We start from the raw sequence: 51207 nt of genomic DNA on the forward strand, positions 1-51207 counted from the left end.
CCGACTACGGGTTGCCCGATCTCAATGACATGCGCCTGAGCCTGCACGACTCGCTGAGTCAGGCCCGCCTGGCCATCGAAAGCTTCATCGAAGCCTACGAGCCGCGCCTGAGCAACGTGCGTGTCATTTCCCTGCCGCGTGACCACGATCAGCTTCGCCTGGCCTTCAGTATCGAAGGCCTGCTGGAAATTGAAGGGTTCAAGCGTCAGGTCAGTTTTTCCGCGCGCCTGGATGGCAGCGGTCAAGTCAAGGTCACCTAAGGAGATCCCGATGTCTGGCAAACCCGCAGCACGCGTATCCGACCCCACCGCTTGCCCGCTCCCCGGCCATGGCACCAACCCGATCGCCGCCGGTTCCGGCGACGTGTTCTTCGACGGCCTCGCGGCCGCCCGCCAAGGCGATGCCTCGGCGTGTGGTGGTGCGATGTCCGGCAGCTTGGCGACCACTGTGTTGATCAATGGAAAACCGGCCGCCACAGTCGGCTCCGTTGGCTCTCACGGGAACAAGGTTACGGCGGGTTCAGGGACGGTGATTATCGGTAATTCGCATTCGCCAGCGCCATTTTCGGGGCTTGCCGCTATAGCGGTTGTCGCGGCGCTGGATTACCGACTGGGTTTGAAGTCCGGTGGCAACTCGGTACTGACGCCGCTGGAAATTCCAGACTTCGACGAGCTGAAATCAGGAACATCGAAAAACCGTGAGGTGGTCGATTTCGTTGTCGAGAACCGCATGGACGCAGCTGACAGTGTGAAGCTGGAAGTGCTGGACGGCGAAAAGCTGGTTTACGCCGAAGCCAACACCGCGCCGTTCCTGCCACCAGGCAAGCATCCATGGCAATGGGACGGCTACGACACGGCCGGCATCCTTGATACCAAAGTCCTGAAAAGCCCGAACCTGAAAGTGCGCCTCACCGCGACCGGGGCGGGGAAACAGCACGTGACTGAAGTGAAGCTTGATTGCTCGGCTGGAGAGGTTAAGTGGGTCGATGCGCGCATCGACCGCAACGCCAAGACCGTTGAGGTCACGTTACGCCCGAGCTTTTCAGACGGCGGCAGTAGTGGTTCCACACCCGGACTGGTACCCACGCCTTTCAGCACTTTACTCGGCTGGGCCAAGGAAGGTATCGAGTTGTACTGGTCGCGTAATGGCTCACGCGGCGGCGGTATCGCTGAGGGCATCACGACCAGCAAAGGCCTGTACAAAGTCACGGTCAAAACCGAGATCAACGTCGAGCCCAAAGCCGGGGATTTCCCTTTGATTGATTCGCTGTCGGCGGACTTCGGTCGTTCCACCAGTCTTGCGATTGCCAGAAAGGTTTATCACAACGCCGGTTATGCCTATGAAAGCTACGTTGTTCAACGACGTCGAACTCCAGAGTTCGCTAGAGACATTGCCAGAGAAGAGTTCAAAGAAACGTCGGCTCATGAGTTTGGTCATTTGATTCTCAATGAGTACGGTGGGGGAATCATCCCCGGTTACTCCTGGACTCACAAAGAAACATCCACATTGATGCAAAACCCTAAGGACAACCACCCGACGCCGAACGCCGGCGAGGTGGATGTCATGCATTACTTCAGCAGTTACACGCAGTCCTCCGCTGATCTGCAAAAGAGAATGGCGGCGTCTGAACAGGACGTCAAAAGCTTGCTTTGGCTGGCAAGGGTCGAGTTCGATGACTAGGTTGACCGGTCTCATCTTGCCGTTCGTTTCCCTTTATGGCTGTGCTGCTCAGCAGGTGTACAACAACCATGTGTATGTCGAAAACCGCTGTGGCCAGCGCTTGGCAATGAGGGTTTCCAACGGCTCGAACATGTATTCGCAGGATCGCCACATGACTGCCGAACCGGATTCCCGTGCCATGGTCGCGAGTTTTGCTTCCTATGGTGAGGATGTGATGGAGCAGATCCCGCATAACTATCTGTTGAAGATCAACGATGCTGCTGGCACCAGGATCATCGGCGCTCTGGAGTTGAAGAGGCGCCTGAGTGGCGTACAGAAGGTCAGTCAAGGGACACAGCGCGAGTGGACAATCAGCGAGGCATCGGTTTGTCCGTGAAACTGCCAAGGACGATTTTGATGATGAGATGGGTAAGCCTCTTCGCGTGCTTCGTTTCGCTGACTGCATGCGCTGCGCAGCAGGTCTATCGCAATGATGTTTACCTGCTGAACACTTGTGGAGTACCACTGGAGTTGACGCTGGCGAACGACTCCAACTATGACGATCAGCCACGCAGTTTCACGTTAAACCCGAACCAGCGCAGTTCCATCGGCAACTACCAGTCATTCGGTGAAGACGTATCGGTTCAGATCAGCGACCAGTACAGCCTGTCGATCAAAAGCCAGAACGGGACTAAGTCCATTGACGCACAGACCTTGCGAAAGGCAGTAGCGAGCATCAAAAAAACCGAAGAAAAAGCTGTCCGTTCGTGGACGGTCGACACGGGGGCTTTCTGCCCATGAAGCACTCGTTCGGGTTGGCTCGATGAAACTCAGAGCCTGGCAATGCCTCATCGCTTTTCTCAGCTCGGTCGGTTTGCTGACGATTGTGGTCGGCTTGACGTTGCTTTTGCGAATGGAAAGCTCAACCGAACCAAAGCTGTTCGCTCATCCCCACGCGTTGTGGATTGGCGCCGAGGATGGTGGGGTATTCGTCGAGATTACCAAGTACGAAGCACCGGATTATTACGTGGAGATTCGCCACGAAAATGGCGGGATGTGGACTGAGGGCTGGGTTCGATATGGCACCACGGACAGCCATCCACTCAGCGCTGCGGCGATTGGTGGCTACGGCGGTGAAGAGCTCTATGTGTATACGGGTGTCGCGATCACGCCGCAAAAACAGGGAGTTGGGCAGCGATGAACAAATATGTGCCAGCGACCCCGGGGCAGGAGACGGACGCATGACCAATTCAGGTCGCTTTGGAATGATTTGGCTGCAGCGCTTGCTACTCGTGGTGGGAGCGTTCGCCTGCATGCTCTATTTTTCTGCGCATGCGCTTTCCAACGCCTTGATGTTGTTGATGGAGCGCGAAAATTTTATCCCCGCGCAGTCGTCCATCTGGACATTCGAACCTTACGAAATCAATCAAGGTTCTTCGTCTTACTGGCTCTACGGTGAGGACGGAGACAACTATTACTTTTTTGCGTACGTCCCCGAAGATTCGTATCGCTTGATCGCAAAAGACAATCGGTGCGCAGGCTTCGACAAGCGTGATGTCCGCACATGGTGCTCGGATTACGCTGTGGAGGTTCGTCGATGACCGACTCAGTAGACGAAATGCTCATGCTCAGTCGCGCACAACTTAACTTCTTCATGGCTGCATTGTGGCTGCCACTGCTGGCGGTGTTGGCGATTACTTCCTATGACCTGTGGAATGGCGAGTATTTAACATCCGAGTCGTCCGGAATTTATTGGCAGTACCTGTTGTGGTGGGGCGTTCCCGGGCTTCTGGGTTTCTCGCTGTGGATGTCCCGATCGGCGCAGCGCCGGAACGAGCAACAGGCATTGCGGATGGTTTGGTGGGCGCCAGTGAAGTTCATCCCGTTCTATGCCGTGCCCTGGATGCTGTATGGCTTGTTCAGTCTGATCGTCCGTCCGCTGAGTGATGCTTACATGGCGTACGGCTGGATCTCGGTTGTGCCGTTCCTGCTGATTGGCGGCTATGTCTGTGCCGGCGTAACGGTCGCGCTCTACAGGATATTTTTTTGATGAGTTCCACTACCAGGCAGGTACCCCGTGTCCTTTAACCACTACTACCAAAGCGAACTCACCGCACTGCGCCAGCTCGGTCGCCGTTTCGCCGAGCGTAGTCCGGCGTTGGCACCGTATCTGGGGCAGGCCGGGCGGGATCCGGATGTGGAGCGGTTGCTGGAAGGCTTCGCGTTTCTGACCGGGCGCTTGCGCCAGAAGCTCGATGACGAGCTGCCGGAGCTCAGCCACTCGCTGATGCAGCTGCTGTGGCCCAACTACATGCGCCCGCTGCCAGCGTTCAGCATTTTGCAGTTCGACCCGCTCAAGCGTTCCGGGCCGGCGCTGCTGGTCGAGCGCGATACGCCGATCGAGAGCAAGCCGATCGAAGACGTGCGCTGCCGTTTCCGCACCTGCTACCCGACCGAGGTGCTGCCGCTGGATCTGGCGGCGCTGAATTATTCGGTGAAGGGGGATGGCTCGCTGCTCAGCCTGCGCCTGGAAATGAGTGCCGACGGCCACCTCGGCGAATTGGAGCTGAGCAAATTGCGCCTGCACTTTGCCGGTGAGCGCTACATCAGCCAGATGCTCTACCTGAGCCTGCTGCGCAACCTCGACGGCATCGAGCTGATCCCGCTCGACGGCGCTGGTAAGCCGATCGATGGCGTCAGCGGCAAGCCGATGGCGTTCAAGATTCCCGGCGACCGGGTCAAACCGGTGGGCTTTGCCGAAGAAGAAGCGTTGATCCCGTATCCGCTGAACACCTTCCGTGGCTATCGCTACCTGCAGGAATACTTCGCCTTCCAGGACAAATTCCTCTTCGTCGACGTCAACGGTCTGGACATTCTCAAGGCGCTGCCGGAAGACACGCTCAAGCAGATGCGTGGTCTCGAACTGCGCTTCGACATCCGCAAGAGCGGCATCATGCGCATGCGCCCGACGCTGGATAACGTCAAGTTGTTCTGCACGCCGATTGCCAACCTGTTTGCCCACGATGCACTGCCGATCCGTCTCGACGGCAAGCAGGACGAATACCTGCTGCTGCCGGCGGAATACGACCTGGAAAACTGCGGTGTGTTCTCGGTGGAAACCGTGACCGGCTGGAAGCCCGGCGGCCTCGGATATCAGGAGTACGTGCCGTTCGAATCGTTCGAGCACGACCCGAGTTTCGACGTCCCCAACAGCCGCCCGCATTACAGCATCCGCCAGCGTTCGTCCTTGCTGCACGACGGCCTCGACACCTACCTGAGCTTCGGCATACGCCACACCGAAGCCCACGAAACCCTGTCGATCGAGCTGATGTGCACCAATCAGAACCTGCCGAAAAAGCTCAAGCTCGGCGACATCTGCATGGCGAGCGAGCAGACCCCGGAATTCCTCAGTTTCCGCAACATCACCCCGGCCACGTCGAGCTTCGCGCCGCCGCTGAACCGTGACTTCCTGTGGAAGCTGATCAGCAACATGTCGCTTAACTATCTGTCGCTGGCCGACGTCAATGCGTTGAAGGTGATTCTGGAAACCTACGACCTGCCGCGTTACTACGACCAGCACGCGGAAAAGGTCAGCAAACGCCTGCTCGGCGGCCTCAAGCACATCAAGCATCACCACGTCGACCGACTGCATCGCGGTCTGCCGGTGCGCGGTTTGCGCACCGAACTGACCATCGACCCGGAAGGCTATATCGGCGAAGGCGACCTGTTCGTTTTCGCTTCGGTTCTCAACGAGTTTTTCGCGCTTTACGCCAGTCTCAATTCATTCCATGAGCTGCGGGTAAAAAGCACACAGGGAGAGGTGTACCAATGGACACCACGTATGGGCCTGCAGCCCCTGCTCTAAGCGGGCTGACCAAGGTAATACGCGAGTACTCGCTGTTTCAGGCCGTGCTGCTGGTGATCGACCGGCTGCGCGTAGCACACCCACATCTGAGCGAAGACGATCTGTACGACCAGGTCGAGTTCCAGGCCAACCCGAGCCTGGGCTTTCCGCGCAGCGACGTCGATCGCGTCGAGTTTTTCGAAGAGCACGGCAAGATGCGCGCGCGCATGCGCTTCAACCTGATTGGCCTGGTCGGCTCAGGTTCGCCGCTGCCGGCGTTTTACGGCGAGCAAGCCTTGGGCGACAGCGAGGACGGCAACCCGACACGCAATTTCCTCGACCTGTTTCACCATCGCCTGCAACGGCTGATGCTGCCGATCTGGCGCAAATACCGATATCGCGCAAGCTTCCAGAGTGGCGCGATTGACCCGTTCTCCTCGCAGCTGTTCGCCCTGATCGGCCTGGGCGGCGACGAGATTCGCAAGGCCAAGGAACTCAACTGGAAACGCCTGCTGCCGTACCTCGGCCTGCTCAGCCTGCGCGCGCACTCGGCGGCGCTGATCGAAGCCGTGCTGCGTTACTACTTCAAGCACGAAGACTTGGTCATCGAGCAGTGCATCGAGCGCCGCGTAGAAATTCTCGAAGAGCAGCGCAATCGATTGGGCCGCGCCAACAGCCTGCTCGGTGAAGACCTCGTGCTCGGCGAACACGTGCGCGACCGCAGCGGCAAATTCCGCATTCACATCACCGAACTCGACTGGCAGCGATTCCATGAATTCCTGCCGATCGGTTTCGGTTACCAGCCGCTCTGCGCGCTGGTGCGGTTCACCCTGCGTGACCCGCTCGATTACGACATTCGCCTGGTCCTGCGCCAGGAAGAAATCCGCGAACTGCGCATCGGTGAGCAGAACGCCTGTCGCCTCGGTTGGACCAGTTGGCTGGGCCGCGAAAAAGCGGACGGCGTGGTAACCCTGGGCAGCAAAATTCATTAAGGACGTGAGCCATGATCAACGTAGACCTGCAACAACTCATCCAGGCGCTGGACGCCGAAACCCGTCGTGATCTGGAACGTTCGGCCGAGCGTTGCGTGGCCCGTGGCGGCAGCAAGATTCTGGTCGAAGACTTGCTGCTGGGCCTGCTTGAGCGCCCGAACGGCTTGCTGTCGCGCGCGTTGCAAGATGCTGACGTTGACGCTGGAGAGCTGAGCGCCGCGCTGCAATCGCGGATCGAGCACAGCGCTTCGCGCAACCCGGTGTTCGCTCCGGAACTGGTGCAATGGCTGCAAGACGCACTGCTGGTGGCCAACCTTGAACTGGGCCAGACCCAGGTTGAAGACGCCGCGCTGATTCTCGCGCTGCTGCGCAACCCGATGCGCTACGCCGGCAGCCGTTATCAGCCGCTGCTCGCCAAACTGAACATTGATCGCTTGAAAGAATTTGCCCTGTCGCAACAGGAGCAGCCGGCGGCCAATGGCAAACCGGCCGCGCAAGGCGAATCGCTGTTGCAGCGCTTCACCCACAACCTGACCCAGCAGGCCCGCGACGGCAAACTCGACCCGGTGCTGTGCCGTGACGGCGCGATCCGGCAGATGGTCGACATCCTTGCCCGTCGCCGCAAGAACAACCCGATCGTCGTCGGTGAAGCCGGTGTCGGTAAAACCGCCATCGTCGAAGGTCTGGCCTCGCGCATCGCTGCCGGTGAAGTACCGCAGGTGCTCAAAGGCGTTGAATTGCTCTCGCTGGACATGGGCCTGTTGCAGGCCGGCGCCAGCGTCAAAGGTGAGTTCGAGCGTCGCCTCAAAGGCGTGATCGACGAAGTCAAAGCCTCGCCGAAACCGATCATTCTGTTCATCGACGAAGCTCACACGCTGATCGGCGCGGGCGGCAATGCCGGTGGCTCCGACGCAGCCAACCTGCTGAAACCGGCGCTGGCCCGTGGCGAATTGCGCACCATCGCCGCGACGACCTGGGCCGAGTACAAGAAATACTTCGAGAAGGACCCGGCGCTGGCCCGTCGTTTCCAACCGGTGCAACTGCACGAACCGACCGTCAGCGAAGCGGTGACCATCCTCCGTGGTCTGGCCCAGGTTTACGAGAAGAGCCACGGCATCTATCTGCGCGATGACGCGGTGGTTTCGGCGGCTGAATTGTCCGCGCGTTATCTGGCCGGTCGGCAGCTGCCGGACAAAGCTGTCGATGTGCTCGACACCGCTTGCGCCCGCGTGCGCATCAGCCTCGCCGCCGCCCCGGAAAGCCTTGAGCGCCTGCGTGGCGAACTGGCTGAAGGCGGCCGTCAGCGTCAGGCCCTGCGCCGCGATGCCGAGGCCGGTCTGCTGATCGACCACGAAGCGCTGGAAGCACTGGAAGCGCGTCTGGACGAAGCCGAAAGCGAGATGGTTGCGCTCGAGACCCTGTGGACTGAGCAAAAAGAACTGGCCGAGCGCCTGCTGGAACTGCGTCAGCAATTGGCCAAGGCCCGCGAAGCCGCAGCGGTCGAGCCAACCGTCAACGTTGAAGAAGACGCCGAAGGCACCGTGATTGAAACCGTGGTCGCTGAGGTTGAAGAAGGCCAAAGCGTCGAAGCGCTGGAAGCTCAGCTTCACGAAACCCACACGGCGTTGACTGCTGCGCAAGTCAAAGAGCGTCTGGTCAGCTTCGAAGTGTGCCCGCGTCTGGTTGCCGAAGTGATCAGCGCCTGGACCGGCGTGCCGTTGGCGCAACTGGCCCGCGAACACAACGCCAAGGTCGCCAGTTTCGCCACCGATCTGCGCACGCGCATTCGTGGTCAGGAACAAGCGGTGCACGCGCTGGATCGCTCGATGCGCGCCACTGCGGCCGGCCTGAACAAGCCTGACGCACCGGTCGGCGTGTTCCTGCTGGTCGGCCCGAGCGGCGTCGGCAAGACCGAAACCGCGCTGGCCCTGGCTGACCTGCTGTATGGCGGCGACCGTTTCATCACCACCATCAACATGTCCGAATTCCAGGAGAAGCACACCGTCTCGCGCCTGATCGGCGCGCCTCCGGGCTACGTCGGTTACGGCGAGGGCGGCATGCTCACCGAAGCGGTGCGGCAGAAGCCGTATTCGGTGGTGTTGCTCGATGAAGTCGAGAAGGCTGATCCGGACGTGCTCAACTTGTTCTACCAAATCTTCGACAAAGGCGTGGCCAACGACGGCGAAGGTCGCGAGATCGACTTCCGCAACACGTTGATCCTGATGACCTCCAACCTCGGTAGCGACAAGATCAGCGAACTCTGCGAAGACGGCGCGCGGCCGACCGCCGAAGTGCTCGAAGAAACCATTCGCCCGGTGCTCAGCAAACACTTCAAACCGGCGCTGCTGGCGCGGATGAAAGTCGTGCCGTACTACCCGGTCGGCGGACCGGTACTGCGCGAACTGATCGAAATCAAGCTCGGCCGTCTGGGCGAGCGCCTGAATCGTCGTCAGCTGGATTTCACTTGGTGCCAGAACCTCGTCGATCACCTGTCCGAGCGCTGCACGCAAAGCGAAAGCGGTGCGCGTCTGATCGACCATTTGCTCGATCAACACGTGTTGCCGCTGGTGGCTGATCGTCTGCTCGATGCCATGGCAACCGGCGAAAGCCTCAAGCGTGTGCATGCCACGCTCGACGGCAACTCCAGCGTGACCTGCGAGTTCGTCTGAGGTGGGCGTGATGTTCACTCAAGTGCCGCAGCCACTGGTCTACGCCGAAGCGTTGCTGGCGCAGTTCGCCAGTCTGTCGCGGGCGGCGAACAGCGCCGCGCTGCTGGGTGAATTCGTCCGTGGTCTGGCCGAGCTGAGTGGCTGCGAGCTGACGCAGCTGTATCTGCTCGACGCCACCCACACCTGCCTGGGCATGAACGCCGAGTATCTCGACGGCGCGCTGCAACCGCGTCAGGCGGCGAGCCTGCCGGCGGATTACAACGGTGAACAACTGCTGCAATTCGCCCTGTGCCAGAACCGCGTGGTGTGCCTCGACGACCTGGCCGGCAGCCTGCACGAAACCAGTTTTCTGCCGGCGGCGGGTATGTCATGGCAATCACTGTTGTGTGTGCCGCTGGTCAACCAGCACAAGTCGGTCGAGGGCTTGCTGCTGTGTGCCAGCCGTCGGCGTACCGACCTGCAGGGTTTCGCCGATTCCCTCGGCCAGCTCGGTTCGTTCGTGCTCGGCCAACTGCATCTGCTGCAACGCCTGCGTCAGCCGCCGGCCGAATCGGCCACGGCCACACGCAGCGTGCCGAGCATCAGCGGCTACGGCCTGATCGGCAAAAGCGCGGCGATGCGCCAGACCTATTCGCTGATCAGCAAGATCCTCCACAGCCCGTATACCGTGCTGTTGCGTGGCGAGACCGGCACCGGCAAGGAGGTGGTGGCGCGGGCAATTCACGATTGTGGTCCGCGTCGCTCCCAGGCGTTCATCGTGCAGAACTGCGCGGCGTTCCCGGAAAACCTGCTGGAAAGCGAACTGTTCGGCTATCGCAAAGGCGCTTTCACCGGCGCCGATCGCGATCGCGCCGGGCTGTTCGACGCGGCCAATGGCGGCACGCTGCTGCTCGATGAAATCGGTGACATGCCGCTGTCGTTGCAAGCGAAGATTCTGCGCGTGCTGCAGGAAGGCGAAATTCGTCCGCTGGGCTCCAACGACACGCACAAGATCGACGTGCGCATCATCGCCGCGACGCACCGTGATCTGGCGGCGCTGGTCAGCGAAGGCAAATTCCGCGAGGACCTGTATTACCGCCTCGCGCAGTTCCCGATCGAGCTGCCGGCCCTGCGTCAACGCGAAGGCGACATCCTCGATCTGGCCCGGCACTTCGCCGAGAAGACCTGCACGTTTCTGCAGCGTGATCCGGTGCGCTGGTCGGACTCGGCACTGGAACATCTGTGCGGTTACACCTTCCCCGGCAACGTTCGCGAACTCAAGGCACTGGTCGAGCGCGCGGTATTGCTGTGCGAGGGTGGCGAGTTGCTCGCCGAACATTTTTCCCTGCGTCTGGAGCCGATGCCCGAAGACAACAGCGGCTTGAATCTGCGTGAACGGCTGGAGCAGGTCGAGCGCACCTTGCTGCTCGATTGCCTGCGCAAGAACGACGGCAACCAGACCCTCGCCGCCCGCGAACTAGGCCTGCCACGGCGCACGCTGCTGTACCGGCTGGGACGCTTGAACATCAATCTGGGCGATTTCGATGGCTAGGCAAAGAGCCCGCGAGATGTCCGCAAATACCCATTTCAGCGCCGCCCGCAAGGGCCGGCGCTTTGTGCTTTGTCTACACCTGGAGACCCTCTGATGTCTGTTCGTCACTGGCACGCTGTCCTGCTGACCCTCGTCGTTCTATGCGGCCTTGGCGGCTGTAGCGGCAATTACAAATTCAACGACAACGACTATCGCCCGTTGGGTGATCCGCAAGCGGTCAATCGCGGCAAGTGACCGCAAGGAGCATCAAACATGGAATTGGTTTTCGAAATGCTGAACACCAAGCAGTTCGTGCCCACCGAGTTGTGCCAGCGAACCTTCAAGCAGGCCGGTGGCGTGATCGGGCGCGGCGAGGACTGCGACTGGATCATCCCTGACCGCAAGCGTCACCTGTCCAATCACCACGCGATTGTCAGCTACCGCGAGGGCTCGTTTTTCCTCACCGATACCAGCAGCAATGGTGTCCAGGACGGCAGCAGCGGCGCACGCCTGCACAAGGGCGAACCGGTGCGCATCGAGCACGGCAGCACCTACATTCTCGGCGACTTCGAGATTCGTGCGCGGCTGGTCCGCGATCCGGCCACGTTCGACGGTGAAGTCGGCCGTCCGCGCGCGGCCGGCAGCATCATTCCGGATGACGCGTTCCTCGACCTCGACCCGCTCAATGCGCTGGAACAGCAGGAGCGCGTCTACTCGGAAATCGACGAGCTGCTGGCACCCACGGCGAAGCCGGAAGATTCGCGTCAGCGTGCCGACTACGCGCGCATCGACATGGAAAGCCTGATGGTCCCGGAGCTGATCGCCGCCCCGGCCGAACCTGAGCCGGCGCCTGCACCGAAAGCCGTTGAGCGTCAGAGCGAAGGTTTCTGGGAGCACTTCGGCGCGGCGCTGGGCATCGACGTGAAAGGCCTCAGCCACGACGAACGTGAAGCGCTGGCGCTGAACGCTGCGCGCCTGCTGCGCCAGAGCGTCGGCGGTTTGCAGCAGAGTCTGCGTACTCGCTCGGAGCTGAAAAACGAATTGCGTCTGGCCCAGACCACCGTGCAAGGCACCAACAAGAACCCGCTGAAATTCGCCGTCGATCCGAGCGAAGCACTGCAGATTCTGTTGCAGCCGAGCAAGCCCGGGCACCTGCCGGCCGAGCAGGCGATATCCCGCGCGTTCCGTGATTTGCAGGCGCATCAAGTGGCACTGCTGACCGCCAGTCGCGCCGCCGTGCGGGGCACGCTGGAGCATTTCTCGCCAGAGCAACTGACCTTGCGTTTCGAGCGCGACAACAAGCCGTTGATCGCGACATCGGGCGGGCGCTGGAGAGCGTTCGGCCGCTATCACCAGGCCCTGCGTCAGGACGATGACTGGAGCGAGCGCCTGCTGGCCCGCGACTTCGCTCAGGCCTACGAAGAACAGATCCGCCTGATCTCAACCCTCCACACCGACCACCAAGGATGATGCGCATGTCTCGCCGCTCGACCGCTTTTTTCAAGACGCTGACTGCGCTCACCGTGCTGGTGCTGCTTGCCGGTTGCTCGTCGCTGTCGCCGTACTCGAAAGTGACCAAGATCAACCTGAAACTGACCGGCAGCGATCAGCTCAATCCGGACCTCAACGGTCGGCCGTCGCCAATCGTCGTGCGCCTGTTCGAACTCAAGCATCCGGTGACTTTCGAGAACGCTGATTTCTTCAGCCTCTACGAGCGCGCCAAGGAATCCCTCAACCCGGATCTGGTGGCCAGCGAAGAACTCGAACTGCGCCCGGGTGAAACCGTGGAGATGAAGCTCAAGGTGGAAGAGGGCAGCCTTTATGTTGGCGTTCTTGCCGCTTACCGCGACTTGCCGGACACCCAGTGGCGCCACACGGTTCAGATCACTGCGCTGGAAGTCACCGACGTCGACCTGACACTGGACCAGACCGGCATCCGTAACACCCATCAAGTGCTCGCCAAGGCGGATGACTGATCATGAACACCCATAAAGTCATTTGGCAGGAAGGCATGCTGCTGCGCCCGCAGCACTTCCAGCACAACGATCGTTACTACGATCACCAGATGAAAACCCGCACGCAGTTGCTCGGTGGCTACACCTGGGGTTTTCTCAATCTGGAGATCGACCTGCAATTCCTCAACATGGGCAAACTGGTGATCAGTGAAGCCTCGGGGATTCTGCCGGACGGCAGCCTGTTCGAGCTCGGTGGCAACACCGAACCGCTGGCGCTGGACGTGCCGCCGAACACCGGCAACACGCCGATCTATCTGGCGCTGCCACTGGTCACCGGCAACCACATCGAGGCCCGCCGCCCGGAGCAATCCGACGTGCTCGCGCGCTACACCGCGTACGACGCCGAAGTTGCCGATTCCAACGCCGGCGACGATTCCGCCAGCCAGGTCAGCTGCGGTCGTCCGGACTTCAAGCTGTTGCTCGGCGAGCAGCAGAGCGACCAGGCCTACGTCAAGCTGAAGATCTGCGACGTGCTCGATACCACGCCCGACGGCGTGATCAGCCTCGACCCGGATTTCGTCCCGACCTACATTCAGGCCCACGCCTCCAGCTACCTGCTGTCGTGCCTGAAAGAAGTCATCAGCATGCTCAGCCACCGTGGCGACACCATCGCCGAGCGGATTCGCTCCAACGGCAAGGTCGGCGGCGCTGAAGTCGGCGACTTCATGATGCTGCAACTGATCAACCGCACCGAACTGCTGCTGCGCCATTATCTGGGTCTTGAGCAGGTGCATCCGGAAGAGTTGTATCGCACGCTGCTGACCATGCTCGGCGATCTGGCGACCTTCTCCGGCGAGAGCAAACGCCCGCGTCTGGACAGCCGCTATTCCCATGCCGATCAGGGCGCAAGCTTCCGCAAACTGATGGAAGCGATCCGTCAGGTGCTGTCGATGGTGCTCGAACAGCACGCCATCGAGCTGATCCTGCAGGCGCGTCAGTACGGCATCATCGTTTCGCCGTTGCACGACCACAAACTGCTCGGCTCGGCCTCGTTCGTGCTGGCAGCCAGTGCCAACTGCGACTCCGAAGAACTGCGTCAGCGCTTGCCGCAGCACCTCAAGGTCGGCCCGGTGGAGCGCATCCGCCAACTGGTCAACCTGCACTTGCCGGGGATCAAGGTCAAACCGTTGCCGGTGGCCCCACGGCAGATCGCGTTCCACTCGAACAAAACCTATTTCATCCTCGAACTCAGTTCCGAAGACCTGGCACAACTCGAGCGCTCCGGCGGTTTCGCGTTCCACGTGTCCGGCGAATTCGCCGAGCTTGAACTGAAATTCTGGGCCATCAGGAACTGACCGACATGATCAAGGAAACGGATTACAGCCAGGACGATAAAACCGTCCTGCTCGATCGCCAGGGCCACGGGCCGGCGTCGAGTCCATTGACCGACTTCGCCGCGCCGCCGCGCTTCGAGCAACTGGAAGAACGCATGATCTACGCCGCGCGCCTGCGCCCGGCCGAAGCGTTCAACATCAGCCTCAACTCGCTGGTCGCGGCCTCGTCCGACCTGCTCTCGGAAGTGGTGCGCCTCAAGCACAGCGAAACCCGCGAAAACCTGTACGCGCTCAATGAGCGCCTGACCGCCGGGCTGAAGTTGTTCGAAGTGCGCGCCCTGCACAACGGCGCCGAAAGCAGCCAGGTAATGGCCGCGCGTTACGTGCTCTGCACCGTGGTCGACGAAGCCGTCGTGACCACGCCGTGGGGCAACGAAAGCGAGTGGTCGCAGATGAGCCTGCTGAGCAGCTTCCACAACGAAACCTTCGGCGGCGAGAAGTTTTTCCAGTTGCTCGATCGGCTGTCGAAAAACCCGGTCAAGCACCTGCCGATGCTCGAGCTGATGTACCTGTGCCTGTCGCTCGGTTTCGAGGGCAAGTACCGCGTTCAGGCGCGCGGCATGCTCGAACTCGAAGGCATCCGCGACGCCTTGTACCGGCAGATCCGTCAGTTGCGTGGCGACGTGCCGCGCGAGCTGTCGCCGCACTGGGAAGGCCTCAACGATCAGCGCCGCAATCTGGTGCGCATCGTGCCGGCGTGGATGGTGGTGCTCTTTACGCTGGTCTGCCTGGTCGTGATGTATTCGGGCTTCGCCTGGGTTTTGGGCGAGCAGCGCGACACCGTTCTGCAACCTTATCAGCCGCTTGATCCAGCCGCGGTACAACCGCAGGCGCAGCCGTAAAACAGGGACGTGTGATGAAAAAGTTTTTCAAGAAAGTCGGCGCCTTCCTGCGCCAGACCTGGGTCTGGACTCTGCTGCTGGTGCTGTTCGTGGCGCTGCTGGTGTGGTTCGTCGGCCCGTTGTTGGCGGTCGATGATTACAAGTTCTGGGAAAGCGCGACCTCGCGCCTGCTGACCATCAGCGTGCTGTTCCTGATCTGGGGCCTGACCATGGTCTTCGTCAGCTGGCGCGCGGGTATTCGCAAGAAAGCCGAGGAAGAAAGCGAGGACGGCCAGGACCGCATTCGTCGCGAAGAGTTGATCGACGAAGAACAGAAGGAGTTGAAGGCGCGCTTCAAGGACGCGCTGAAAACCCTGAAAACGTCGAGCCTGTATCGCGGTCGCAGCGAGCGCTGGCGCAGTGACTTGCCGTGGTACCTGCTGATCGGTCCGCAGTCCTCGGGCAAGACCAGCCTGCTGGACTTTTCCGGTCTGGAATTTCCGATCAACAAGATCGACCGCAAGCTGACCCGCGACACCCTCGGCACCCGTCACTGCGACTGGTACTTCGCCGACCACGGTGTGCTGATCGACACCGCCGGGCGCTACACCACTCAACCGGACGCGGAAGTCGACGGCAACGCCTGGACCACCCTGCTGGAACTGCTGCGCAAGCGTCGTCGCGGCCGCCCGTTGAACGGCGTGCTGGTGACCATTCCGGTGGAAACCCTCACCGGCGGCAGCGAGCAGGACATCGAGACACTGGCGCGCCAGGTGCGCAGCCGACTGCAGGACGTGCATCAGAAACTGCACGTCGACGTGCCGGTGTATCTGGTTCTGAGCAAGGCTGACAAGCTGCTCGGCTTCGACGAGTTCTTCGATCAACTGACCCGCGAAGAAAGCGATCAGGTGCTCGGCACCAGTTTCCGCAAGGATCAGGTCGGCACCGATGTCGCGGTTCTGCGCAGCGAGTTCGAAGAGCTGCTGCGCCGCTTGAACAGCCAAGTGATCATGCGCATGCACTCCGAGCGCGATACTCAGCGCCGTGGGCGCATCCTCGACTTCCCGCATCAGCTGGGACAGATCGGCGAGCGTCTGTGCCTGTTCGTCGACATGGCGTTCACCGGCAACCGCTATCAGCGCGCCACGCAACTGCGCGGTTTCTACCTGACCAGCGCGCCGCATCTGACCCAGGAAATGGATTCGACCACCGCCGGCATCGGCGCCAGCCTGGGCCTTAACGCCGGTGTGCTGCCGACCCTGCGCAGCGGCCGTTCGCGGTTCATCCACCACTTGCTCAGCCAGGTGATTTTCCCCGAGGCCGATCTGGCTGGCCTGGACAAGCGCGAGCGCAGCCGCATTCATTGGGGCCAACGTGCGCTGTACGTTGGCGCACTGGCGGCGCTGGCACTGTTCGGCATGCTCTGGGCCGGCGGTTTCTCGGCCAACTACGAGCGTCTGGAAAACCTGCGCACGCTGGCGCAGAACTGGACTCAGCAACGCTCGGCGGTGACGCCGCGCGATGACGCCATGGGCGTGCTGAAAGTCCTCGACACCAGCTACGCCGCGACTCAGGTGTTCCCGAGCAAAAGCGACGTGTCGTACCACGAACGTGGCGGCCTGTATCAGGGCGAAGAGATCAACCCGGTGGTCAAAACCGCTTACGAGCGTGAGCTTGAAGCGCAGTTGCTGCCACGGGTGGCGACCATGCTCGAAGGGCAGATCCGCGCCAACATGAAGGACCGCGATCGCCTGCTCAACAGCCTGCGCGCCTACCTGATGCTGAACATGAAGGATCGTCGCGACGCGGCGTGGCTCAAGGACTGGGTCGCCACTGACTGGTCGCAGCGCTACACCGGCAACACTGCGGTGCAGAACGGTCTGAATACGCACCTGGAGCGTTTGCTCAAGCAGCCGTTCATCTACCCGCTGAACGATCAGTTGGTGACGCAGGCGCGTCAGGTTCTGCGCAGCGAATCGTTGGCCAACGTGGTTTACCGCATGCTCCGCGAGCAGGCGCGCAACCTGCCGGACTATCGCTTCAGCCAACATCTCGGCCCGCAAGGCTCGTTGTTCATCGGCACTGAATACGTGATCCCGGGTTTCTACACCCAGCAGGGTTATCAGCAGTATTTCTCGGTACAGGGTGCAGCGCTGGTCACCGATATCCTGCGTGACAACTGGGTGCTGGGCGAAGGCGCGGGCATCAGTGACATGGATTTGCGTCGCCTGATGGTCGAGCTTGAGCAGCTGTACTTTCGCGACTACGCCAACTACTGGAGCGAAGCCGTTGGCCAGGTCGCATTGCCACCGATCAGCGACGCCGGCGAAGGCGCCGAGCAACTGGCGGGCCTGACGTCGGCCAACTCGCCGGTCCTCGCATTGCTCACCGAAGTGCGCGAAAACACGCGCTTCGAAGCCGCTGCTGATCCGGTCGATGAAGCCGGCGAAGCCGCCGATGCGCTGGCCGGGCAGAAGGGCAAACTGGGCAAGGTCGGCAAACTCGCCGCGGCTGCCGCCGACAAGGCTTCGGCGCTGAACGTGGCGAAGAACCTGCCGGACACCGCGAAGAAATCCCTGCAACGCCGCTTCGAACCGCTGCACCGTCTGCTCGATGACAACAACGGCCCGGGCGCTGACCTGACGCCAGCGTTCAGCGCGCTCAACGACCTGCAACTGCAACTGGCCGGTCTGGCCCGTTCCAGCACGCCGGAGCAAGCCGCGTTCGAAATGGCCAAGACGCGCATGAGCGGCCAGCGTGATGCGCTGACCAACCTGCGCAATGCCTCCGGTCGTCTGCCGCGTCCGCTGAGCGTGTGGTTCAACGTACTGGCCGAGGACTCGTGGCGCCTGGTGCTCAACGATGCCTATCAATACCTGAACGGCCGTTATCAGAACGAGCTGTACAGCGTGTACGGCAAAACCATCAGCAAGCGTTATCCGTTCAGCGCCAGCAGCACCAGCGATGTGGCGATCAGCGACTTCCGCGAGTTCTTCCGTGCTCAAGGCACCGTCGACCGCTTCTTCGACAGCTACATGCGTCCATTCGTCAGCGGCGATCCGGGCAACTACCGCATGCGCAGCGTCGATGGTCACAGCCTGCCGGTATCGAAGGTCTACCTCGATCAGATGGCGGCGGCGCAGACGATTCGCCAAAGCTTCTTCTCGATCAACCCGGCCGAGCCGACCGTGCAGTTCAAGCTCGAGCCATACACCCTTGATCCGGCGGTCAGCCGTTCCGAATTCAAGTTCGGCGACAAGACCATGGAATACCGTCACGGCCCGATCCTGCCAATGACCTTCAAGTGGCCGACCGATGCTGAAGACGGTCGCACCAGTCTGGTCATGGACAAGATGGCCGGGCGCCCGATCGGCATCGAGAAAAACTCCGGCCCATGGTCGCTGTTCCGTCTGTTCGATCTGATGCAGACCGAGTACTTGAACGGTCGTGACGTGCTGGTGCTGAAAGCGGACGTGGGCGGCCTGCGCGCCAACTACCTGCTGACCAGCCAGCGCACGCCGAACCCGTTCGACATGGGCGTGCTGCGCACCTTCCGTATGCCGGTGCAGCTCTGATGCTGGTGGCCAGTCCCTGGCGCAGCGCGGCGCGTACCGACCCGGGCAAGGTGCGGGCGCGCAACGAAGATGCCTTCCTCGACTCGCCGCAGCATGGGCTGTGGGTGGTCGCGGACGGCATGGGCGGTCATCAGGGTGGCGACATCGCCAGCCAGTTGATCGTCGCCAGCCTGGCTGAGTTGCCACAACACGAGGACTTCGACGAACGCCTCAAAGCCATCCGCCAATGCCTGCACTGGCTGAACCGGCGTTTGGGGCAGGAGTTGACGGTCACCGCCGGGCGTCACGACAGCATCATGGGCAGCACCGTCGTCGCGCTGCTGGTGGAAGGCAATCGCGCGGCCTGCATCTGGGCCGGCGACAGTCGTTGCTACATGTGGCGTGGGCAGCGTTTGTATCAGCTATCCAAGGACCATTCGCTGCAACAGCAACTGATCGACGAGCAGCAAATGAGCGTCGAACAGGCGGCAGCGCACCCGGCGGCTCAGGCACTCACCCGAGCCGTCGGCGCCGCCGAGACACTGACCCTGGATGTGCTCGAACTCGAGGTCTATCCGGGCGATGTATTTTTGCTCTGCAGCGATGGTTTGTATCAGGGCCTGAGCAGCGATGCCCTCGGCAACGCCCTCAGCCTCAGCGCGCCGCACGTGGCGCTGGAACGTTTGTTCGACGGCGCTCTGCGGGGCGCCGCGCGCGACAACCTGACTGCCGTGGTGATCCGCCAATGAGTGAACTCGAATCGCCCATCGATGACCTGCTGATCAGCGAAGAGCAGGCCAGCAACCTGACCTACTTCGCCTTCGCCAAGGGCAACAAGGCCGAACCGTTGCTGGCGCCGACCAAGGCCAGCATCGGTGCGCTGCCGGATGTACTCGCCGGTCGCTACCACCTCGAGCGTCTGCTCGGGGCCGGTGGCATGGGCGCCGTTTACCGGGCGCGGGATCTGCTGCATGAGCAGTTCGGCGATCCCGACCCTTACATTGCGCTGAAAATCCTCAGCGAAGAATTTGCCGAATCGCCGGATGCCAGTGCCTTGCTCTACAGCGAGTTCGCCCTGACCCGACGCCTGCGCCACGACAACGTTGTGCGTGCACACACCTTTGAAGTCGACACCGATTGCCAGCGGGCCTTCATCACCATGGAATACATGCGTGGCCTGACCCTGGACAAATTGCTCTGCGAGCGGCCCCTCGGCCTGCCGTGGCAAGAACTGCGCGACATTGTCCTGCCGCTGCTCGACACGCTGGCCTACGCCCACCGTCGCGGCGTGCTGCACGGTGACCTGAAACCGAGCAACGTCATGCTCAGCGAAGACGGCCTGCGCCTGTTCGACTTCGGCCTCGGTCAGGCAGAGGAGGGCACCTTGCCCGGTCTGCCGCACCTGAGCCGCGAGCGTTTCAACGCCTGGACCCCGGGCTACGCCGCCCCCGAACTGCTTGAGGGCCAACCGTTGTCGGCCAGCGCGGACGTGTACGGCGTGGCCTGCGTGATCTATGAACTGGCGGGCGGCAAACACCCGTTCCGCCGCTTGCCCTCGACCCAGGCCCGCGACGAGCATCTGGAGCGCGAGCTGCGCGCCCCAGCGAATCTACCCCAGCACGGCTGGCACGCGCTGCGAACCGCGCTGAGCTTCAACCCGGCAGAACGCACCATCACTGCCCAACAATTGCGTGACGCCTTGGGCGCCACTTCGTCCTGGCTGCAACGTCTGCGACTTCGGGCGTAACGGATGACATTCGAACAGGGAGCACACGATGTTCAACTCAGCTAACGAAACCCACTTCAGCCTCAAGGTCGAAGACTACGTCGGCGACCTGCAAGTGCTGTCGTTCACCGGCACCGAAGGCATCAGCCAGGCGTATCGCTTCGACCTCGAACTGGTCAGCGAAAACCCGGATCTGGACCTGGAAAAACTCCTGCACAAACAGGCCTTCCTGGCGTTCGATCCGCGGGGCAGTGGCATTCACGGGCAGATCTACCGCGTCGCCCAAGGTGATGCCGGCAAGCGCCTGACTCGCTACAAAGTGTCGATGGTGCCGCAACTGCAATACCTGCATCACCGCACCAACCAGCGCATCTACCAGCAGATGTCGGCGCCGAAAATTATCGCGCTGATCCTCGAAGAGCACGGCATCAAGAGCAACGCCTACAGCTTCCAGCTCAGCCAGCCGTGCCCGGATCGCGACTACTGCGTGCAGTACGACGAAACCGACCTGCATTTCGTCCAGCGCCTGTGCGAAGAGGAAGGCATTCACTACCACTTCCAGCACAGCGAAAAAGCGCACCTGCTGGTGTTCGGCGACGACCAGACCGTGTTCCAGAACTTGGGGCAGCCAACTGCTTATGTGCAGGGCAGCGGTATGGTCGCCGACGAGCCGGTGATCAAAGCCTTCAAACTGCGCCTGGAAACCCGCACCACGCGCACCACGCGCCGCGACTACGACTTCGAAAAACCGCGCCTGCAAATGGAAGCCGCGTACAAACCTGACGGTGAGAGCACTGAGCCGGATCTCGAAGATTACGACTACCCCGGCCGCTTCATCGATCGCGCGCGCGGCAAGTTCCTCAGCCAGCGCGCCCTCGAACGCCACCGCGCCGACTACCGCCAGGCCGAAGGTCGCGGCGACCAGACCAGACTGGTCAGCGGTCACTTCATGGAAATGTCCGACCACCCGCGCAGCGAGTGGAACGACCTGTGGCTGCTCACCGAAGTCTTCCACGAAGGCAAACAACCGCAAGTCCTCGAAGAGGGCGTGACCAGCGACACCACCGACAACAAGGACGACTTCCACCAGGGCTACCGCAACCGCTTCCTCGCCACCCCGTGGGACGTGTTCTACCGCCCGGCGCTCGAACACCCGAAACCACGCGTGCTCGGCAGCCAGACCGCCATGGTCACCGGCCCCAAAGGCGAAGAAATCCACTGCGACCAGTACGGCCGCGTCAAAGTCCAGTTCCACTGGGACCGCGAAGGCCAGGCCGACGACAAAACCAGCTGCTGGCTGCGCGTCTCCAGCTCCTGGGCCGGCGACCGCTACGGCGCCATCAGCATCCCGCGCATCGGCATGGAAGTCCTCGTCACCTTCCTCGAAGGCGACCCCGACCAACCACTGGTGACCGGCTGCCTGTACCACAAGGAAAACCCGGTGCCGTATGCACTGCCGGCGAACAAGACTCGCAGCGTGTTCAAAACGCTTAGCTCGCCGGGTGGTGGTGGGTATAACGAACTGCGCATCGAAGACAAGAAAGGTTCGGAGCAGATCTACATCCACGCCCAGCGCGATTGGGATGAAAACGTTGAGCATGACCAGAAGATTCGGGTCGGTAATGAACGCCACGACACGGTGGTGAAGAACACCTATACCGAGCTGAAGGCTGAAGAACACCGCACCACGATCTCCGATCGCAAGATTGAAGCGAAGCTGGATGATCATTTGACGATTGGGCAGAACCAGCATGTGAAGTTGGGGACTGCGCAACTGACCAGTGTGGGCAAAGAGATTCACCTCAAGGCTGGGGACAAGATTGTTATCGAGGCGGGGACGGAGCTGACCATCGTGGGTGGTGGGAGCTTTATCAAGCTGGATGGTGGTGGGGTTACGGTGGTTGGGCCGGTGATCAAAATCAATGCCGGTGGCTCGGCTGGGTCGGGGACTGGAATCGGGATTAAACCGCCGGTGCTGCCGGGGGCGGCGGATAAGGATAAGGCGGGGAGTTTGATGGATCAGGCGTTGGGGAATGCACCAGAAGAGCCAAAACCTAAAACAAAGTACCTGTTATCGCTGTGACGTCAGCGCTCAATGGATTTGAAGAATTTATTAAATATGGATCACACCTATGTTGATTAGCCCTCCATTTCTTCCAGCTCCGACGGCCGGAGAGACTGACGAAGCGTACTTGAATCGAGCAATGCTGTGTGGAGAGCCGGGTGATGGCTTTTTCCCGATCAGCTTTGATTTGAATTGGCACGGGGGGACTCACCTAAAAGCGCCCCCTTTGGCTGGTAAAGTACTTCCGGTCCGGGCCATTGCTGACGGAAAGCTAGCCTATTTCCGTCAACCAACTCCGGTAGATACTGCCGACGATGCGCCTTTGAACTATGGCGGATGGACAGATAACGGCTGTATTGTCCTGCGACATGAAACAGAAATTGGCGAAGGTGAAAGTTCGAAGGTCGTTTTTTATTCAATTTACATGCATCTTTCGAAAATATCGTTGGTAAATCCAAAAGTTGATATGCGGGTTTATCGGAAAGATATTATTGGTGAGTCCGGAAAAATATATGGCGTGCCAAACAAGATTCATTTTGAGATCATTGCGGATGATACTCAGATACCACATCTGTTCGGTCGAACTGAACGTGAGCTAATGTATCAAACCAAAGCTGGTCGCACAGATAGCTGCTGGGGCGATATGCATTTTTATTTACCGCCAGAAGTAATAGGCTATTCACAGCCCGCAGCTAATTGGACTGATCAGAATAGTGCAGGCGATTGTCTGGCTCGGCCACCAGAAGACTTATTCGTACGTATGCATTACGAAAAAGGGCAATGCGTTTTGAGTACTTACACGCTTGAGGGTAAGTGTATTGGTGAACATAAAGAGAGCGAAGGCTTCGAATACGACCTGTTTGAAATTGCTGGCTCTCGCTACCCTGCTTGCCCAAGCGCAGGTTATGAAATGCTGCGATTCGGTCGAGTACTAGGTCCCGATTCCCTTACTCCAGCCAATGCGGCACATTGGAGACAGGTAGCACTACCAACAGGGGTGGCTTGGTTCAACTTAAACGCTAGCACTGTAACCTGTTTCAGCGACGCGGATTTTCCGCATTGGCTAGGTTGGAAATTAATTGATGACGATACCGATGAAGACAGCCACTGTCAGTCGCCCTATCTAAGAGCATTGTTGAAGCTAGATGAGGATCCGCTATTTCCCCCATCTCGTAGTATTGTAGAAATTTCCAAGTCGCCAGATTTTAAACATGCACCAGCAAAGCCAGAGGAAGAGCACGTTTATAGTAAGAGTTTTAGGATTAAAAAGCACAATCAAGAAATAATTCAAAAGGAAGAGTCTCGAAAGCAATTGGAAAAATGCATTTTTAAGTTTCCAAGCGAGTGGGGGCGTGAAAATTTTGATACTCGATATGGCTGGCTTTTGAGCGACTCCGAGCTAGGGCCAGCGATGCCTAAAATTGATTACAATCAGTTAAAGGAGCATCAAAAGGCGATGGCCTTCTGGGAGGATGCAGGCCTGAAGGATATTAAGGCAAAACACTGGCACTTCCCTCCAAAGGAATTTATTCATGTGTTTAGGAAATGCGGTTGGTTGAGTGGTGAGGAACTAACTCAATTGCTTCCGACTAGCGCTCTGCGGATAAAGGATTCAAACTTGGTCTCAGAAGGCGTTACGTTGAGTGCAGTAGCGCAACAAAATATTGGGGATCTGAAACGTCCTTTAAATAAGGCTTTGCAGAAGTTTTTGGTTGCCAATAGTACATTGCGGATGGCTGCTTTTTTTGGGAATGCCACTCAAGAAACCCAATGGCTAGGGAAAATGCATGAAAATAATAGTAGCGCGAAATATTTTCCCTGGGATGGTCGTGGGTTACTGCAGTTAACATGGCCTGGAAACTATGTAAAGTATTGGAAGTTCCGTGGTCGCAAAGTGCCCTCTCCATTAGTAAGCGCGCTTACAGCCGCGCATAAGTCTGCGGATAATACCGGTAGTAACAGCCACCTTGCTGATAGTCAGCTGACGCCCAAAGGGCTGACTGCAGAAATGATTCGTTGGCGTGACGATGTAGAAAAGAAACCAGTTGATGCTACCAACAGTGCGGGAGCTTATTGGGCTTGGACGCAGGCAGCCAAATTGGCTGATAAAAGTCCTGTGATGGTACGAGTTGTTAGAGAATCCGGCGGGAAACAATTTGTGTACTATAGTTGTGAGGTTTTTGGACAGGTTGCCGCAACTGTGAATTTTGGTAGCCCGGTTCATGATGTAACTAAAATCAACAAAGTGAACGGAATAATTGCCCGCAACCAAGCGTATACCAACGCTTTGGTGGTTTTAACTGAGCAGATGAACTTTCCAGACGCTAGTGGAAAAATTAGTGAGCTCCCAGATCCGTTTAAGGCGAGGAGACAGTGATGAAGGTTTGGTTGATTGTTTTGGTTCTTTCATTTTCGTCGATCTCGTTCGCTAATGAAGCAAATGTGAAGTCGTCGGTCATATTTGCAGATCTCAATGTGTGCAAATTTAAAATGAATAATTTGTACGGAGGTGATTATGAGGTGGATAAGGAAGAAGTGCCTGCGCTCTTATTTTATTCGAAAGTTATTAAGCCTAATTCTAGGCGGCCGATAGAAGTCGATTTGAAATTTCGATGTGTGGATCCCGCCGATGCCCAAACTTTTGCTAACTTTTCGGGTGGGAAAATGACTGACAAAGGATGGGTCATGAGTTTGGATCCAGATGTTGAGGCTGACACGTCCATGCATAATACTTTTTATGTATTAAAAGGGAAGAACTGGGAAGGTCCAGCGATATCTCAGGACGTTACAAATGGTGAAGAGGAGGACCGAACACGTGGGTTTGGATTCTGCATCCCCCATGGATCTGCTGCACTTTGTGGAGGTGGAAATGTGGCCTACTTGAATGATCTAAATGGCTCTGCGTTGAAGGAGGTCATTAAGATGGTTGAAACTATTGAGTTTGTTGAGTAAGGCTCTAAGGTAGAGGAAGGATTTGTTTTCATCTGAATTTGTTAATAATCAAAGGGGGCGGATTTATTTTTTGCGCTCGACCGCTTTGAATTTAGTTGAGAACTTAAATAGATCTGACCCGTTTGTCGGTTCTGACTCTATCTTCTGTCGCAGGCCCGTTCAGAATTGAACGGATCACTGAGTTTTTTACGGACGCCAAGGAATGGCGGAAATGGGGACAGACCACGGTTTTAGTAATTGCCCGAAAAACTTGGTCTGTCCCCTTTTCTATGGATGTGTAACTTATGAAATATTTTTTGCTGTTGATTGGTTTGCTACCCGGAATTGCATGGTCTTCTGTGGGAGATATCTGTAATCCAGAACAAGACTCGAAAAGTTTTATTTCTGATTGGAATCTTGGTAATAGTAAGACAAAAGTATTGTCAATGCAGGATGGAAAAGACTTTTTAGTTGATCACGGCAGTATTGTATATGCCGGTGACTTGAATAATGACGGTAATGACGATTTTATTTTTGAAGCGTCAACAGGCGTTGGTTCAAGTGGTGATCGAGTGTTTAGCTTCCTGCTTCAATGTCATGGCTATCTTAAACCACTCGGTGCTTCGTACTTTGCCAAAGTTGAAGTCCTGGAGCCGGAAAGTGAGCAAAAAAACGTTAAAGACATAAAAATTTATTCTTATAAACGAAACTCAAACGGGAGTATCCAGCGAAAAGGTGGTGAGACTCTGATGGCACCTCATATTTGGCACTTCAATCCTGATTCTCAAAAGTATGAGGGGGAGTCTGAATAAGGTAGCGGTATTCTGAAACCAAAAAAGGGAGCAGGTTTATTTTAATGCGCTCAGCGGCTTTGATTTTGGTGAGATGTTTAAATAAATCCCTCTCGTTATGGATAGTTTAAATGGGATTTTTCTGGGTGCTCGCGCTTTTTGCGAATACTGCCAACGCTGCCCCTGTAGACATATGTACTCCGGCAGATGGTGCTAAATATTTCTTATCCCAGTGGACGGAAGGTATACGTAATTTTGATTTGCTTTCTCGAATTGAAGATGAAAAATTTTCAATTGAGGAAGGAAAGGTTGTCACTAGTGAAGATATCAATGGTGACGGAGTGAAAGATTTTATTTTTCTTTCATATTCAAGTGCCGGGTCGAGCGGTGATTTTATTTATGAATTTCTAATTCAATGTCGTGGCTTTTTAAGAAACGTTGGTGGTGAGTATTTTGCTGATGTGAAGGTTCTCGATACTCATCCAAAAGATAGTCTATTTAGAGATATTAAAATCTACTCTTATAACAGGGATAAGCAAGATCAAATTATGCACAGGGATGGTAAGCCACTAACAACCTCTCACATTTGGCATTTTAACCCGGAAACTAAGCTGTATGAAGGTGAGTCACGGTAGCGCATAGAGAAAATGGACTGTTGTATTCTATGTAAATAGTTTGAATAAATTTGATAGATTTGTTTGTCGAGTGAAAGGCAGTGAAAAAAATGAGGGATCTAATCGTCCCTCTTTTTGCTGCATAAATAAATTTGTCCGCTCGTTGATAACAACTCTGCATTTTTTACTTGAGAGGTCGTTCATCGTTAACGAGTTTTGATAAATATGAAAAGTCATGCTTTTGTATTTTGCGTTATTCCCTTTCGCCGTCCACAGCGCAGTCACCAGCGAATCATTCTGCTTCGAACCATCCGTGTGGGAAATGGGGACAGACCACGGTTTTAGTAATTACCCGAAAACGTGGTCTGTCCCCTTTTTTCTCACTATGGTGAAGATGAGGTAAAGCAAGCTGTGAATAGGCGAAAAAAATCGCTGGCGAAAAGACATGGTGCACTAGATTCTTTGCGGCTTGAGGCTTAAACAAAAATGAATAGAAGGCAGCCGTTTATTACAGAGGCGTATTATAAAAACCTTGTGGGCTTTTATGATGCTTCGGAATCGTATTGGAGTACGCACAATCTGGAAGAAGATTTTCCAGGCCAGGAAGCATTTTTGAAAGCCTTTGAGGTTAAACAGGATTCTCTCGGCGCTTTGATAATCAGGTATACAGCTGGAGAACCTATTTCAGAGTTGTTTGAACCGCTTGAAAGAGTCGTGCGAAATTTTGAGTTGTATCAAAATGCCTTGGCTGAGTATGAGGGTGTGCCGAATATATCGCCACTAGATCTTGAAGATTCTCCAGCGGATTTTGAGGAGTTTGTTCAGGTGGCCAGCCTGTGCATCCTGTTGCATCGGAATGATCTATTGGCCAAGTTTGTAAGTTTGACAGATGCGGCAGGCTTTAATAGTGAGGATACGCTGTACGAAGATTTGCTACGTAAAAATTTGGCAGGGAGGGCTGATATAGATGAGTGGTTTCACCCAGTATATACGAAGCTGATCAGATCAATTTATGCCTCTAGCAAAACCGAGGCATCTAAGCTTTTAAATGAATATTGCGGTCAGTGGTATGAATCTTTTGGCGAACTCCAGGCGAGTTGGCACGACTCGCATTTAAGTATTGATGGTGATGATGGCAGCTACATTGGTTACTGGGCCTTTGAAGCAGGTGTTATTGCATTTCTTTATGGGATTGATGATAGCAAAATAGATCATATGGTTTATCCCAAGGACTTGGTTGAGTATGCTAGAAACTATACCGGGTCCAGCATCTCACAAGTTGGTCGTGTTGACTCGGGGCAGCCATGTAGTAAACAAGGTTATTGGTTTACTCCCGCGCAAGCTAACTCTCGGCGATATTTTAAACAGGGAGAAATTATGCCGAATGTAGATGATTCGCGATGGGGTGATACGATTTGGTATTGGTCAGGGGAGTAGAGGTTTAATAAATTAAATGGGTACAGACCACTTTTCAGGAGTTGTCAAAAAACGTGGTCTGTCCCCGGTTTCTTCAACATCCTGAAGAGCTTCGGTCTGCAACCTGGCATGGACAAGCTGACCGGTAAGTGAAAGCAATCTTGCGGTGCGCAAATAGAGCAGATCTGTTCAATGCCTGACTTGGAGAATCTGCTCAGCACGGCAGCAATTTAGCAGTCGAACGAATATGCTATACAAGCCCCGTTAATGGTGATCAGCAACTGGATACGGAAGCCTCTGATGCATGCCACTCACTTCTTATATGCCTTATTTACTTCAGCGCTAGGTAAAGGGACGGTAAAGGGGACGGATTTATTTGTTGCGCTTACAAATGCGATTTTGTACGGAACTAACCTTCCTCAAGGTGCCGTAAGGCCTGGCAGGAACACCTTTATTATAGATGTTTGATATGAAATATCTAAGTTTTTTTCTGATTGGTATTCTTCCTGGTTTAACTTGGGCTTCTGAGGGTGAGATATGCGATGTTCAGAAAGATTCAATAAGCTTTATTTCTGATTGGAAGGTTGGCGAAAGTAAGGTTAAGGTTTTTTCGACACAAGACGGCAAGGAGCTGTTAGTTGATCACGGAACGACCGTTTTTGTAGGCGATCTGAATAACGATAATATCGATGACTTTATATTTGAGGCATCAACGGGTGTCGGATCTAGCGGCGATCGGGTTTTTAGTTTTTTACTTCAATGTCACGGATATTTAAAGTTGGTTGGCGCTGACTATTTTGCGAAGGTGGAAGTGCAGGAGTCGGGAAGTGGGCAGGGGGGCGTTTTTAAAGATATCAAAATTTTTTCGTACAAGCGGGAATCAAACGGCAGAATCAAATACGAAGGCGGAGAGCCGTTAACTACTGCGCATGTTTGGCGATTTAACTATGAGTCTCAGAAGTATGAAGGGGAGTCAGAGTAGCTGGAGTTGACAAGCGGGGGTGAAATGGTGACAGGTCACGGTTTTAGTAGATACCCGAAAAGCGTGGTCTGTCCACTTTTTTTCTGTAAAAAGGCAGAAAATATGAGTAAATTTATTTTTTTGTATCTGTTAAGTTCGTTTTTGTTTGTGCATGCTAGTGATAGCGTAGTTGTGCAAAGTAAAGGTTGTGTCATGGAGGTAAATGAATCTCCTGGTGTTTTGTTTTTCAAGACTGATGATGATATTTCATTTGTTAAGTACAAATATAAAGATGGTAGAACAGAAAATGTAAAGATGAACTGCGTAGCGATGAGTTTTTCAGACGCGGTAGCTAGCGGCTTTGTACAGCAGGCCGACGGATTGAAGATTGGTACGGGAATGCAGCCGCTGTCAAAGGCTAGTCGTGTTTCTGGGGTTAATTGGTCCGGCTGGGAAGGAATATATTATTCTAATTCATACTGCTTTACTGCCGTATTGGAGGCTGGCACTGATCATGTTTTTATGATAGAGGCCTGTGGCGACGAAGAAGATGTTAAAACTACCAGAAAACGTATGCTGTCGTTACTTAAAGGCTCAAAAACTTATCATGTTGAATATGAAGGTGGATAGGTAATGAGTGATACAGGGGCAGACTACGTTTTAGTGTTGGACAGTGAATCATGGTCTATCCCTATTTTTGCTTTTGGATTATTTTTAATGTCGGTTTTTTCGGTGGCTCAGTCACAGCCTTCAAATATATGTGGAGTTTCAATCCCAGATATCCCAGGTTTTAAATTGAACGTAAAACTTGAAGATGGTATTTGCTATGGAGAACTGGTCTCGAACCTAAGCTTAAGGCCAGATATTTTGACAGAGGAAAATGTTTTTTTAATTGAGCCTGTTGAGTTTGAAAAAAGCTTGGCTGCATCTGGCCGCTTTGATAGCAATGGTAAATATAAATACAGCTACGCTGCTGATGAAGTTTTGCAACAAGGGTCAGAAACGGGAGAGGTGGATCTTGCTCATTCGTCAGCGTCGGGCTCCGCCGCAGTCAGAGTATTAATGTCGCCTTTTATGCTTTGGGACTCTGAAAAAGACAGAGCTGCAGCTGAGAGTAAGTACTCGGTGAGAACAAAGGGGCTGTGGTTCGACTGTTTCTATGGGTTGAAAGGCGTGAAAGGTGCAACGGTCAAGTTTTCTGCATGTGTGCCTAGGTCAAACCTCAAAAGTGATCCTAAGTTATCTGATATTAGATCTTCATTTGGGGCTATGACACCGAGCAAAAATTAGTAGATACAGCGGGGTAGGGGGACGGGCTGGCAACTTAATCCGTCCCCCTCGTTCCGTTTACGTTTTCGCTTCCTGCCTCGCCACTATCAACTCTTCCAGATGATCCAACGCACGTTCCACCATAAGCTGCGCACCATCGGTAATTCGGCTCAGTGCCAATGCCACCGAGCGGTTTGAGCCTTCGACATCGTCGGCTAATTTGGCAGCGATGGCGCTGATGGACAGCATGTCTTCGGAGGCGTTGGCCATGAGTGCTTCGGCGTCCGTGCCGGGGAGAGGCTAAAGAGGCCGGTTTCGCATGTCGTGTTTGTTCGGTGGGCAGTTTGACGTGGTGGTCGATGGCGCGTTCGGCGGCTTTGTGGAATTTCTTGGATTCAGCGATTCTATTGAATGTATTTGAGCAGGTGGCACTCAGTGAATGGAAATGCGTACAGGGGCATTCAGTTGAGCTTGCCCCAATCTTGTTTGAGGTGGGTGTTCGCATTCTGCACGACACTTCTATCACCGACATTGTTTGCTCAAGAGTCCACCTGCGAGTTTCATGACGTTCAGCCAATGCTGGAGCTCGTCAGCTGTGTCAGCAAGGGCGCAATTGAAGTCCTGAAATTTTCGCCACTTCATCAGTCAACTTATGAAGGTGATCTAGACGGCCTCCCCACGTTTATCGTGCGGGGTAAGGACCTCGCCGAAGTCACGAAAACCGTGGGAATGAGCTCTTTATCGTCGCCATACAACTTGCTCGTCAAGCTGCCGAATGCTGAGGCAATCATGCACTTCGATGGACTTCCTGAATCAGCCAGGACGAAATTGGCAATGGCAGGCTGGGTGCTGACGGATGCGCGGGATGTCGTGTATGGAAGGCAGGATGGCGGGGAAGGTCCGGGGATTGTATGCAGCACCCATGAAAAAGCGACCGGCTATGAATATGTGGTCGTGACGCAATGTAATGCCTTTTATGAGGAGGATATTGCTAGGTTGAAGGAGCTGCTCGTCTTGATTGACGCTCACTCAGTGCGATAGCGACAAAACGTATTGTGTTCGAGCGACTGAAAACCCCCATTTTCCTTTAAACTCCCCACCCCCAAGGAATGCGCTCAGGACACGGAATGCCAGCCCCCTCGAACTCCCTTCGCCCAGCATTCGTGCTCTGGCTATACGCCGCCGCAATCGTGCACATTCTCGCCGGTCTCACCCTGACCTGGGCCGGTCATTCCGGATTACTCGACGGCTACCTGCACAATCTCGAACTCGCATTCTGGGGCACCGACGCAGTACCCACCGCCGGCCACGAACAACAAGTCTGGTGGCTCGCGCTGTTCGGCGCGACGCTGCAAAGTTATTCGCTGTACATGCTCGCGCTGGTGCACATCGGCAATCGCTTGAAAGCCCCGGCGGTGTGGGGCTGGTTGATCGCCGGCATCCTGTTATGGGCGCCGCAGGACATGTGGCTGTCAGCGCAACAACAGGTCTGGTCGCACCTGTGGCTCGACGGTTTTGCGCTGCTGATGCTGTTGCCGCCGCTGGTCTGGCTTTATCGCCATGACCGCCGAAAGTCTCCTGCAGTAAAGACACCGAGCCAATCCAACCCGTTTGCTGATGGCGCCCACAAGCGAGTGCTAATCACCGGCGGCACCGGGTTCATCGGCGAAGCCTTGGTCAATCGATTACTCGACGCGGGCCATTCGGTCAGCGTACTGACGCGCGATCCGTTGAGCGCGGCCAATCTATTCAATGGCCGCATCCGCTGTGTGCATTCGCTCAGCGAACTCAGCCACAACGAAGCCTTCGACGTAGTGATCAATCTCGCCGGCGCCCCCGTCGCCGGGCCGCGCTGGAGCCCCAAGCGTCAGGCGCAACTGCTCGCCAGCCGAGTCGGCACAACCGAAGCACTGATGACCTGGCTGAAGAACACCAAGCAAAAACCAACGCTGTGGATTCAAGCCTCAGCCATCGGTTTTTATGGTGTGCGCGATGCCAGCGAAAGCCTCGACGAACGCGCCAGCAAGGGCGACGGCTTCATGGCCGAACTCTGCGCGCGTTGGGAAGCCGCCGCGCAACCGGCCACTGAGTTTGGCGTGCGTCAGGTGGTGCTGCGTCTTGGCGTAGTGTTCGGCCCGGGTGGTGCGTTGACGCCGTTGCTGCTGCCGTTCCGCCTGGGTTTCGGCGGGCGCATGGGCGACGGTCGGCAGATCATGAGTTGGGTGCATCGCGACGATGTGCTTCAGGTGATCGCGCGGGCTTTCAACGACGACACTCTGCGTGGCACCTACAACATGGTAGCGCCCGAAACGGTCACTCAGGCCGCGTTCGCCGAGCAGGCCGGCAAGGTCCTTAAGCGTCCGGTGTGGTTGCACATTCCTGCCGCGCCAGTGCGTGCAATGGCGGGGGAAATGGCGCAGCTGTTCTTCGACGGTCAGCGCGTGGTGCCGCAGCGTTTGACCGAGGCCGGTTACACATTCCGCTATCCAACCCTCGACGCCGCTCTGCGCGATCTGACCTGAGGATCGCTCATGAGCAAGCCCTTGATGTACCTGCTGGCCGGCAACGGTAGCGCTGCCGATTGGTGGGACGACGCGCTGCCACACTTCCAGCGCTACGACCTGGTGCCGCTGGAGTTGCCGGGCTTCGGCGCGAATCCGCAGCTGCCTTGCGAGGATCTGGCGGACTACGCGCAGACCTTGTTGGCGATGACTGAGCAGGGCAGCGCGATCATGGCGGTCGGGGTCAATGCCTTGCTGGTGCTGCATGCGCTGCAACGTCGGCCCGGGCACTTTTCGCGCAGTGTTTTGTTGGCGCCGGTCGGTGCGTTTTTGTGGCAGCGTCGATTGCCGGCGCTGATGTCACCGCTTCCGATCCGCAAGACCATCCACTGGCTGCTGTCGAACAAACCCACGCTGTTCGCGCGCAAGTTCTCCAACCAGACCTGGACGCCCGCGCAGTACCAGCGCATGGGCGCCGGCTATGCGCGCTGCCGTGCGTTTGTGCCGCACTGGGATCTGATTCGCGCCGACACCGCGTTGCCGCTGCTGGAGTGGATCACCGATCCGGTCGAGTTGGTTTGGGGCGATCAGGACGCTGTACTCGGGATCGAGCAAGCGGCAGCGTGGTCGGCGATTCTCGCCCGCGCCGATCTGAGCATCAGCCTGAAACCCGGTTGGGGCCATTACCCGTGGATCGACGCGCCCGCCGAATTCGCCGAGTGGCTGGAGTCGGGCGAGCGCGGGTTTGTCGCCCACACCAAGGGCGGGCGTTTGCGTCTGGCTGAACTGGCGCGGCAAGCGGTGCCGGCAGCGCTGACGCTCAACGAGTGCAGCGACCCGCGTCTGCCGGTATTTCTTGCCGCCCAACCTGATGTGATCTGGGCGGTGCGCTCCTCCAGTTATGGCGAGGATCAGGCCGATTCGGCGAATGCCGGTTTGAGCACCACCTATCTGCGCGAGCCGACCGCCAATGTGCCGAAACGCATCGCCGAACTGACGGCCGAAGGCGTCGAGGAAGTGGTGGTGCAGCGCTTCATCACCCCGGTAGTGTCCGGGATCGCTTTTGTGCGCCATCTCTCGGTAGAACTGGAATGGGTGGAAGGCCATCTCGAATCGCTCGCCGACGGTCATGTAAGCCCCTCACGGGCAACACTTTCGCGGCTCGGCGATGCGTGGCGCAGCGGCACGTTCACACCGTCCCACGGCTTGACCGAAGACCTGCTCTGGCGCTTTCTGCAAGACGTGCTGCGCGTGTTCCACTACGTGCCCGGCGACGTCGAATGGGCCTGGGACGGCGCGCAACTGTGGCTGCTGCAATACCGGCCAATCAGCGATTACGGCTGGCGCCGCCACCTGACCGCCGCCAACATCGCCGAGATCCTGCCGCCGCAACCGAGCGTGCTGGTGGAGTACGCCCAACGCCGCGCGGCAGCGAGTATCCCGGCGATCATGGCGCGTTGGGATGCGCGAGTGTTGCAGGACAACGAGCCGTTCACCGCTGTGTTCGGTGGCGCGTCCTATATCAACAATGATCTGTTTCTCGCCCGGCTGGCCGACTGGGGCATCAGCGCCGATAACTACGCTGGTGAAGTCGGTGGTGCGACGCCGCATTTGCCGTGGCAGCCACTGAAGATGTTGCGTTCGTTGCCGCTGTTTTTGCGCATGCAACGCAAGGCTCGCGGCCATTTGCTGAGCCTTGAAAATGGCTTGCAGCGCTTTGATCGGGAGCTGGCCGAACTCGTCGCCCAGAGTGCCAATGGCCAACAACTTGCGGACTGGTTCACCCGGTTTTACGTGTTCGTGGTGCAAGGCAATCTGTGCATCGCCACGGCACTGGCCAGCAGCGGTGGCGATTGGCTGGGCCGCCCGCCGACCGCGTACGACAACCTTGAAAACAGTCCTCACCGCTTGCCGTGGGAAACCGATCCGGCCACCCCTCGACCCGCGTCGAGTGAGCTGCCATTACAACCATTTCCGCAATGGCCAGGTCTGATCCGCCTCGCCCATTCGAGCGGCCTGCCGGGCTTGCGTGGCTACTACCTGCAAGTGCGCGAGTGGTATCGCGACAACCTGATGCGCATCTTCTTCCGTCTGCACCACGCCATGCCGCTGGCGGACCGCGAGCATTGGTTCGCGCCGCACCCGGATGTGCGCACCCGCGATGGCGGCTTTTGGCAGGACGGTCGTGAAGGTGCGGAGCAGGCCACCGGGTTCATGATTTATCCGGGGCAGGTGCAAGGCATCCTCGGCGAGGACATCTTGCTCGAAGACACCCTCGATCCGGGGCGACATGCGCATTACCAAACAGCGCGTGCGGTGATTGCGCGGATGGGTGGGCGCTTGTCGCATGGCTCGACGTTGTTGCGCGAATTGCGCAAGCCGTCGGCGGTGATGCCGCAGGTGGATCCGGCGTGGGTGGGGTGTGAGGTGTTGTATCGGGATGGTGAGTTGCAATTGATTAATTCGAAGGATACGAAGTGAAACGATTGCTGGTGTTATGTGTGAGCTGGTTGCCGATAGCGGTTATGGCGGCAGATGTTTGCAATCAGGAAACTGACTCAAAATATTTCTTATCGCAATGGTCGCAAAGCGGTGAACATCCGGAAGACATACTTTCCAGTCTTGATGGAAAAGAATTTTCTATCGATCCGGGCCACGTGGTTTTTCGCGGCGATCTAAATGGCGATGGCATCGAAGACTTCATCTTCAATTCCCGCGTCGGCATTGGCTCATCAATGGATAGCACATTTGCCTTCCTGATCCAGTGCCGTGGTTATTTGAGGTATTCGGGCGGCGATTACTTCGCCGGGGTCAAAGTTCTGGACGGCCCACCCAAGGGGGGAGGTGAGTTCAAGGACATCGAGATCTATTCCTACATCCGCGATAAGCGCGGGCAGATCCGCTACAAGGGTGAAAAGGCCATGACCCGACCACATCTGTGGCAATTCGACCCGCAGGCACAGCGTTATGAAGGGCAGGCTGAGTAAGCCGACGGTCCCCACTGCATTTACGGAGTTACTACGTGAAAGGATTTTCGATTCTTCTCGGCAGCTTGATATTGGCTGCCACGTCCATGGCATTCGCTGCCGATCCAGCCTTCAAGGATTACACCGTCACGCCAGTTTTCACCGGCCCTAACCATAAGCTGGTGCCGCAAGAGAACAGCAGCCCAATGATGGATCAGGCACGGGTGCAAGCCCTGAACGGCAAGGTCAACTTCGCCGGCCATTACATCCTGCACAGGCTCGGTTGTGGCGGCAGCGCCATTTGCGGCGAAGTGCTGGACGCCCAGACCGGTGAAGTGGTTGGCGGTCTGCCGAATGCTTACGACGGCAGCACGTTCGGCATGGTTTACAAGCCCGACAGCCGTTTGGTCATCGTTTCCGGCATCACGCTCGACGGCGAAGAAGATGCGCAGGGGAATGCGTTGGAAAGTGGTAACCGGGATCGTTACTACGAGTTTGTGAACAATGATTTTCGGCTGCTGAGCATGACCGACGTGGAATCGTCGCCGATGGATGAGGAGTGAGTGGATGAACGGGTTTTTGATTCGGCCTGTGCTGATTGCGCTTTTGTTTTTACCTCATTCGCTGCCCGCGACTGCCAGTGAAGGGAGTTGCTACGGCTACCTTACGGAGCTTGTCAGGAGCAGCGATTTTCCGTTTCGTTATGTCGGCAAGGACAAGGTCAATTTGCTGATTGACGAGGATGACGGTGAAGTAGTGCGCGCTCAGCTGTTTTTCGACACCGACGGCAGCGGCACGATTGGCTGGATCAAATACACCACGGCTATTCACGAATTGCTCAACACCTCGGCCGAGTTGGATGAGCCGGTGGCGTTGTCATTCGACACCAAGTTTGCGGACGGCTATGCAAAGTGCCTGGCAAAACAAAAGGCCGGCTAACGGCGGAAAGGATTTCTCAATGAATCAGCTTTTGTTCGCCGGGAGCGTGGCATGGTTGTTCTCTTCCCCAGCCTTCGCCGCGCCGACGGATGCTTACACCCAACGCGATGTCATGCAGTGTGGCGGTGTTGAAGTGGTGTTGGTTTCGTCCTGCCGATCCGTGACAGTGCAGGACACGGAAACCCACGTCATTCCGGTCTGCTCCGACCAGACCATCAACATCGGCGGCAAAGTGCTGCGGCGTGACATCGGCAAGGTTCTACAGCGTACGTCCGACGGTGCGAAAACGAAGATGCTGAACAACGTGGTCGTGGCGATGGATTGCGTGACAGGCAGCAAGGGCAGCCTTGTTTCGATCGGTGGATACGGCGGATGCGGTGCCTGCCCGGAGTGGCACGGCTATTACCTGCCAATCAGGGAATGAAAAATTGAACATGCTTGTGCGTTTTATCGCGTTGTCCTTTGGATGCCTGTTTGCCTCTTTTGCAATGGCCGAAGACGACTGCAAAAAAATCACCGTGAGCGCCCAGGTCGATCGGTGTGTGGAGGCGGCCCGCAAGGAAGCCGACACGCAACTCAATGCCAGCTACAAGAAACTGTTGGGACGGTTTGAGTCTCAACAGCGGCGCGACCCTGAGCAGGGTAAGGCGCTGGTCGCCATGGCCAGAGAATCCCAGCGCGCCTGGATCAAGCTACGCGACACCACGTGCCCGCTTGAAGCCACGGAAATCGAGCCTGGGGTGGCAGCGCATGTCACGACGATCAACAACTGCATGGCAAGACTGAGTCTGGAGCGTGCGGCTTACCTGGACACAATCGTCGCTGATGAGCCGGGTAATGTGGTCGATCTGAACAAGGTGTACCTTTCCGGCTCCCAGCGCTTTGGCGATGTCGTGGCACGTTATGTCAGCACCTTTGGCAGCCCATGCCTGACGGTCCAGATATTGGCGCCCAACGGCGGTTGGAGGGCGCTGTCCTCCAAGCGGTTTTGCAGTTTCGAGGGCAAGGCTTTTTGGACGGACTATGCCGATGCCGGGTTTGAGGATCATGTGTTTGCCGAGGATGGGTTGCACGTGACGCTCAGTTTGACTGAGCTTCGTGGGCTCGGAGAAAAGCGCCTTGCCTGTGTGATTCCGATCAACAACGAGCAAATCAAAGAGCTGAAGTGCGGCGCGCCTGAACCCGGTGCCTAATTGGACGAGCTCTATTGGGGCGTATTTGGACATCATTTGATTGAATCAAGGATTGAAGAAAGTGAAACGCGTATTGCAGAGCGTTCTCTGCGCTCTAACTTGTTGTGTCGCTGTACCGGGTTCTCCCGCGCTTGCTGCGCCCCAAGTCCTGAAGGAAATCTCGGCTAGCTTGCTGGGTGATGCATCACGGCAAAAGGTGTTTGTGCTGGCGGGTGATGCGGACGACGTTTCTAACCGATTGTTGATTGCGCCGGTACAGACACGTGACGAGGACATCTTGCTCGATACGTCGAAGGCGCTGCCTCTGATCAAGAGTCAGTACTCGTCTGCGCTTCAGGGTGTATTCAGCGTCCATGTACTTAAAGGTCGCCCCGGCGTCATGACTGTCATTGATCCGCAGGTTGAGGAAGCTGTGGTCAAGCAGCCGTTCGTTGAGGCAGGGGATTACATCGCGCTGGTAACCAGCGAGGAAGATAACGCGGTTTACAACTTCAACCTGTTGTTCGCCTTCAATAGAAGTTCAAGGCAGTTTGAGCTGAAAGCTCTGCTGGAAGTGGCGAACAACGACTCCTGTGACCGGTCGCTTGTCAGCGTAGTGCAGTTGCCGGTGCAGACATTGGGCACAATCACTCTGGCCTCTTTCGATGGACGTGAGGCGCTGCAGAAACTGCAGGTTGCTCGTACTGGCAGGATTGAGGGCGTTAGAAAGAAATTGATGACCGTCAATTCGGCTGATTTGCTGGATATGGCGCTGGCAGCCTACCGAAAGGGTGATGACTCTTCCTTCAAGGATACGATGAGCTACGCGTTGATGGGCGGTGGCTCGCATGACACTTGTCCCCCGGATAGCTATATCGTCGCAAAGTACTACTACCCGCAGCGTCCCGGCTGGTCCAACGACCTCGGTTTTCTGCTCGGCGAGGCGGGTTACTACGCTGAGTCGATTGAGTTGCTCAACGCAGTGATTGCTGACCACCCAAACAGGACGGTTGCTTACCTGAATCTCGCTGACAGTTATTGGGCCGTGAACGATAAAGAGCGGGCGGTGGCGGCGTACAAGCAATACGCATCGCGAATGTCTGAAGCGGGAAAAGCTTCGAAAATCCCGGCGAGGGTGGGTGAGCGCAGTGCTGGAGTCTCCAAGAAATGATCCGGCCCTATTCCCGTAAAGTTCGCACAAATGCACTTTCAATTGCCCATAAGTCGCTAAGGAATGATCGGTTTGAAATCGTCGTTTGCGTTTATTTCTGCGCTTCTTCTAATACCGCTGACTGCCCTAGGTGAGGTTACCACCGAGGTTTCCTGCTTCCGTTCGTTGGAAGGCAAGAACATCAATTTCGAGTTTCGATCCTATTACGACACCGTCTCACGGTGGAGCGGAGCAGGGGTCAAGTACACGAAGTCCCGAAAGGTCATTCCCCTTGTCTATCGGAGTGTCGAAGAGGAAGTCATGGCAGAGGGGCGGCCTTCTCAGTTCACGACAACTTGGGTAGAAGTGTCCGAAGACTCGCTGACAGGCGAATATGAAATGGTCAGCCAGGGTGCTCGAATTTACGGGATGACTTACACGAACTACAAATCCGGAAAGAAGTATTCATTTGAACAAGACATCACCATGGATGCATCTCCAGAGACAGGCTGTCGGTGGTAAGACAGGGATCATCGAGAAAGGGGACTCAACGCCCCCACTTTTCTTCCGCGAATCTCGCTAAGATTTGGCAGCCAGGTTCCGCACTTCAATATGGTCAAGCGTCCCTTCCACCATCAATCGCACCCCGTCCGGCATTCTGCTCAGGGCCAGTGCAACTGAGCGGCGGGAGCCATCTATGTCGTCCGCAAGATCCGCAGCGATGATGCTGATGGATAGCAGGTCTTCCGAGGCGTTGGCCAGGAGGGCTTCGGCGTCGATGTCCGGGTTCAGGCTGAACAAGCCTTCGCGGCGTGGGACCGGTGGATGGCCGGAGTTGCCCAAATGGTGATCGAGGACGCGCTCGGCGGCTTCATGTAGTTTTCTTGAATCGAAGGATTCGTAGGGGGAGGTGTCCTCGGTGTCGGTAGTTGAATTGGTCATCGGTGTAAATCCCTTGGAGTAAGAAGAAATTGCTCCCGAATTCGGACTTGCACATCCGGTCACCGAATACCCGATGACGCAGAAAGCCTATCGGTGATCTTCAAGCTCGCCTAGTTCATGGACAGCCCCGCACTTTGCAGGAAATTTCCCATAGATTCGCGGGCCGGAAGATCAAAAGATCGCAGGCTTCGCCAGCTCCTACAGGGATGTGTTTCAACAGGTTAGGAAAGGTGAGTGGTGAGACGCGGAGCGTCTCGGGATGCATTCCCACGCGGAGCGGGGGAACGATCAGTGGGCGAGCGCTTAATCGTGACTTGGCGGTCATCGTGCGGGAAATGGTCTGCATCCTCTTCCAATGGAGTCAGATACTGGCGTTATCATCCGAATCCCTTACACTGCCTCGGCCGTTCATTTTTCTTTTGAGGCTGTGCGCATGAAATTTCGTTTTCTTCTGTGGATGATGGGTTTGTTGATGGGTAAGGCCAGCCGGACAAATCCTGCGTTCCAGCAGCAGTTGGGTGACAAGGATCTGGTGTTTCAGCTACAGACGCTGGACGGGAAAGTGGCGCGGCATTTCGTGGTCAAGGATCAGCGCATCACCAGCAAGTCTGGCGTGGTGGCGGAGCCGGCGTTTGCGATTGCGTTTAAGGATGCCGGTTATGGCTTTGCGACGATGCAGGCAAAGAACAAGCAATTGGCGTTTATGCAGGGCATTCAGGACAAGTCGATCCAGCTCAAGGGTAATCCGGCGCTGGTAATGTGGTTTCAGGGGTTGATGAAGTATTTGGTGCCGAGGAAGGCTAAGCCTAAAGCTTGAGGTGGTCAGTTAGACCGAGTTGGATTCTTCGCGAGCAGGCTCGCTCCCACAGGGATTTGTGTAAATCCTGGGGGAGCGGGCCTGTTTTTTTATGCCTGGCTGAACTGCGAGGCCAGTTCGCGCAATAGGACTTCGGCTTCCAGGACTTTGCTGACGACGTCATTGGCTTTGTCGCGTGTCAGGCCGACACGCTCAAGCAGGGCGTCGGGAATGTCTTCATCCGGGCCGGAGCCAATCCCGCGACCGCGCAACAGGCGCACGGCCAGGCAGACGAGGTTCGGGTATTCGGCGTAGGCGCCGTCGTAGCTTGGGTCGTGCTGGAAGCGCAGGGCGGTGGCCAGCTCGTCGGGCATGTCCCAGTAGCGCATCAGCCACGAGCCGATCTGTTCGCGGCTGATGCCCAGCAAGTGTTGCTCGATGTAGCTGTGGCACAGGTGCGGGTTGACCTCCAGGTGGCGGCAGATCAGCGAGAAGTGCGGCGGGAACACGTGGGCCAGCAGCAGGTAACCGAAGTTGTGCAGCAGACCGGCCAGATAGGTCAGGCCGGCTTCCGGGCGCTGGGCGCGTGGCATGGCGCGGGTCAGGCCTTCGATGACGGCGGCGGTGTAGATCGATTGCTGCCAGTACGGTGTGGTGTGTTGCGGGTGGTCTTTCGGCAGGCTCAGGGTCTTGCCGAGGGCCAGGCCCAGCGCAAGGTTGATCACCAGATCGAAGCCGAGTACGCGGACGATCGCGTCTTCCACCGAACGAATCTTGCCCGGCGAGGCATAGTACGGCGACGCCGCCCAGCTTACTACTTGCGCAGCCAGCGCCGGGTCGGTTTCAACCACGCCGGTGATGTCGTCGATGGTGGCGTTGGGGTCGACGCGCAGTTTGATGATTTTTTGCGCGGTCTCGGCCAGCGGCGGAATCTCGATGGTCGCTTCCAGACGCTGCTGGATGCGCCGCGCGGTGAACGCTTGCACGGCCTGGGTGATTTCCTCGCGGTCATCGTCCGGGCGGTCGAGGTTCGGGCGAATGCTGCTCAGGGCTTCGCCGAAGTTGGCTGCGCTGGCTTTGGTCAGCATGGTCTTGATGTCTTCACTGCTGATTTCCAGCAGCAAGCCCGGCTCGCCGGAGTTGATCAGCAGCTTCGGCTCGCGCAGCAGGCTTTCTTCGTAGAGGCACGGCGAACTGGTCAGCGCCGGCAGCCCCGGCAGCAGGCTCAGGTTGTGTTTGCCGAGCATCTTTTCCAGGCGTTCGGTGGAGACGGCGGTCAGGCGCCGGCCGGTGAGTTCGGCAAGGCGATTGAGATCCAGCAACTGGCTCTGTGGAAACAGCACCATCAACGCGCCAACGGCATCGTCGAGTAACACGGCCTGGACCTTGCGCGAAGCATTGAGGCCGTGATGATCGAGCACTTCTTCGTAGGCGATACCCAGCTTGCCGAGCAACAGCCGAATCACAGACGGTGCGTGCGGGAGTTCGGGAGCGAGAGCTGCGTCAGTCATGGTCTGTATCCGTTTTTGAAACAATGGCAGGAGTATAACCAGCTTGTTCGCAAGGTTCTGTCAGAAACTGCGACCGTGCTCACACTTGGCCGTATTGCTGCCCATGCCGCAGCCAGCGGTCGAGCAACGGGCTGACGTGGGTCGGCCAGCGTTCCAGCAGGGCTTGCGCAGCGTCGCGCACAGCGGGCAACAGATCGGCGTCGCGCATCAGATCGGCAACCTTGAATTGCAGCAGGCCGGTCTGGCGGGTGCCGAGCATTTCGCCGGGGCCGCGCAGTTCGAGGTCTTTCTCGGCGATGACGAAACCGTCGTTGGTCTCGCGCATGATGCCCAAACGCTGACGGCCGATTTGCGACAGCGGCGGATGGTAAAGCAGCACGCAATGACTGGCCGCGCTGCCACGACCGACGCGGCCGCGCAATTGGTGCAGTTGCGCGAGGCCGAGGCGTTCGGGGTTTTCGATGATCATCAGGCTGGCGTTGGGCACGTCGACGCCGACTTCGATCACCGTGGTGGCGACCAGCAGTTGCAGGTTGCCGGCCTTGAATTCGGCCATGACCGCAGCTTTCTCGACCGGCTTCATCCGCCCGTGAATCAGCCCGACTTTCAATTCGCCGAGGGCGGCGGTGAGGTCTTCGAAAGTGGTTTCGGCGGCCTGGCAGGTCAGCTCTTCGGATTCTTCAATCAGCGTGCACACCCAATACGCTTGTCGACCCTCGGCACAAGCGCCGCGCACGCGTTCGATGACTTCAACGCGACGGGTGTCGGTGACCAGCACGGTGTTGACCGGCGTGCGCCCGGGCGGCAATTCATCGAGGATCGAGGTGTCGAGGTCGGCGTAGGCGCTCATCGCCAGCGTCCGAGGAATCGGTGTGGCGGTCATGATCAGTTGATGTGGGCACATGCACCCGCCAACGCCTTTCTGTCGCAGAGCCAGACGCTGCTGCACGCCGAAGCGGTGCTGTTCATCGATGATCACCAGCGCGAGGTTCTTGAACTGCACTTCGTCCTGGAACAGCGCGTGAGTGCCGACCACCATCGGCGTGCCGCTGGCGATCTGCTCCAGCGCGGCGACGCGGTTCTTGCCCTTGAGCTTGCCGGCCAGCCATGCGACGTCGATCCCCAGCGGTTCGAGCCAGCGCTTGAAGGTGATGAAGTGCTGTTCGGCGAGGATCTCGGTCGGCGCCATCAGTGCGACCTGATAACCGGCCTCTAGCGCTTGTAGGGCGGCGAGGGCTGCGACCACGGTTTTACCCGCGCCGACGTCGCCCTGAATCAGCCGCAGCATCGGTTCGTGCTGGCTGAGGTCGTAGGCGATTTCGTTGCCGACACGCTGTTGCGCGCCGGTCGGGTTGAAGCCGAGATTTTTCAGGTATTTCGGCGGCAGCCTGGTGGCTTTCGGCATGGCTGGCGCGCGCAAGGATCGCATGCTTTCGCGCAGACGCTGTTGCGACAGTTGATGGGTGAGCAACTCTTCGAACGCCAGACGATGCTGCGCCCAGTGATGACCGAGGGCGAGCTCATCGACATCGGCATCGGCGGGTGGGTTGTGCAGATAGCGGATCGCATCGGCCAGCGGCGCCAATTGATAGTCGCGGGCCAACTCGGTCGGCAGCCAGTCGGGCAGCGTGCTCGGCTTGAGCAGCGTCAGGGTCTGCATGCACAACTGGCGCAAGCGCTGCTGGGTCAGGCCTTCGGTGAGCGGGTAGACCGGTGTCAGGGTTTCGTCTACGGGCGGCGGTTCGTCGCCGGTGATCGCGCGGTATTCTGGGTGATAGATTTCCAGACCCGACGCGCCGGGCCGCGCTTCGCCGTAGCAGCGCACCCGCGTGCCGCGTTTGAGACCCTCTTTCTGCGCGTTGCTGAAGTGATAGAAGCGCAGACTCAGACCGCCGGTGCCGTCCTGCAAGCGCACGACCAGACTGCGGCGACGGCCCATGACCACGTCGGCACCGCTGACGGTGCCTTCGACCACGGCGTCCTGCCCCGGCCGCAATGCGCCGATCGGCACCACGCGGGTGCGATCCTGATAGCGCAGCGGCAGGTGGAACAGCACGTCCTGCAAATTCTCGAGGCCGACCTTGGCCAGCTTCTCGGCCATGGCCTCGCCGACACCCTTGAGTGCCGTCACCGACACTTGCGACAGCTCCGTCATGACGCTCGCTTAACCGGCCGAAACCGGCGCGGCAGGTTTGGCCACCGAGCACAGGCGAATGGAGTCGGCGAGGATCTCGATGGCTTTCGGCCGCGGGAAGCTGGCGCGCCAGGCGATCGCCACCGTGCGGAACGGCACCGGCGCGGTCAGTGGACGCACTTCAATCACGCCGGGGGCGTAGTGATGGCTGTCTACCGCGGACAGCGGCAGGATCGAGATGCCCAGGCCGGACGCGACCATGTGCCGAATGGTTTCCAGCGAGCTGGATTCCACCGTGGTGTGCTTGGCGCCGTCGTTGCCCTTGGTCAGGGTCGGGCAGGCTTCGAGCACCTGATCGCGGAAGCAGTGGCCTTCACCGAGCAGCAGCAGGCTCTTGTCGTTGAGCAGGCCGGCGTCGATGGACTCTTTCTTGGTCCACGGGTGCTGGGCCGGCATCAGGACGTAGAACGGCTCGTCGTACAGCGGCAGGGTCAGCACGTCGGCTTCGTTGAACGGCAGGGCGATGATGATTGCATCGAGCTCGCCATTGCGCAGTTTGTCGCGCAGCACGTGGGTGAAGTTTTCTTCGATGTACAACGGCATCTGCGGGGCGACCCGGTGCAGTTGTGGAATCAGATGCGGGAACAGGTACGGGCCAACGGTGTAGATGGCGCCGACTTTCAGCGGCGCGGTCAGCTGATTCTTGCCGGCCTGAGCCAGTTCGCGAATGCCTTGGGCCTGTTCCAGGACTTTCTGCGCCTGAGCGACGATGCCTTCGCCGACCGGGGTCAGGCGCACGGCGCTTTTGCTGCGCTCGAAAATCAGCACACCGAGTTCGTCTTCAAGTTTTTTCACGCCCACCGACAGCGTCGGCTGACTGACGTGGCAACGCTCGGCGGCGTGGCCGAAATGCTGCTCTTGGGCGAGGGTAACGATGTAGCGTAATTCTGTGAGGGTCATAGCAAGCGTCCATGAAGTTGCGCGCCAAGCATACCGGCTGCAATCGATAGACGCACGTTATCAGACTGAGGGCTGAGTGCGACACCGGGCGATGTGGGTTTGCCGCTCGTGAATAAGGAGAAAAGCAAAAGATCGCAGCCTTCGGCAGCTCCTACATTTGGAAATGCGATTCCCTGTAGGAGCTGCCGAAGGCTGCGATCTTTGGATCTTGCTCTTTAGCGCCGACGTTCGAGGGAATAAACAAACGGCGCAACAATTTCGATCGAGCCGTTGTTCAGCATGTCCGCCGGCGGCTTGGGCAGCGGTTGGGCACGGCGGATCATGTCCAGGGTGGCCCGGTCCAGATCAGCGTTGCCGGAGCGGCCCACCAGTTCGAACGACAACACATTGCCTTCGCCATCAACCACGAAACGCAGACGATTCAAGCCTTCCTTGCCCCGTGCCTGTGCGCTTTGCGGGTATTTCTTGTACTTCTGCAAATGCGCGAGCAGGGTGCCTTGCCAGCTGGCCTTGGCCGCCAGTTGCGCTGGCGATGGGCCCGGTGCCGGCTGGGCGGATTTCTCCGTCGGTGCCTGGGTCGGCTGAGTGTCGGCCGGTTTTTCCTCGGAAGGTTTCTCTTTCGGCGGATCAGGCAGCTTCTTCTCGATCGGCTTCGGCGGTTTAGGCTTTGGCTTCGGCTTGGGTTTCGGCACCGCGATTTCCGCTTTTGGTGCTTCAGCCAGTTTCGGAATCGGCAACTCTTCCACCGGAGCCGGTGGCTGCGGCGGTGTGACGACTTTCGGCGGTGCCGGCGGTGGCGGGGCAGGTAACGGGGCCAGCTCGACCATCATTGCCTGCGGCGGCAATTCGATGGGCGGGCGGGCAGTCCAGTTCAGCGCCAGCGCGATGGCCAGCGCATGCACGCCCAGCACCACGGCCAGGCTACCGCTGTAACGCGTCAGCTTATGGCGCGTCGTGATCATTTCTTGGCTGCCGTCTCGAGACCTACCAGACCGATCTTCAGGTAACCGGCGGCGCGCAGGCTGTCCATCACGCTCATCAGGTCACCGTAGTCCACGCCTTTGTCAGCCTGGAAGAAGATGGTGGTGTCTTTCTTGCCCTGAGTCTTGGCGTCGAGGGTGGCGCCGAGTGCTTCGGCTTTCACTTCGTCGTCACCGAGAAACAGGCGCTGGTCAGCTTTCACGCTGAGGAACACCGGTTTCTCAGGCCGCGGCGCCGGTTTGGCGGTCGAAGCGGGCAGGTCCACCTTGATGTCCACGGTGGCCAACGGCGCGGCAACCATGAAGATGATCAACAGCACCAGCATCACGTCGATGAACGGCGTGACGTTGATTTCGTGGTTCTCGGCCAGATCGTCGTCTGCGCCTTCTTTCAAATGCAGGCCCATGGCCGATTACCCCACTTTAACCATGTGCGGCTGCGAGCTGCGCTCAGGCTGGTGGTCAAGGTCGCGGCTGACCAGCAGCAGCACTTCTGCCGATGCGTCGGAAACCTGCGCCTTGTAACCGGCGATGGAACGAGCGAACACGTTGTAGATCACCACCGCAGGAATCGCGGCAACCAGGCCCAGTGCGGTGGCCAGCAGCGCTTCAGCGATACCCGGCGCGACGACGGCAAGGTTGGTGGTCTGGGTTTTGGCGATGCCGATGAAGGAATTCATGATGCCCCACACGGTACCGAACAGACCTACGAACGGCGCGGTTGAACCGATGGTGGCGAGGACGCCGGTGCCGCTGCTCATGTTGCGACCGCAGGCAGCTACCAGACGCTCGAGGCGGAAGCTGACGCGTTCCTTGATGCCTTCCTTCTCGCGGCTGTTGACCGACAGGCGCATCTCTTCGAGCGCATCATGCACCAGCACGTTGGCGAGTGTGCCTTCCTTGCCGGCCGTGGCGCTGGCTTCTTTGAGGGTGGTGGCTTTTTTCAGTGCGGCAATTTCGCCTCGCAGACGACGCTTGGCGCCCATCAGCTCGAAGCCTTTGGCGATCCAGATGGTCCAGGTGATGATCGACGCGATGGCCAGACCGATCATCACGATTTTCACGACGATGTCGGCGTTCTGATACATGCCCCATGGCGACAGGTCATGGGCCATGCCCAGGGTGTTGTCGGCTTCGAGGACTTCAGGCGCTTCGGCCGCATCGACAGCCTGCACCGGATCGGTGGCGGCGGGTGCAGCCGGAGCGGCAACGGGTGCGCTCTGTTCGGTGGCGGTTGGGGTTGCTGGCGCTTGAGCGTCGGCGAAGGCGGCGGTCGGTGCCAGCATCAGGCTGAGCAACAGAGCCGCGACAGCGCTCCAGGCGCGAGGTCGAATGGTTGGCGAAGCGGGAGTTTGATTACGTGTCATGCTGGCCGGACCTGAGATAGAAAAACGTTGTTGCTCTTCCAGGCCTCGTGAGGCCGAGAACAAAAGTGGCCTGCATTATTGCAAGTAATTCTTGTTAACAAAAGTAATAGAGTAACTTTTTTTCCTTCATTGCTAGCCGTTCGTCCTTTGCCGGAGCTAGTCTGTGCCTTTCCGATAGGAGTTTTTTGATGTCCGCGCCTTCTGTTTTGATTGCCGGCTGTGGTGATGTCGGCAGTCGTCTGGCCACGCAATTACTGGTCGCTGGCTGGCAAGTCCATGGCCTGCGCCGGGACGTTTCCAAGCTGCCGGAGGGTGTCATCGGCGTCGCCGGCGACTTGTTCAACGAAGAATGTCCCGCTACCTGGCCGGTGGGGGCTGTGGATTATCTGGTGTATTGCGCTGCGGCCACCGACCACGATGAAGAGGGCTATCGCAAAGCCTACGTACAAGGCTTGCAGAATGTCCTGAGCTGGCTGGATGACTACGGGCAAGCGCCTGAGCGAGTGATTTTCGTATCCAGCAGCAGCGTGTATGGCCAGCAGGACGGGGCATGGGTCGATGAGACTTGCGAGACTGTCGCGACCGGTTATTCAGGTCGCTTGATGCTCGAAGCCGAGCAGGTTGCGCTCAACAGCGGCATCCCGGCGAGCGTGCTGCGCCTGACCGGCATTTATGGCCCCGGCCGCGAGTGGCTGCTGACTCAGGTGCGTCGCGGCTACCGCGTCGCCGTCGAGCCGCCGCTGTATGGCAATCGTATTCACGCCGACGACGCGGCGGGTCTGCTGGCGTTTCTGCTGGAGAAAGACCGCGAGGGCGCGAAGTTGGAACAGTTCTACATTGGTGTAGACGATGCGCCAGCGCCGTTGGCCGAAGTGGTGGGCTGGCTGCGCAAATATCTGGGTGTGACTGAATGGGCGGAAGACGCCAGCGTGCGCCGTACCGGCAGCAAGCGTTGCAGCAATGCGCGGGCGAAAGCGTTGGGCTGGGTGCCGACTTATCCGACCTACCGCGAAGGCTACGCGGCGATTCTTGAGGGTCGCTGCTGACCTCCAAACTTCACGAAACAGCTGTGGGAGCGAGCTTGCTCGCGAAGAGGGCTTAACATTCAACATCTACGTTGGCTGTTTTACCGCGTTCGCGAGCAAACTCGCTCCCACATTGGATTTGCTGCAATCCCCGAGGCGGGGTCACTGCTTCTCCAGCAACCACTTGCGCTCACCCGCGGCGAACTGCGGTTGCTCATCCGCCAGCGCAGCGTTAACTGCCTGCAGAATCTCCAGCTCTTTGCCCTTGCGCACGAAGATCCAGTTATTGCCCTGACCATTGAGCTGCAGCCACATGCTGTCGTTGCCGTTGCTCATCGACGCGCAATCGCCAGCCAGGCACAAAGCATAACGATCAACGCCCGGCAGGCCTGTCACCTGGCCATCGGCTTGAAACTGCACGGTGCCGCCTTCGCCCTGACCGCTGGCGATGGTCCAGTTGCCGCCCAGATACGCCGAATACAGCGCGCGCTCGAAGCTCGCACCGATCGGCGCGCCTTCAGGCACCGGGATCTGTGCGCGATCGAAGATTTGTTCGGGTTCGTTATCGCTGGCGGCTTGCTGCAGGCGTCCGCCGTCGCGTTTCAGTTCGCTGGCGGAGCTGCCATAAAAGTCGACTTTCCAGGCGCCGGACTGTTCGCCGAGCAGCCGCCCTTCGACGTTCTCGAAACCGTTGGTGTAGCGGGCCTGACTGGCCTTGGTGTTGACGTCCCATTCCAGATTCGGGCCATAGGCCTGAAGCGCTTCGCGCAGGGGGCCGCCCTTGGCGGCGGCATCGATCGCCACCTGGTTGATCCAGGTGCCGCTGATGTCACGGTCGGCAGGGTCGCTGGCGCAGCCGCCGAGAAACAGGGTGAGCAGCGAGAGAGCTAGCGCTTTGCGCATGGTGGAATCCTTTCAAAACCTTTTCTTGCGGCAGTCGGCGCGGCGTGAAGGCCGCGCCGTGCGCTTCACTCGATGACCAGAATGGCATCCATTTCAACCTGCGAACCCTTTGGCAGGGCCGCCACGCCGATTGCGGCGCGGGCCGGGTATGGCTGATCGAAGTACTTGCCCATGATCTCGTTGACCTTGGCGAAGTGGCTCAGGTCGGTGAGGAAGATGTTCAGTTTGACGATGTCCTTGAACGAACCGCCGGCGGCTTCGGCGACGGCTTTGAGGTTCTCGAAGACCTGCACGGTCTGGGCTTCGAAGTCTTCGACCAGTTCCATGGTTTTCGGATCCAGCGGGATCTGGCCCGACATGTAAACGGTATTGCCTGCCTTGATCGCCTGGGAGTAAGTACCGATGGCGGCCGGGGCCTTGTCGCTGGTGATGACGGTTTTGGTCATGTAGGACTCCTTGTAATGGGCAGGTTATGCACGCATGCGGGTGATACGGATCACCCCGGTCAAGGCGCGCAGCTTCTTGATCACACGGGCCAGGTGCACGCGGTCGTGGACGCTGACCACCAGTTGCACGACGCTGATGCGACCATCGCGTTCGTCCATGCTGATTTTCTCGATGTTGCCGTCGGCCGCGTTGACGCTGCTGGCCAGCAGGGCGATCAGGCCGCGCTGGTGTTCCAGTTCGACGCGCAGCTCGACGTTGAATTCGCCGGTGACATCCTTGGCCCACGAGAGCTGGATGCACTTTTCCGGGTTGTGCCGGATTTCGCTGATGTTGCGGCAGTTGTCCAGGTGCACGACCATGCCTTTGCCCGCCGACAGGTGGCCGACAATCGGGTCGCCAGGGATCGGCGTGCAGCACTTGGCGTAGCTGAGCACCAGACCTTCGGTGCCGCGAATCGCCAGCGGGCCTTCCGGGCTTGGCAGTTGCTCGCCTTCGCCGAGCAGGCGACGGGCGACCACGTAGGCCATGCGGTTGCCCAGGCCGATGTCTTCGAGCAAGTCTTCGATCAATTCGAGGCGGTACTCGGTGAGCATCGCCTTGACGCGTTCGGCCGGGATTTTCTCCAGCGAACTGTCGAAACCGTTGAGAACCTTGTTCAGCAAACGTTCGCCGAGACTGATGGACTCGGAGCGGCGCTGCAGTTTCAGCGCGTGACGAATGTGCGTGCGCGCCTTTCCGGTAACAACGAAGTTGAGCCATGCCGGGTTTGGCCGGGCGCCGGGTGCGCTGACGATCTCGACCGTGGAACCGCTCTGCAGCGGTTCGGACAGCGGTGCGAGACGACGATTGATGCGGCAGGCGATGCAACTGTTGCCAACGTCGGTGTGGACTGCGTAGGCGAAGTCGACTGCAGTGGAGCCTTTCGGCAGCTCCATGATCCGGCCTTTGGGCGTGAACACATAGACCTCGTCCGGGAACAGGTCGATCTTCACGCTTTCGATGAATTCCAGCGAGTTGCCGGCGCGTTGCTGCATTTCCAGCACGCCTTTGACCCACTGGCGGGCGCGGGCATGTGTGCCTTTCGGCTGCTCATCGCCGCTGGACTTGTACAGCCAATGCGCGGCGATGCCGTTGTTGGCCATCTCTTCCATTTCGCGGGTGCGGATCTGGATCTCGATCGGTACACCGTGCATGCCGAACAGCGTGGTGTGCATCGTCTGATTTTCTTTTTTGTTGTTTATTT

Annotated in this window: 50 protein-coding genes and 1 pseudogene; 40 read left to right on the forward strand and 11 right to left on the reverse strand. The window is 57.9% G+C overall.

The window, feature by feature from the left end:
- The 28 genes and pseudogenes from tssE to ACIGDJ_RS23940 form a co-directional block, all read left to right on the forward strand.
- The coding region (tssE, locus tag ACIGDJ_RS23805) for a type VI secretion system baseplate subunit TssE (RefSeq protein ID WP_397504626.1) at positions 1 to 260 on the forward strand (260 nt) is incomplete at its 5' end.
- Positions 261 to 270: 10 nt separating this feature from the next.
- A pseudogene (locus tag ACIGDJ_RS23810) lies at positions 271 to 564 on the forward strand (PAAR domain-containing protein); the annotation flags it as partial.
- A 1108-nt stretch (positions 565 to 1672) separates the two neighbouring features.
- Entirely contained in the window at positions 1673 to 2056 is a 384-nt protein-coding gene (locus ACIGDJ_RS23815) for a hypothetical protein (RefSeq protein WP_101161712.1), read from the forward strand.
- A complete protein-coding gene (locus ACIGDJ_RS23820) occupies positions 2053 to 2460 on the forward strand; it encodes a hypothetical protein (protein WP_397479829.1) in 408 nt (135 codons plus the stop codon). Before ACIGDJ_RS23815 ends, ACIGDJ_RS23820 begins: the two co-directional genes overlap by 4 nt.
- A 22-nt stretch (positions 2461 to 2482) precedes the next feature.
- Positions 2483 to 2860, forward strand: a complete 378-nt coding sequence (locus tag ACIGDJ_RS23825) for a hypothetical protein (RefSeq protein ID WP_397479826.1) — start codon at positions 2483 to 2485, stop codon at positions 2858 to 2860.
- A gap of 40 nt (positions 2861 to 2900) precedes the next feature.
- Positions 2901 to 3260, forward strand: a complete 360-nt coding sequence (locus ACIGDJ_RS23830; RefSeq protein ID WP_101161706.1) for a hypothetical protein — start codon at positions 2901 to 2903, stop codon at positions 3258 to 3260.
- The gene (locus ACIGDJ_RS23835; RefSeq protein ID WP_101161705.1) at positions 3257 to 3709 is read left to right on the forward strand and encodes a hypothetical protein; all 453 of its coding nucleotides are present in this window, start codon (positions 3257 to 3259) and stop codon (positions 3707 to 3709) included. Before ACIGDJ_RS23830 ends, ACIGDJ_RS23835 begins: the two co-directional genes overlap by 4 nt.
- Before the next feature lie 27 nt (positions 3710 to 3736).
- Positions 3737 to 5524 (forward strand): type VI secretion system baseplate subunit TssF, encoded by a 1788-nt coding sequence (gene tssF, locus ACIGDJ_RS23840; RefSeq protein WP_101161703.1) that lies wholly within the window; start codon positions 3737 to 3739, stop codon positions 5522 to 5524.
- Positions 5488 to 6495: a type VI secretion system baseplate subunit TssG gene (gene tssG, locus ACIGDJ_RS23845; protein ID WP_397479825.1), complete on the forward strand. Its 1008-nt coding sequence runs from the start codon at positions 5488 to 5490 to the stop codon at positions 6493 to 6495. Before tssF ends, tssG begins: the two co-directional genes overlap by 37 nt.
- Positions 6496 to 6506: 11 nt before the next feature.
- On the forward strand, positions 6507 to 9164 hold the full coding sequence (gene tssH / locus ACIGDJ_RS23850) for a type VI secretion system ATPase TssH (protein WP_397479824.1): 2658 nt from the start codon (positions 6507 to 6509) through the stop codon (positions 9162 to 9164).
- A 10-nt stretch (positions 9165 to 9174) separates the two neighbouring features.
- Positions 9175 to 10695: a sigma-54-dependent Fis family transcriptional regulator gene (locus tag ACIGDJ_RS23855; RefSeq protein WP_101161697.1), complete on the forward strand. Its 1521-nt coding sequence runs from the start codon at positions 9175 to 9177 to the stop codon at positions 10693 to 10695.
- Positions 10696 to 10788: 93 nt separating this feature from the next.
- Positions 10789 to 10929 carry a hypothetical protein gene (locus ACIGDJ_RS23860; protein ID WP_003229566.1) on the forward strand — a complete coding sequence of 47 codons (141 nt, stop codon included), beginning with the start codon at positions 10789 to 10791 and terminating at the stop codon, positions 10927 to 10929.
- Between the two features lie 18 nt (positions 10930 to 10947).
- Positions 10948 to 12144 (forward strand): type VI secretion system-associated FHA domain protein TagH, encoded by a 1197-nt coding sequence (tagH, locus tag ACIGDJ_RS23865; RefSeq protein WP_397479823.1) that lies wholly within the window; start codon positions 10948 to 10950, stop codon positions 12142 to 12144.
- A 5-nt stretch (positions 12145 to 12149) separates the two neighbouring features.
- Positions 12150 to 12650 (forward strand): type VI secretion system lipoprotein TssJ, encoded by a 501-nt coding sequence (gene tssJ, locus ACIGDJ_RS23870; RefSeq protein WP_101161693.1) that lies wholly within the window; start codon positions 12150 to 12152, stop codon positions 12648 to 12650.
- 2 nt (positions 12651 to 12652) lie between these two features.
- Positions 12653 to 13984 (forward strand): type VI secretion system baseplate subunit TssK, encoded by a 1332-nt coding sequence (gene tssK, locus ACIGDJ_RS23875; RefSeq protein WP_016772510.1) that lies wholly within the window; start codon positions 12653 to 12655, stop codon positions 13982 to 13984.
- Positions 13985 to 13989: 5 nt separating this feature from the next.
- Complete coding sequence (icmH, locus tag ACIGDJ_RS23880) at positions 13990 to 14865, forward strand: type IVB secretion system protein IcmH/DotU (RefSeq protein ID WP_397479822.1); 876 nt, start codon at positions 13990 to 13992, stop codon at positions 14863 to 14865.
- A 14-nt stretch (positions 14866 to 14879) separates the two neighbouring features.
- On the forward strand, positions 14880 to 18419 hold the full coding sequence (tssM, locus tag ACIGDJ_RS23885; protein ID WP_101161690.1) for a type VI secretion system membrane subunit TssM: 3540 nt from the start codon (positions 14880 to 14882) through the stop codon (positions 18417 to 18419).
- Positions 18419 to 19147: a PP2C family serine/threonine-protein phosphatase gene (locus ACIGDJ_RS23890; RefSeq protein WP_042608097.1), complete on the forward strand. Its 729-nt coding sequence runs from the start codon at positions 18419 to 18421 to the stop codon at positions 19145 to 19147. Before tssM ends, ACIGDJ_RS23890 begins: the two co-directional genes overlap by 1 nt.
- Positions 19144 to 20145, forward strand: coding sequence for a serine/threonine-protein kinase (locus ACIGDJ_RS23895; protein WP_397479821.1), 1002 nt, complete (start codon positions 19144 to 19146; stop codon positions 20143 to 20145). The genes ACIGDJ_RS23890 and ACIGDJ_RS23895 overlap by 4 nt, the downstream gene beginning before the upstream one ends.
- Positions 20146 to 20173: 28 nt before the next feature.
- The gene (locus tag ACIGDJ_RS23900) at positions 20174 to 22207 is read left to right on the forward strand and encodes a type VI secretion system tip protein VgrG (protein WP_397479820.1); all 2034 of its coding nucleotides are present in this window, start codon (positions 20174 to 20176) and stop codon (positions 22205 to 22207) included.
- 49 nt (positions 22208 to 22256) lie between these two features.
- Positions 22257 to 24566 carry a M23 family metallopeptidase gene (locus tag ACIGDJ_RS23905; RefSeq protein ID WP_323164096.1) on the forward strand — a complete coding sequence of 770 codons (2310 nt, stop codon included), beginning with the start codon at positions 22257 to 22259 and terminating at the stop codon, positions 24564 to 24566.
- Positions 24566 to 25141: a hypothetical protein gene (locus tag ACIGDJ_RS23910; protein ID WP_110599816.1), complete on the forward strand. Its 576-nt coding sequence runs from the start codon at positions 24566 to 24568 to the stop codon at positions 25139 to 25141. The genes ACIGDJ_RS23905 and ACIGDJ_RS23910 overlap by 1 nt, the downstream gene beginning before the upstream one ends.
- 284 nt (positions 25142 to 25425) lie before the next feature.
- Positions 25426 to 25932: a hypothetical protein gene (locus ACIGDJ_RS23915; RefSeq protein WP_397479819.1), complete on the forward strand. Its 507-nt coding sequence runs from the start codon at positions 25426 to 25428 to the stop codon at positions 25930 to 25932.
- Between the two features lie 110 nt (positions 25933 to 26042).
- Positions 26043 to 26546, forward strand: coding sequence for a hypothetical protein (locus tag ACIGDJ_RS23920; RefSeq protein ID WP_397479818.1), 504 nt, complete (start codon positions 26043 to 26045; stop codon positions 26544 to 26546).
- A gap of 465 nt (positions 26547 to 27011) precedes the next feature.
- Positions 27012 to 27962: a PoNe immunity protein domain-containing protein gene (locus ACIGDJ_RS23925; RefSeq protein ID WP_397479817.1), complete on the forward strand. Its 951-nt coding sequence runs from the start codon at positions 27012 to 27014 to the stop codon at positions 27960 to 27962.
- 439 nt (positions 27963 to 28401) lie between these two features.
- Positions 28402 to 28923, forward strand: a complete 522-nt coding sequence (locus tag ACIGDJ_RS23930) for a hypothetical protein (protein WP_397479816.1) — start codon at positions 28402 to 28404, stop codon at positions 28921 to 28923.
- Between the two features lie 102 nt (positions 28924 to 29025).
- The gene (locus tag ACIGDJ_RS23935) at positions 29026 to 29532 is read left to right on the forward strand and encodes a hypothetical protein (RefSeq protein WP_397479815.1); all 507 of its coding nucleotides are present in this window, start codon (positions 29026 to 29028) and stop codon (positions 29530 to 29532) included.
- 3 nt (positions 29533 to 29535) lie between these two features.
- The gene (locus ACIGDJ_RS23940) at positions 29536 to 30192 is read left to right on the forward strand and encodes a hypothetical protein (protein ID WP_397479814.1); all 657 of its coding nucleotides are present in this window, start codon (positions 29536 to 29538) and stop codon (positions 30190 to 30192) included.
- Positions 30193 to 30249: 57 nt separating this feature from the next.
- On the opposite strand, the gene ACIGDJ_RS23945 is transcribed toward ACIGDJ_RS23940, so the two are convergent.
- Positions 30250 to 30441 (reverse strand): DUF6124 family protein, encoded by a 192-nt coding sequence (locus tag ACIGDJ_RS23945; protein WP_397479813.1) that lies wholly within the window; start codon positions 30439 to 30441, stop codon positions 30250 to 30252.
- Between the two features lie 306 nt (positions 30442 to 30747).
- Here ACIGDJ_RS23945 and ACIGDJ_RS23950 point away from each other — a divergent pair, with 306 nt between their 5' ends.
- The 10 genes from ACIGDJ_RS23950 (at position 30748) to ACIGDJ_RS23995 (ending at position 39421) form a co-directional block, all read left to right on the forward strand.
- Positions 30748 to 31212: a hypothetical protein gene (locus ACIGDJ_RS23950; RefSeq protein WP_093429648.1), complete on the forward strand. Its 465-nt coding sequence runs from the start codon at positions 30748 to 30750 to the stop codon at positions 31210 to 31212.
- A gap of 86 nt (positions 31213 to 31298) precedes the next feature.
- Entirely contained in the window at positions 31299 to 32693 is a 1395-nt protein-coding gene (locus tag ACIGDJ_RS23955) for a TIGR01777 family oxidoreductase (protein ID WP_397479812.1), read from the forward strand.
- Between the two features lie 9 nt (positions 32694 to 32702).
- Complete coding sequence (locus tag ACIGDJ_RS23960; protein ID WP_397479811.1) at positions 32703 to 35153, forward strand: alpha/beta hydrolase; 2451 nt, start codon at positions 32703 to 32705, stop codon at positions 35151 to 35153.
- Positions 35150 to 35659 (forward strand): hypothetical protein, encoded by a 510-nt coding sequence (locus ACIGDJ_RS23965; RefSeq protein ID WP_312999802.1) that lies wholly within the window; start codon positions 35150 to 35152, stop codon positions 35657 to 35659. Before ACIGDJ_RS23960 ends, ACIGDJ_RS23965 begins: the two co-directional genes overlap by 4 nt.
- 86 nt (positions 35660 to 35745) lie before the next feature.
- On the forward strand, positions 35746 to 36201 hold the full coding sequence (locus ACIGDJ_RS23970) for a hypothetical protein (RefSeq protein ID WP_397479828.1): 456 nt from the start codon (positions 35746 to 35748) through the stop codon (positions 36199 to 36201).
- 4 nt (positions 36202 to 36205) lie between these two features.
- A complete protein-coding gene (locus ACIGDJ_RS23975; protein WP_397479810.1) occupies positions 36206 to 36577 on the forward strand; it encodes a hypothetical protein in 372 nt (123 codons plus the stop codon).
- A 19-nt stretch (positions 36578 to 36596) separates the two neighbouring features.
- Entirely contained in the window at positions 36597 to 37001 is a 405-nt protein-coding gene (locus tag ACIGDJ_RS23980; protein WP_256589912.1) for a hypothetical protein, read from the forward strand.
- Positions 37002 to 37011: 10 nt separating this feature from the next.
- Positions 37012 to 37770, forward strand: a complete 759-nt coding sequence (locus tag ACIGDJ_RS23985; RefSeq protein WP_312999826.1) for a lysozyme inhibitor LprI family protein — start codon at positions 37012 to 37014, stop codon at positions 37768 to 37770.
- Between the two features lie 61 nt (positions 37771 to 37831).
- Positions 37832 to 38920 carry a M48 family metallopeptidase gene (locus tag ACIGDJ_RS23990; protein WP_101161661.1) on the forward strand — a complete coding sequence of 363 codons (1089 nt, stop codon included), beginning with the start codon at positions 37832 to 37834 and terminating at the stop codon, positions 38918 to 38920.
- A 63-nt stretch (positions 38921 to 38983) separates the two neighbouring features.
- On the forward strand, positions 38984 to 39421 hold the full coding sequence (locus ACIGDJ_RS23995) for a hypothetical protein (RefSeq protein ID WP_101161659.1): 438 nt from the start codon (positions 38984 to 38986) through the stop codon (positions 39419 to 39421).
- 57 nt (positions 39422 to 39478) lie between these two features.
- Here the strand turns inward: ACIGDJ_RS23995 and ACIGDJ_RS24000 are convergent, their stop codons facing one another.
- Entirely contained in the window at positions 39479 to 39841 is a 363-nt protein-coding gene (locus tag ACIGDJ_RS24000) for a DUF6124 family protein (RefSeq protein ID WP_397479809.1), read from the reverse strand.
- 433 nt (positions 39842 to 40274) lie between these two features.
- On the opposite strand from ACIGDJ_RS24000, the gene ACIGDJ_RS24005 reads away from it, so the two are divergent.
- Positions 40275 to 40658 carry a helicase gene (locus ACIGDJ_RS24005; protein ID WP_016985803.1) on the forward strand — a complete coding sequence of 128 codons (384 nt, stop codon included), beginning with the start codon at positions 40275 to 40277 and terminating at the stop codon, positions 40656 to 40658.
- 89 nt (positions 40659 to 40747) lie between these two features.
- On the opposite strand, the gene ACIGDJ_RS24010 is transcribed toward ACIGDJ_RS24005, so the two are convergent.
- The 6 genes from ACIGDJ_RS24010 to exbB form a co-directional block, all read right to left on the reverse strand.
- Positions 40748 to 42148, reverse strand: coding sequence for an aminoacyl-tRNA deacylase and HDOD domain-containing protein (locus tag ACIGDJ_RS24010; protein WP_397479808.1), 1401 nt, complete (start codon positions 42146 to 42148; stop codon positions 40748 to 40750).
- A gap of 79 nt (positions 42149 to 42227) precedes the next feature.
- Positions 42228 to 44303, reverse strand: coding sequence for an ATP-dependent DNA helicase RecG (gene recG, locus ACIGDJ_RS24015; RefSeq protein WP_101161653.1), 2076 nt, complete (start codon positions 44301 to 44303; stop codon positions 42228 to 42230).
- A 9-nt stretch (positions 44304 to 44312) separates the two neighbouring features.
- Positions 44313 to 45242, reverse strand: a complete 930-nt coding sequence (locus ACIGDJ_RS24020) for a hydrogen peroxide-inducible genes activator (RefSeq protein ID WP_101161651.1) — start codon at positions 45240 to 45242, stop codon at positions 44313 to 44315.
- Positions 45243 to 45457: 215 nt separating this feature from the next.
- Positions 45458 to 46204, reverse strand: coding sequence for an energy transducer TonB (locus tag ACIGDJ_RS24025; protein WP_312999797.1), 747 nt, complete (start codon positions 46202 to 46204; stop codon positions 45458 to 45460).
- Entirely contained in the window at positions 46201 to 46629 is a 429-nt protein-coding gene (gene exbD / locus ACIGDJ_RS24030; RefSeq protein ID WP_397479807.1) for a TonB system transport protein ExbD, read from the reverse strand. Before exbD ends, ACIGDJ_RS24025 begins: the two co-directional genes overlap by 4 nt.
- 6 nt (positions 46630 to 46635) lie before the next feature.
- Positions 46636 to 47589 (reverse strand): tonB-system energizer ExbB, encoded by a 954-nt coding sequence (gene exbB, locus ACIGDJ_RS24035; RefSeq protein ID WP_101161646.1) that lies wholly within the window; start codon positions 47587 to 47589, stop codon positions 46636 to 46638.
- Positions 47590 to 47777: 188 nt separating this feature from the next.
- Between exbB and ACIGDJ_RS24040 the strand changes: the two genes are divergently transcribed.
- Positions 47778 to 48635 carry an SDR family oxidoreductase gene (locus tag ACIGDJ_RS24040; RefSeq protein WP_101161644.1) on the forward strand — a complete coding sequence of 286 codons (858 nt, stop codon included), beginning with the start codon at positions 47778 to 47780 and terminating at the stop codon, positions 48633 to 48635.
- A 141-nt stretch (positions 48636 to 48776) separates the two neighbouring features.
- Here ACIGDJ_RS24040 and ACIGDJ_RS24045 read toward each other — a convergent pair whose 3' ends face one another.
- The 3 genes from ACIGDJ_RS24045 to ACIGDJ_RS24055 form a co-directional block, all read right to left on the reverse strand.
- A complete protein-coding gene (locus ACIGDJ_RS24045; RefSeq protein ID WP_397479806.1) occupies positions 48777 to 49517 on the reverse strand; it encodes a hypothetical protein in 741 nt (246 codons plus the stop codon).
- 65 nt (positions 49518 to 49582) lie between these two features.
- On the reverse strand, positions 49583 to 49963 hold the full coding sequence (locus ACIGDJ_RS24050; protein ID WP_397479805.1) for a RidA family protein: 381 nt from the start codon (positions 49961 to 49963) through the stop codon (positions 49583 to 49585).
- Between the two features lie 24 nt (positions 49964 to 49987).
- On the reverse strand, positions 49988 to 51207 hold a 1220-nt coding region (locus ACIGDJ_RS24055), incomplete at its 5' end, for a RelA/SpoT family protein (RefSeq protein WP_397504627.1).

This window comes from Pseudomonas sp. NPDC079367 (assembly GCF_044542195.1).
Lineage (GTDB): Bacteria > Pseudomonadota > Gammaproteobacteria > Pseudomonadales > Pseudomonadaceae > Aquipseudomonas.

Excerpts from the sequence above, each read along its gene's own strand:
- ACIGDJ_RS23815 (WP_101161712.1), top strand. The coding sequence starts at position 1,673 with ATGACTAGGTTGACCGGTCTCATCTTGCCGTTCGTTTCCCTTTATGGC.
- ACIGDJ_RS23970 (WP_397479828.1), top strand. The coding sequence starts at position 35,746 with ATGGCATTCGCTGCCGATCCAGCCTTCAAGGATTACACCGTCACGCCA.
- ACIGDJ_RS23835 (WP_101161705.1), top strand. The coding sequence starts at position 3,257 with ATGACCGACTCAGTAGACGAAATGCTCATGCTCAGTCGCGCACAACTT.
- tssJ (WP_101161693.1), top strand. The coding sequence starts at position 12,150 with ATGTCTCGCCGCTCGACCGCTTTTTTCAAGACGCTGACTGCGCTCACC.
- ACIGDJ_RS23955 (WP_397479812.1), top strand. The coding sequence starts at position 31,299 with ATGCCAGCCCCCTCGAACTCCCTTCGCCCAGCATTCGTGCTCTGGCTA.
- ACIGDJ_RS23995 (WP_101161659.1), top strand. The coding sequence starts at position 38,984 with ATGATCGGTTTGAAATCGTCGTTTGCGTTTATTTCTGCGCTTCTTCTA.
- ACIGDJ_RS23935 (WP_397479815.1), top strand. The coding sequence starts at position 29,026 with ATGAGTAAATTTATTTTTTTGTATCTGTTAAGTTCGTTTTTGTTTGTG.
- tagH (WP_397479823.1), top strand. The coding sequence starts at position 10,948 with ATGGAATTGGTTTTCGAAATGCTGAACACCAAGCAGTTCGTGCCCACC.
- ACIGDJ_RS23980 (WP_256589912.1), top strand. The coding sequence starts at position 36,597 with ATGAATCAGCTTTTGTTCGCCGGGAGCGTGGCATGGTTGTTCTCTTCC.
- icmH (WP_397479822.1), top strand. The coding sequence starts at position 13,990 with ATGATCAAGGAAACGGATTACAGCCAGGACGATAAAACCGTCCTGCTC.
- ACIGDJ_RS23830 (WP_101161706.1), top strand. The coding sequence starts at position 2,901 with ATGACCAATTCAGGTCGCTTTGGAATGATTTGGCTGCAGCGCTTGCTA.
- tssH (WP_397479824.1), top strand. The coding sequence starts at position 6,507 with ATGATCAACGTAGACCTGCAACAACTCATCCAGGCGCTGGACGCCGAA.
- ACIGDJ_RS23860 (WP_003229566.1), top strand. The coding sequence starts at position 10,789 with ATGTCTGTTCGTCACTGGCACGCTGTCCTGCTGACCCTCGTCGTTCTA.
- ACIGDJ_RS23915 (WP_397479819.1), top strand. The coding sequence starts at position 25,426 with ATGAAATATTTTTTGCTGTTGATTGGTTTGCTACCCGGAATTGCATGG.
- ACIGDJ_RS23940 (WP_397479814.1), top strand. The coding sequence starts at position 29,536 with ATGAGTGATACAGGGGCAGACTACGTTTTAGTGTTGGACAGTGAATCA.
- ACIGDJ_RS23975 (WP_397479810.1), top strand. The coding sequence starts at position 36,206 with ATGAACGGGTTTTTGATTCGGCCTGTGCTGATTGCGCTTTTGTTTTTA.
- tssG (WP_397479825.1), top strand. The coding sequence starts at position 5,488 with ATGGACACCACGTATGGGCCTGCAGCCCCTGCTCTAAGCGGGCTGACC.
- ACIGDJ_RS24000 (WP_397479809.1), bottom strand. The coding sequence starts at position 39,841 with ATGACCAATTCAACTACCGACACCGAGGACACCTCCCCCTACGAATCC.
- exbB (WP_101161646.1), bottom strand. The coding sequence starts at position 47,589 with ATGACACGTAATCAAACTCCCGCTTCGCCAACCATTCGACCTCGCGCC.
- ACIGDJ_RS23905 (WP_323164096.1), top strand. The coding sequence starts at position 22,257 with ATGTTGATTAGCCCTCCATTTCTTCCAGCTCCGACGGCCGGAGAGACT.
- exbD (WP_397479807.1), bottom strand. The coding sequence starts at position 46,629 with ATGGGCCTGCATTTGAAAGAAGGCGCAGACGACGATCTGGCCGAGAAC.
- ACIGDJ_RS23925 (WP_397479817.1), top strand. The coding sequence starts at position 27,012 with ATGAATAGAAGGCAGCCGTTTATTACAGAGGCGTATTATAAAAACCTT.
- ACIGDJ_RS24025 (WP_312999797.1), bottom strand. The coding sequence starts at position 46,204 with ATGATCACGACGCGCCATAAGCTGACGCGTTACAGCGGTAGCCTGGCC.
- tssK (WP_016772510.1), top strand. The coding sequence starts at position 12,653 with ATGAACACCCATAAAGTCATTTGGCAGGAAGGCATGCTGCTGCGCCCG.
- ACIGDJ_RS23895 (WP_397479821.1), top strand. The coding sequence starts at position 19,144 with ATGAGTGAACTCGAATCGCCCATCGATGACCTGCTGATCAGCGAAGAG.
- ACIGDJ_RS23890 (WP_042608097.1), top strand. The coding sequence starts at position 18,419 with ATGCTGGTGGCCAGTCCCTGGCGCAGCGCGGCGCGTACCGACCCGGGC.
- ACIGDJ_RS23825 (WP_397479826.1), top strand. The coding sequence starts at position 2,483 with ATGAAACTCAGAGCCTGGCAATGCCTCATCGCTTTTCTCAGCTCGGTC.
- ACIGDJ_RS24010 (WP_397479808.1), bottom strand. The coding sequence starts at position 42,148 with ATGACTGACGCAGCTCTCGCTCCCGAACTCCCGCACGCACCGTCTGTG.
- ACIGDJ_RS24050 (WP_397479805.1), bottom strand. The coding sequence starts at position 49,963 with ATGACCAAAACCGTCATCACCAGCGACAAGGCCCCGGCCGCCATCGGT.
- ACIGDJ_RS23900 (WP_397479820.1), top strand. The coding sequence starts at position 20,174 with ATGTTCAACTCAGCTAACGAAACCCACTTCAGCCTCAAGGTCGAAGAC.
- recG (WP_101161653.1), bottom strand. The coding sequence starts at position 44,303 with ATGACGGAGCTGTCGCAAGTGTCGGTGACGGCACTCAAGGGTGTCGGC.
- ACIGDJ_RS23910 (WP_110599816.1), top strand. The coding sequence starts at position 24,566 with ATGAAGGTTTGGTTGATTGTTTTGGTTCTTTCATTTTCGTCGATCTCG.
- ACIGDJ_RS23855 (WP_101161697.1), top strand. The coding sequence starts at position 9,175 with ATGTTCACTCAAGTGCCGCAGCCACTGGTCTACGCCGAAGCGTTGCTG.
- ACIGDJ_RS24005 (WP_016985803.1), top strand. The coding sequence starts at position 40,275 with ATGAAATTTCGTTTTCTTCTGTGGATGATGGGTTTGTTGATGGGTAAG.
- ACIGDJ_RS23985 (WP_312999826.1), top strand. The coding sequence starts at position 37,012 with ATGCTTGTGCGTTTTATCGCGTTGTCCTTTGGATGCCTGTTTGCCTCT.
- ACIGDJ_RS23950 (WP_093429648.1), top strand. The coding sequence starts at position 30,748 with ATGCTGGAGCTCGTCAGCTGTGTCAGCAAGGGCGCAATTGAAGTCCTG.
- ACIGDJ_RS24040 (WP_101161644.1), top strand. The coding sequence starts at position 47,778 with ATGTCCGCGCCTTCTGTTTTGATTGCCGGCTGTGGTGATGTCGGCAGT.
- ACIGDJ_RS24045 (WP_397479806.1), bottom strand. The coding sequence starts at position 49,517 with ATGCGCAAAGCGCTAGCTCTCTCGCTGCTCACCCTGTTTCTCGGCGGC.
- tssM (WP_101161690.1), top strand. The coding sequence starts at position 14,880 with ATGAAAAAGTTTTTCAAGAAAGTCGGCGCCTTCCTGCGCCAGACCTGG.
- ACIGDJ_RS24020 (WP_101161651.1), bottom strand. The coding sequence starts at position 45,242 with ATGACCCTCACAGAATTACGCTACATCGTTACCCTCGCCCAAGAGCAG.
- ACIGDJ_RS23960 (WP_397479811.1), top strand. The coding sequence starts at position 32,703 with ATGAGCAAGCCCTTGATGTACCTGCTGGCCGGCAACGGTAGCGCTGCC.
- ACIGDJ_RS23920 (WP_397479818.1), top strand. The coding sequence starts at position 26,043 with ATGGGATTTTTCTGGGTGCTCGCGCTTTTTGCGAATACTGCCAACGCT.
- ACIGDJ_RS23930 (WP_397479816.1), top strand. The coding sequence starts at position 28,402 with ATGTTTGATATGAAATATCTAAGTTTTTTTCTGATTGGTATTCTTCCT.
- ACIGDJ_RS23945 (WP_397479813.1), bottom strand. The coding sequence starts at position 30,441 with ATGGCCAACGCCTCCGAAGACATGCTGTCCATCAGCGCCATCGCTGCC.